The following is a 57,671-nucleotide window of genomic DNA, read 5'->3' on the forward strand; positions in this document are numbered from 1 at the left end:
AGCGTCTTTGCGCCGCTCGTGCGCAGTGCGTTGGCCCAGCCGCAGGTGTTCGTGCACCGCGATTTCATGCCACGCAACCTGATGGTGGCCACGCCCCAGCCCGGTGTGCTCGACTTCCAGGATGCGGTGTACGGCCCGATCGCCTATGACGTGGTGTCGCTGTTTCGCGACGCCTTCGTCAGTTGGGATGAGGCGCTCGAACTCGACTGCGTGGCGCGCTATTGGGAGCGCGCACGCAAAGCCGGCTTGCCGGTACGCGATGATTTCGCGGAGTTCTACCGCGAATACGAATGGATGGGCCTGCAGCGTCATCTGAAGGTACTCGGCATTTTTGCGCGCCTCTGGTATCGCGACCGCAAGCCGCGCTATCTGGCGGACACGCCGCGCTTTACCGCCTATGCGCGTAAAGTCGCGCTTCGGTATCGCGAACTGGCGCCGCTCGCGCGCTTGCTCGATCAAATCGAAGGTCGCGTCGCCGAAGTCGGCTACACCTTCTGAGGCACGCATGAATTTCGCCCCTGAAGCCCCGATCGCAATGATCTTTGCCGCTGGCCGCGGCGAGCGCATGCGCCCGCTCACCGATCACCGGCCCAAGCCGCTGCTCGAAGCGGGTGGCAAAGCCCTGATCGTCCGGCAGATCGAGGCACTGGCACGAGCCGGCTTTAGCCGCATCGTGATCAATCATGCGTGGCTGGGCGAGCAGTTCGCCGCTGTACTCGGCGATGGTTCGCGCTGGGGTGTGCGCCTGTCGTTCTCGCCTGAGACCGAGGCTCTCGAAACCGCGGGCGGCATCGCGCACGCACGGCCTTTGCTCGAAGCCGGCGGCATGCCGCGCGCGTTCGTCGGCGTGGCCGGCGATATCGTCACCGACTACGACTATCGCGGCTTGCTGCCCCGGCTCGATCAGTTCGAGCAGCAGATCGCTGCGGGCCAACCGCCGCGCATGCATCTGATTATGGTGCCCAATCCGCCTTATCACGCTGAAGGCGATTTCGTGCTCGACCACGGACAATTGTCGATGGCGGGAGCGACGGCGCGCCTCACCTTTGGAAGCATCGGCATCTACGACACGCGCATGTTTCACGGCTTGCCAGCAGGCACGAAAAAAGCGCTGACCCCGTACTTCCGGGAGACCATCGCCGCAGGTCTCGCCAGCGGCGAGCTGTACGAAGGTCGCTGGGAAAATATCGGCACGCCTGATCAACTGCAGGCACTGGACCTCGCGCTGCGACAGCCACAATACTGACGCCGCAATACTGAATCCGGCCACTGCCCGCGACCGCGGCCCGCATCCACTGACGGCAAATACGCCCCCCTCATCATGACGAATTCCCCTATCGCTGAACTGACAGTGGCTACGTTCGATGCCGCCATTTATCGTGGCCGGCGTGAGCACCTGATTGCGCAAATGCGTGCCGCCGGCGGTGGCGTCGCGATCATCGCGACAGCGCCCGAGCGTATGCGCAATGCCGATGCGGATTATCCGTATCGGCACGACAGCTCGTTCTACTACTTGAGCGGCTTCACCGAACCCGAAGCGCTGCTGGTGATCGATGCTCGCACGCCCACGGGCGCGAGCACGCTGTTTTGCCGCGTCAAGGACGCCGAGCGTGAAACCTGGGAGGGCCTGCGCTACGGGCCCGAGGCCGCGCGCGAGCAATTCGGCTTCGATGCCGCGCACCCCTTCGATAGCGTGAACGAACATCTGCCGCAGCTATTGGCCGGCGCGCCCACCGTGTTCTACGCGTTCGGCGCGGTACCCGCATTCGACGTGATGGTGCAAGGATGGATCGATCGGGTTCGCGCGCAACGGCGTGCCGGCGTCACCGCGCCGGCACAGCTCAGCGATGTGCGTGTGCTGCTCGATGAAATGCGCGTCGTCAAAGACGATTACGAACTCGCCGTGATGCGCCGCGCAGCGCAAATTTCCGCGCGAGCCCACGTGCGTGCCATGCACGCTTGCCGGCCCGGCATGCGCGAATACGAACTCGAAGCCGAGCTGCTTTACGAGTTCCGGCGCCAAGGCGCCCAAGCGCCCGCCTACGGCTCGATCGTCGCGGCCGGTGCCAACGCCTGCATCCTGCATTACCCGGCAGGCCGCACCATTGCGCGCGATGGCGACCTGATCCTGATCGACGCCGCATGCGAGTTGGACGGCTATGCATCGGACATCACCCGCACCTTCCCGGCCAATGGCACGTTTTCGGGACCGCAACGCGAGCTCTATGAAATCGTACTCGCCGCGCAGCATGCTGCGGTGGCGGCGACCAAGCCGGGCGCCCGTTTCGATGATCCGCACAATGCCGCGGTCAAGGTACTGGCCCAGGGAATACGCGACACCGGCTTGCTCGATGGCGACCAGCATGGCACCGTGGATGACATCATCGAAAGTCGCGCTTACAGCCGCTTCTATATGCACCGCACCGGTCACTGGCTCGGCATGGATGTGCACGATTGCGGCAGCTACCGCGACGCCGCCGCGCTCGCGACGGCACAGGATTCAGAGGCAAATTCGGCGTCGCGTTCGGCAGCAGGTTCAGTCTTGAACTCGCTGCCGCCAACTTCCACACCTGCCTCGCCTACCCCGGCGGCGCCCTCGCGCGTGCTGCAGGCGAATATGGTGCTGACCATCGAACCGGGCTTGTACGTGCGCGCCGCCGACGACATCCCCCAACGTTACTGGGGCATCGGCATACGCATCGAGGACGATGCCATCGTTACGGCGTCGGGCTGTGAATTGATCACGCGCGAGGTTCCGGTCGAAGTCGCGCAGATCGAAGCGCTGATGCGCCATGTTTGAGCGTGGCGCAGCCGTCATGACAGTCACTGCAACCCACGTTGAGTCGAACGTCCCCGCCGCCGCAGTCGATGCCCCGGCCGTGCATCCCGAAACAGGGGCCACGGCCGCATTCGACCCACCCTTGCGTGTCGATGTCGCTATTGTGGGCGCCGGGCCGGTCGGATTGGCGCTGGCCGGCTGGCTCATGCGCCGCGGCGCGACGCGCGCGTTGTCGGTGGCGCTGATCGATGCCCGCGACGCCTCGCAAACACCGCACGCCGCGAACGCCGATCCGCGCGCGATGGCGCTTTCGCATGGCAGCCGCATGCTGCTCGAAACCTTGGGCTGGCCAGTCGATGCGACGCCGATCCGCCACATTCATATTTCGCAGCGTGGCCATTTCGGCCGCACCCAGATCGATTACGACGAACACGACTTGCCTGCACTGGGCTATGTCGTGCGATACGGTCAATTGGTCGCGAGTCTGGCCGCAGCGCTGCGCGACACGCCGGTGCAATGGCTGACGAACACTACGGCACAACTCGTGCAACAGGATGCGAACAGCGCGACGCTCGCGCTCGAACGGGACGGTGTGCGCCGCGAACTCCATGCGAGTGTCGTGATCAATGCCGAAGGCGGCGTCTATCGCGGATCGAACGGATCGAACGGATCGAACGGATCGAGCACATCGGGCGCATCGACTACATCGAGCGCATTGGGCACATCGGCGGCAGCGGCGACAGACAGCCTGCGATCTCCCTCGCGGATAAGCGGCGCCGCGCCGCGCAATCGCGATTACCAGCAAAGCGCATTGGTCGCGACAGTCCGCGTAGCCCGGCCCCGCGCCAACTTCGCGTGGGAGCGTTTTACATCTGAAGGACCGCTGGCCTTATTGCCGCTAAGCCATGCAAGCGCGGCAGGCGTCGGCCTGCATCAGGACGAGTTCTCCCTGGTCTGGTGCGGTCGCCCCGAAGCCTCGCGCGAGCGTGCGGCACTGCCGGATGCCGAATTCTTGATCGCACTGCACCATGCGTTCGGCGATCGCATGGGCGCCTTCACGCAGGTCAGCGGTCGTTCCATGTTCCCACTGGGCCTGCACGCATTGACCCAACTCACTTCGGGTCGGATCGTCGCGATCGGCAACGCGGCTCAAACGCTGCATCCGGTCGCTGGACAGGGTCTGAACCTCGGCCTGCGCGACGCACATGCGCTGGTCGAAGCGCTGGGACAATATGGCGCCACCGTTGATGCTCTGCACCATTTCGCCCGCAGTCGGGCTGCGGACCGTCGCCTGACGATAGCGGCCACCGACACGCTGGCACGCTTGTTCACGGTCGATCTGGCGCCCGTTGTGACGCTGCGCGGATGCGCGCTCGCCGCACTCGATTTCGTACCCGCAGCCAAGCGCATCCTGGCGCGGCAGATGATGTTCGGGCAAAGACGCTAAGCGCCAGCCGTGTGCAACCGGCTCGGTAGAACTGAAAAGGCGGGTTATTTAACCAAATCGAACCTGATCCCGGCCCACATTGAAACTGAGATTGAAACCACGGTGAAAACTTAGGTTGAGATGCAGGTTAAAATGCGGGTTAAAATATCGGTTAAATTTTGCGGGTAATTCCTGCTTCGATTAAGTTCCGTCGCGGTTAAGTTCCAATTAATATCCCAATTTGGCCGATTTCGATTTGACCGATTTCGAGTTGACCGATTTACGGCCGGCTTATGTGCTGCATGATGCACGCGAAGCACCTGACGCAAACCGCACCCTTGCGTCACTGCGGGCCCTCTCTGCCTGGCGAACCCGAGCCGCCTTGTAAAACCCAAACTCAGGACCGCGATCCATTATTTATGCCCAGCATTGGTCGTCATATTTTGCGCAACAACTTGTTCGTCGCTCCGATGGCCGGAGTGACAGATAGGCCATTCCGTCAATTGTGCAAACGACTGGGCGCGGGCTATGCCGTATCCGAGATGGTGGCGTCCAATGCGCAGCTTTGGAATAGCGCGAAGACCATGCGGCGCGCCGATCACACCGGAGAAGTCGAGCCGATCGCCGTACAGATTGCCGGCGCCGACCCGCAGATGCTGGCAGAAGCTGCACGTTACAACGTCGATAACGGCGCCCAGATCATCGATATCAATATGGGTTGCCCGGCCAAGAAAGTGTGCAATCTCGCGGCTGGCTCGGCGCTATTGCAAAACGAGCCGCTCGTCACACGCATCCTCGAAGCCGTGGTGCGCGCCGTCGGCGTGGGACCCGACGCGGTTCCCGTCACGCTCAAGATTCGTACCGGTTGGGATCGCGATCACAAGAATGCGCTGCGCATCGCCGCTATCGCTCAAGCAAGCGGCATCGCGATGCTCACGGTGCACGGCCGCACGCGCGCCGATTTGTACAAGGGCGACGCCGAGTATGAAACGATCGCCGCAGTCAAGGCCGCCGTGGCTATCCCGGTGGTCGCCAACGGCGACATCGACACGCCCGAGAAAGCGCGCGCGGTGCTGGCCGCGACCGGCGCGGACGCACTGATGATAGGCCGCGCGGCGCAAGGCCGGCCCTGGTTATTTCGCGAAATCGAGCATTTCCTGCGTACCGGCACGCATCTAAGCGCGCCGCGTGTCGACGAAATCCAGCAGATCATGAACCATCATTTGCAAGACCACTACGCGTTTTATGGTGAATTCACCGGTGTGCGCACTGCGCGCAAGCACATCGGCTGGTACACTCGCGGACTCGCCGGCGCACAAGCGTTCCGGCACCGGATGAATACGCTGGACACGACCGACGCGCAACTCGCTGCGGTCAATGCATTTTTTGATGCGCAAAAAGCTTTCTCCGACCGGCTCACTTATGTTGATGACGATTCTCACGATTCGAACCTTTCATCTACACCCAACCGACTAGCAGCATGAGCAAGCACAACATCGAACAATGCGTCCGTGAAAGTCTGGAAAATTATTTCCGTGATCTCGACGGCTCACAGCCCCACGATATCTACGATATGGTGATCTCATGCGCCGAGAAACCGATGCTTGAGATCGTGCTCGCCAACGCCGGGGGCAACCAGTCGCTCGCGTCCGAGTACCTGGGCATCAATCGCAATACCTTGCGCAAAAAGCTGCAGCAGCACGGCTTGCTGTAAATCCGAACCCTGTCTGTGACGCTCAGGCGTTCGCAGGCGCTACTCCTTCACCGCCATGATCAAGCAAGCGCTCATTTCAGTTTCCGATAAAACCGGGATCGTCGAATTCGCTCAGGCACTCGCCGGACTCGGCGTCCAGCTGTTGTCGACCGGCGGCACCGCCAAACTACTCGCGGAAAAAGGCCTGGCCGTGACCGAAGTCGCGGATTACACCGGCTTTCCGGAAATGCTCGATGGCCGAGTCAAGACCTTGCATCCGAAAGTGCATGGCGGCATTCTCGCGCGTCGCGACTTGCCCGAGCACATGGCCGCACTCGCCAAACACGACATCCCGACGATCGACCTGCTGGTAGTCAATCTCTACCCGTTTCGCGAGACGATTGCGCGCCCGCAATGCTCGCTCGAAGAAGCGATCGAGAATATCGATATCGGCGGCCCAACCATGCTGCGCTCGGCGGCAAAAAATCATTGCGACGTGACCGTCGTGGTGGACCCGGCCGATTACGCCGTGGTGCTCGACGAGATGCGCGCCAACCAGAATCAGGTCGGCTATCCGACCAATTTCCGGCTCGCTACCAAGGTGTTCGCTCATACCGCGCAATACGACGGCGCGATCACCAATTATCTGACGAGCCTGGGCGAAGATTTGCAGCACACCTCGCGCAGCCCGTATCCGGCAACACTGAACCTTGCGTTCGAAAAAGTGCAGGACCTGCGCTACGGCGAGAATCCGCACCAGGGCGCGGCGTTCTACCGCGACCTCGCGGCGCCCGTGGGTGCGCTGGCCAATTACGTGCAGTTGCAAGGCAAAGAACTGTCGTACAACAACATCGCCGACGCGGACGCGGCCTGGGAATGCATCAAGACATTCGATGCGTCGGCCTGCGTCATCGTCAAACATGCAAACCCGTGCGGCGTAGCACTGGGCGCGACGGCGGCCGAAGCTTACGCCAAGGCGTTCCAGACCGATCCGACTTCGGCGTTCGGCGGCATCATCGCCTTCAACCGGGAAGTGGACGAAGCTGCGGCCCAGGCAGTCGCCAAGCAGTTCGTCGAGGTGTTGATCGCACCGTCATTCACGGCGGGCGCGAAACAGGTTCTGGCTGCCAAGCAGAACGTGCGCGTGCTGCAAATCGAGTTGGGCGACACGGCCACCGCCGTGAATGCGTTCGACATGAAGCGCGTCGGCGGCGGACTGTTGCTGCAGTCGCCTGATGCGAAAAACGTCCAACCGTCGGAGTTGCGTGTGGTGAGCAAGCGCGCACCGACCGCGAAGGAAATGGAAGACATGCTGTTCGCCTGGCGCGTCGCAAAATTCGTCAAATCGAATGCAATCGTGTTCTGCGGCAATGGCATGACGCTCGGGGTGGGAGCGGGTCAGATGAGCCGCGTGGACTCTGCGCGCATCGCCAGTATCAAGGCGCAGAATGCGGGCCTGAGTTTGAGCGGATCGGCCGTCGCGTCAGACGCGTTCTTCCCGTTTCGCGACGGCCTCGACGTGGTGGTGGCGGCAGGCGCGACCTGCGTGATCCAACCCGGTGGTTCGGTGCGCGACGATGAAGTGATCGCCGCGGCCGACGAACAGAACATTGCGATGATCGTGACGGGAACGCGCCATTTCCGCCACTAAACACGGACACTGACCCGGGGCACCAACCCCGGGCACTCAGCTCGCGCATCGGCCTCAAGTACTTAATTCAGCACCCAACCGCGCTCTCGGACGACCGCTTGCGAACATGTTCTCCACAACGCTGAATCCTCACGTGTCGAAAGCGCAGCAATACGACGAATTGCTGGCGCAAGCGCGTTCGCTCACGAGCGACGAGACCGATCGCATCGCCAATGCCGCAAACTTTGCGGCGCTTGTGTATCACTCCTTGGCCGATCTTAATTGGGCCGGGTTCTACTTTTTCGATGGCGCCGAGCTGGTCGTCGGCCCGTTTCAGGGCAAACCGGCTTGCGTGCGCATCGCGCTGGGCAAGGGCGTGTGCGGGACCGCGGCGCAAACTCGACAGACACACGTCGTGCCGGACGTTCATGCATTCGCCGGGCATATCGCCTGCGACTCCGCCTCGCAATCCGAAATCGTCGTGCCGCTGGTGGCCGACGACGGCAGTCTAGTGGGAGTTTGGGACGTCGACAGCCCCTCGCTCAACCGCTTCGACGCGGAAGATGCCAAGGGCATGGAAGCGCTCTGCACGCTGTTCATGGCGTTGGCGTGGAAGGGCTCGCGTTAGAGCGCATCGCTGCCATCCATTTTATTCATGTCAGAATAAAGGCTCATCTTCACGCATAGGGCCGCGATGAATTTAAATCACCTGGCGATCTTCCACGCTGTTGCGCTGACCGGCGGCGTCGGCACGGGCGCGGCACGGCTGCATATAAGCCAATCGGCCGTATCCAAGCAGCTCGCCGATTTCGAAAATCATCTCGGCGCGACCTTGTTCGACCGGCTACCGCGCGGTGTGCGCTTGACCGAAGCGGGCAAGCTGCTGCTCGGTTACGCGAACCGGATTTTCTCGCTGGAAACCGAGGCCGAGCAAGTGCTTGGCGATCTCCATGCACTACGGCGCGGCCGTGTTTCCATTGGCGCCAGTCGCACGATAGGGGGTTATTTGCTGCCGACGATACTGGCGCAATTCAACCGTCTGCACCCGGACATCGAATTAACGCTGGAGGTCGCCAATACCGCAGCGATTCAAACCATGCTGATCGATGGCGCGATCGACGTCGGTTTCACCGAAGGCCTGAGCCGTTCGGAAGCGCTCGAATTCAGCGTGATGGCGGAAGATGAATTGGTGCTGATCGCCGCGCCCGGGGCGGATATTGCGCTGGCGCCCGTGGACACAAAAATAACTGCGGGCACAGCGGCCAAGAAATCCGCGCGTGTACAGGCAAATGCGCGGGCGACCACACGGGCAAACGCGCCGCCAAGCGCCTCGGTGCGTGCAACCACCCTTAAGCCAGCCGGTGCGATAGCCGTGAGCGCATTGCATGGCTTGCCGCTGCTCATGCGCGAACCCGGGTCCGGCACCCGCGCGGTAATGGAACAGGCACTCGCCACGCATGGCGTCGTGCCGCGCTCGGCGATGACACTGGCCAGTACCGAGGCGATCAAGCGCATGGTCGCCGCCGGCATGGGCTACGCGTTTGTTTCGGCGCTCGCGGTCAGTACCGAAGTGCAAGCGGGCCTGCTGACCATCGTTCCGGTCAAGGGCCTGCGCATACGCCGTCCGCTACATCGGTTGGAACTCAAAGGCAGTTGGACCAGCCCTGCGGTTACCGCTTTTCTGCAGTTCATGTGTCAAAATGCGGATAGTCACCGCGTCTCGCGCGCCCCTACCCCTTAGTTTGCCCAACCTGAGCGTTTGCCCTGCGGCCTCATGAGAATTCTCGGTATAGACCCCGGCTTGCGTGTGATGGGATTCGGCATCATCGAGCAACATGGCTCGCAGCTCGGCTATATCGCCAGCGGCGTGATCAAGACGGCAGACGCCGATTTGCCGCACCGGCTAGGGACGCTGTTCGAAGGGATCTCGACGCTGGTGCGCGAATACGCGCCCGACCAATCGGCCATCGAAAAAGTCTTCGTCAACGTCAATCCGCAATCCACGCTACTGCTCGGACAAGCGCGCGGTGCGGCAATCTGTGCGCTGGTGGCAGGCGGCTTGCCGGTCGCTGAATATACGGCCTTGCAATTGAAGCAGGCGGTGGTGGGCTACGGTCGCGCCACCAAAGAACAAATGCAGGAAATGGTGATGCGCTTGCTCAAGCTTTCGGGCAGGCCCGGCACCGACGCGGCCGATGCGCTGGGCATGGCGATTTGTCACGCCCACGCGGGTGTCGCCGTGAAAGCCCTTGGCGGGCTGGCGCCTTCGCTGGCGAAAAAAGGTTTGCGCGTGCGGCGCGGGCGGCTGGTCGGTTAGGTTTGCGTGTGCGACGCCAGTGACTTCCCTTGTCTTCATTAACGGATGAACCGATATGATCGGACGAATTGCCGGCGTTTTGCTGGAAAAAAACCCACCGCGGCTGCTGGTCGATTGCGGCGGCGTCGGCTACGAAATCGATGTGCCGATGAGTACGTTTTATAACCTGCCGGCCATAGGCGAACGTGTCGCACTGCTTACGCAATTGATCGTGCGTGAGGATGCTCACCTGCTGTTCGGCTTTGGCAGCGTCGACGAACGCATGACGTTTCGCGAGTTGCTCAAGATTACCGGCGTCGGTGCGCGCATGGCGCTCGCGGTGCTCTCGGGCATGAGTGTCAACGAGCTGGGGCAGGCGGTCACGCTGCAAGACGCCGCGCGCCTGACCCGCGTGCCCGGCATCGGCAAGAAAACCGCCGAGCGCCTGCTGCTCGAACTCAAGGGCAAGATAGGCGCAGACCTCGGGGTGGCCGGCGGCATCGCGGCAGCGCCAGACCATGCGAGTGACATCCTGCATGCGCTGCTGGCGCTCGGCTACTCCGAAAAAGAAGCGCTGCTTGCGGTTAAGAGCGTGCCCGCCGGTTCCGGGGTATCGGACGGGATCCGGCTGGCGCTGAAGGCTTTGTCCAAGGGATAACAAGCCACGAGACCACCGGTGGGACGGCGATGGCACCGATAAGCGCGACGCGGCATTATTCACCTTTGCCTTGTCTGCTCGCACGGTCGACCTAAGCGGTACAATCGAACCATGATAGAAACCGAAAAACTTGGCGCCGAGCGTATTATCGCTGCCACGCCGACTTCGCCTAACGAAGAGGTCTTCGAGCGCGCGCTGCGTCCGAAGCAGCTCGACGAGTACGTCGGGCAGGAAAAGATACGCGGTCAGTTGGAGATTTTTATCGAAGCGGCCCGGCGCCGTTCCGAAGCGCTCGACCACGTGCTGCTGTTCGGCCCCCCTGGGTTGGGAAAGACGACGCTCGCGCACATCATCGCGCGTGAAATGGGCGTCAACCTGCGCCAGACGTCCGGCCCCGTGCTCGAACGGGCCGGCGATCTGGCCGCGCTGCTGACCAATCTCGAAGCCAACGACGTCTTGTTCATCGACGAGATCCATAGGCTTTCTCCCGTCGTCGAGGAAATTCTGTATCCGGCGCTCGAGGACTATCAAATCGACATCATGATCGGCGAAGGTCCGGCGGCGCGTAGCGTCAAGCTCGATTTGCAGCCGTTCACCCTAGTGGGTGCAACCACCCGCGCCGGGATGCTGACCAACCCGTTGCGCGACCGCTTCGGCATTGTGGCGCGGCTTGAGTTCTACTCTGCGACCGAGCTGGCCCGTATCGTGCACCGATCGGCCGATCTGCTGGGCGCACAAATTGGCGACGATGGCGCAATGGAAATCGCCAAGCGCTCGCGCGGCACGCCGCGTATCGCCAATCGCTTGCTGCGACGCGTACGTGACTTTGCCGAGGTCAAGGCCGATGGCCGCATTACCGCCGCTGTTGCCGACGCCGCGCTGGCTATGCTCGATGTCGATGCGGTCGGCTTTGACGTCATGGATCGCAAGTTGCTCGAGGCGATCCTGCATAAATTCGATGGCGGACCGGTCGGAGTCGACAACCTCGCGGCGGCGATCGGCGAAGAACGCGACACGATCGAAGATGTGTTGGAGCCGTTCCTGATTCAGCAGGGTTTCTTGCAACGCACACCACGCGGGCGCGTCGCGACTTTGCTCGCTTATCGGCATTTCGGGTTGGCTGCCCCCGACACCGGACCCATACGCGACATGTGGGACGCGGCCAGCTAAGCCGATACGCGCTCACACATCTCCATCCGATATGGCCTCCCCCTCCGACCCGCTCCCCACTGGCTCAAGATCGACCACCTCCGCGAAGTCGAACGAAGGGGGTGACAGGATGCGTGCTGGGGTGCAAGCGGGAGTGCAAACGGGCGTACGTGCGCGCATCGCCGCGGGCGTCACTCAGTTGACCAGCAGTCAAAGCCTGCCGATCGATTATTCATCGCCGCCCGGAGATCCCGGTCTGTTCGGCCCCGACTCGGTTTGTTGGAAGGTGCATGCCGATTTCACCTCGATGATCGTGGGCGGCATTAGCGCGCTGATGTTGCAGGCGTTGCATCCGCTTGCGCTCGCAGGCGTCTGGGACCATTCGAGCTTTCGCACCGATATCCATGGCAGGCTCAGGCGCACCGCGACGTTCATCGCAGGGACCACCTATGGCAGCCGCGCCGACGCTTTGACGTTGATCCAGCGTGTCAAGACGATCCACGAGAAGGTCAAAGGGACGGCACCCGACGGGCGTCCGTACGCGGCCGATGATCCGATCTTGCTAACGTGGGTGCACGTGGCGGAAATGTCGAGTTTTTTGGCTAGCTACCTGCGTTATGTCGACCCCGATCTGGCGCCCGCCGATCAGGACCGTTATTACCGCGAGACGGCGCTGATCGCCGAACTACTCGGCGCCACCGGCGTGCCCAAGTCGCGCGAAGAGATTGCGTTTTATTTGCAAAGCAAGCGCGCCGAACTGGAAGTCGGACCACGCACGCGTGAGGTGGTGCGTGTCCTGATGGCTGCGCGTGCGCCGACCTTGGCGACGCGTCCGGTCGGCAAACTGCTGCTGGGCGCGGGTGTCGATTTACTGCCCGACTGGGCTCAGCGTAGCCTGGGCTTTGGGTTGTGGGCCCCGCTGCGGCGCGTCGTGGTCCGGCCCGGTGTGCGTGCAATCGCGCCGGTGATGCGCTGGGCATTGCGCAATGGGGTGTCAAAGCGTGCGCGAGCCAGAGTGGCTGCGTGCGCTGAGACTTGATACGCCGGGTACTTGATACTACGCCGGGTACTTGATACGCCGGGACGCTGGATACGCCGAATTCGAGGCTCTCAGCGCGCAACCTGCGCCGCCGCAGCAGGAATTCACGACTGGCGAGCTTCTACGACTAGCGAGAATTGACGACCAGCCCGCTCAAACCACTCGCGGGTCGACCCGATCGCCAAATCCATCGTCCGCACTCGTTTCGAGGTGCTCGATATCGGCCCAACGAATCACGCGCGCGCCATACGCATCAAAATCGAGCACGTTGACGCTGGCATTGAGCAACGCATGAGTACGCGGTGCTGCCAAGGTCATCCGGTTCGCATAGCGATAAGCACAATCGAGAACACCACCGTGTGCCACGGCCACGATGCGCTGCCCGCTATGCCGTTGCGCGAGTCCGACTAACGCCGTCGTCACGCGGTCGTAGAACGCCTGCTGCGACTCGCCACCCGTGGGTGCAAATTGCGGATCGCGGGTTTGCCAAGCGGCATACTCGATCGGAAACCGAACCCGGATCTGCTCCGGATCATGGCCTTCAAACGCACCGTACATGCGCTCGCGCAACGCCGGAGCCGGCACGATGGTTAGTCCTAGTGCATCCGCCAGCGGCTGCGCGGTTTCGCGCGCACGCGCCAGGTCGCTGCTGTAGATCGCGTCGATGCGCATCCCCGGCCCTTGATACACGCGTTCGGACAAATGCACCGCAAGACGTTGGGCCTGCTCCCTGCCCGTCGCCGACAAGCCGATATCGAGATGACCTTGAATACGCTTGACGCGATTCCAGTCGGTTTCGCCGTGACGTACGAGGAGGATTTGTGTGGACATGATAACGATAGCTAGCCGTTCAGACGAGGGGAAGCCGACGGCGCGCGCGCATCGAGCCAAAAGGTGACCGGGCCGTCGTTGACCAGCGCCACCTGCATGTCGGCGCCGAATTCGCCAGTCTGAACATCGGAATGAGCAGCACGGGCGCGCTCGACAAAGTAGTCGAAGAGTCGCTGGCCGTCAGCGGGCGCAGCCGCTGGCGTGAAGCTGGGGCGCATGCCGTTGTGCGTGTCGGCCGCGAGCGTGAACTGCGAAACCAGCAGCAAGCCGCCCGAGCGCCCAGCGCCGTCGATATTCTGCACGCTCAGATTCATTTTCCCCTGCGCATCGCTGAACACGCGGTAGCCGATGACTTTCGCCAGCAGCTTGTCGGCAAGCGCCTCGGTATCGCCACGCTCGGCACACACGAAGGTCAGCAAACCGGGGCCGATGGCACCGGTGCTGCGCCCGGCCACCGTCACCTCGGCCCGCAACACGCGTTGGATCAGCGCAATCATGACGGGATCACGATGCAACCCGGCCGGTTGCTTGCAAGCCTATGGCTTTGTGCATAGTTCAGACGAACATTCAGACGATCAGCGTGACACGCGCGAACCGCCGCTTGCCCACTTGCACTACATACGTACCGGGCTCGACCTTGAGCGCCTTGTCGGAGATGAGGGTGCCGTCGATGCGCACGCCGTTTTGTTCGATATTGCGCAACGCGTCGCTGGTTGACGGCACGAGACCGGCCTGCTTGAGCAACTGCCCGATCGCAAGCGGCGCGCCGCCCAGGCTCACGGCCGGGATATCGTCAGGCACGCCGCCTTTGGCGCGGTGGTTGAAATCTTCGAGTACGCGCTCGGCGTCGGCAGCCGTATGAAAGCGGCTGACGATTTCCTGGGCCAGCAGCACCTTGAAATCGCGCGGGTTGCGACCGCTTTCGGTCTCACTACGAAAGCCAGCGATTTCCTCGAGACTACGAAACGATAGCAGTTCGAAATAACGCCACATCAACACATCGGAAATACTCATCAACTTGCCGAACATATCGGCCGGTTTTTCGCTGATGCCGACGTAGTTCGCTTTCGACTTGGACATTTTTTCGACGCCGTCCAAGCCTTCCAGCAAAGGCATCGTCAAAATGCACTGCGGCTCCTGACCATACTGCTTTTGCAGTTCGCGGCCCACCAGCAGATTGAATTTCTGATCGGTGCCCCCGAGCTCGAGGTCCGAGTGCAGCGCGACCGAATCATAGCCCTGCATCAGCGGGTAAAGGAACTCGTGAATCGAGATAGGCACATTGCCCTGGAAGCGTTTTTTGAAGTCATCGCGCTCGAGCATGCGAGCCACAGTATGGTGCGAAGCCAGTTTGATCATCCCGTCCGCGCCGAGGGGCAACGACCATTCGCTGTTGTAGCGAATTTCGGTCTTTTCGCGGTTCAGCACCATCACGGCCTGTTCGAAATACGTTTCAGCGTTGAACTTGATTTGCTCTGGCGTCAGCGGCGGCCGGGTCGCATTGCGGCCAGACGGATCACCGATCAGGGATGTGAAATCGCCTAGCAGGAAGATCACCGTGTGCCCGAGGTCCTGCAACTGGCGCATCTTGTTGAGCACTACCGTATGACCGATATGGATATCGGGCGCGGTCGGATCCAGGCCAAGCTTGATGCGCAGCGGTTTGCCGGTAACGGCACTACGCGCGAGCTTCTGGATAAATTCTTCCTCGATCAATAGCTCGTCCACACCGCGCTTGGCGATCGCGAGGGCATGCCGCACTTCGTCGGTGATCGGATAGACGGCCGCGGGGCCTGCGCTCGGGGCTGGGTTGGTGGCGTTCTGCTCAGTGCTCATTCTGTGGTGGTATGTCGGTGATGGTGTATCGGTGAAATCGCAAAAACGATGCTCGGCCAGCAATAGCCGGATGCGGCTAAGCCCATGATTTTACGTGATGTGGCCGAGCTAGGTCATATTTAGCGCGCACGACAGGTTTGAGCACGGTGTCAGGCCACGCGCAAGCCTCTGTTTCGCGGGATAATCGCGTCATCGAAGGGAGACGGCATGGCTCAATCTAAGGCGGACGGCATTTATTTCGGCATGATGTCGGGCACCAGTCTCGACGGGGTCGATGCGGTCGCAGTCGAATGGCGGGAAGGCGCCGTGCCGCGCGTGCTGGCACAGAGCGCCATCAGTTTTCCAGGCCCCCTGCACGACGAACTGCATGGCTTGCAGCAAGCGGGCTACGATGAAATCGACCGCGAAGCGCGTGCGGCCAATCAGTTGGCGCATTGTTACGCGCAATGCAGCGCCGCGCTGCTTGAACTCGGATCGCTACAAGCGAGTGAGGTCCGTGCGATCGGTGTGCATGGCCAGACCATCCGGCATCGGCCCGAGCGAGGATACACGCGCCAGACCAACAACCCGGCGTTGCTCGCGGAACTCAGCGGCATCGATGTCATCGCCGATTTTCGCAGTCGCGATATCGCGGCAGGCGGGCAAGGCGCGCCGCTGGTGCCGGCATTTCACGCCACGGTGTTCGGTGCGCCTGGAACGACCCGGGTAGTGTGCAACATAGGCGGCATCAGCAATCTGAGCGTATTGCATGCCGATGGCAGCATTAGCGGTTTTGATTGCGGGCCAGGAAACGCGCTGCTCGATTATTGGGCGCATCGACATCTGCAGCAACGCTACGATGACGGCGGCGCTTACGCGGCCCAGGGGCAGGTGCTACAGCTCCTACTGGCCGATTTACTCGGCGAGCCTTTTTTTGCGCTAGCGCCACCCAAGAGTACTGGCCGCGACTTGTTCAATAGCGACTGGTTGACGGCCAAGCTGGCATCGCATGCCGCGCTTGCGCCTGCCGACGTGCAAGCCACACTGACGTTTTTGACTGCGGTATCGATCGCCCGCGAAATCGAGCGGCATGCCGTCGATTGCGACGCGGTGTTTGTATGCGGGGGCGGTGCGTTGAATCGAACGCTGATGCGCGACTTGAAAAGCGCCTTGTCCACGCTGGGCCTACACGTTAGCGTGCAGGCGACCGACGTGCTGGGTGTGCCCGCGCTGCAGGTCGAGGCATTTGCCTTCGCCTGGCTGGCACGGCAATTCGTGGCTAGACAAGCCGGTAATTTGACTGCCGTAACCGGTGCTGCCGGTCCGCGCGTACTGGGCGCACTTTATCCGCGCTGATCAGTGAGCACCGGACCGCAGCAAAACAGCCGCGATTTAAGCGGAAAACGACGATCCGCAGCCGCAGGTGCTGGTCGCGTTCGGATTCTTGATCACAAACTGAGCGCCGTTGATGTCGTCTTTGTAGTCGATCTCCGCACCCACGAGATACTGATAGCTCATCGAGTCGATCAACAACTGCACGCCGGCCTTATCCATGACGGTGTCGTCTTCGTTGATCTCTTCGTCAAACGTGAACCCGTACTGGAAGCCTGAACAACCGCCACCCTGCACGAACACGCGCAGCTTGAGCGCGGGGTTGCCTTCTTCTTCAATCAGTTGCTTGACCTTATCCGCGGCGCTGTCCGTGAAGACCAGCAAGCTGGGCATGGCGGGAGCGGGTGTGGACGTGACAGGAGCTTCAGATACTGCATTCATGTAATTTCTCCGAAAGACAAGACGCTTTGACCACATTGTAGAGCCGATTCGAAACTCGTGCTGAAACGCACTCCGCCGAATAAGGTCTTGTTTGGATTAAGAAAATTGCAAAACCGGCAAAATGCTGAAAAAAACTGCCTGCAATAAAAAAAAACCGCCGGGCGACGGTCGCCGGGCGGTTTTTCTGAGCATCGATTCCGGCATACGGCCGGAACGCGTGCCGATTAACGCTTCGAGAATTGCTTCCTGCGGCGTGCCTTGTGGAAACCGACTTTCTTACGTTCGACTTCACGTGCATCGCGGGTAACAAAACCAGCGTGCGACAGTTGCGGCTTCAGCGTTGCGTCGTAGTCCATCAGCGCACGCGTGATGCCGTGGCGTACTGCACCGGCTTGACCCGTTTCACCACCGCCGTTCACGTTGACTTTGATGTCAAACGTACCCGAGTGGTTCGTCAGTTCCAGCGGTTGACGCACGATCATCAGCGAGGTTTCACGCGAGAAATACTCAGCGATCGGCTTGCCGTTGACCACGATCTCGCCCTTGCCTGCCTTGATGAAAACACGGGCTACGGCGCTCTTGCGACGGCCGGTACCATAATTCCAATTACCAATCATGTGGCCTCCTTAGATCTCGAGCGCTTTGGGCTGTTGAGCCGTATGCGGATGCGTAGCGTCAGCGTAGACCTTGAGTTTCTTGATCATTGCATAGCCGAGCGGGCCCTTGGGCAACATGCCTTTCACTGCCTTCTCGAGCGCGCGGCCCGGGAAGCGTTCCTGCATCTTGCCGAAGGTCGTTTCATAGATACCGCCCGGGTAACCCGAGTGACGGTAGTATTTCTTGTCGGTGCTCTTGTTGCCGGTGACGCGCAACTTACCTGCATTGACGATGATGATGAAATCGCCGGTATCGACGTGCGGGGTGAATTCCGGTTTGTGCTTGCCGCGCAGACGGCGTGCCACTTCGCTGGCGACACGTCCCAGAACTTTATCCGTAGCGTCAATCACGTACCATTCACGCGTCACCTCATGGGCTTTTGCGGAAAATGTCTTCATGATTGATCCAAAAAAATAAACCTGCCCTTCTTTGAGGCCCTGCTTATCGATGTGCTGTAACGACGCACTGCTGCAGGCTCTCGTACCGCCTTTTCCGCGGGCAAATTCGGAAAAGCCCTGAATTATATGGGAATTTTGCCGGCGCCGTCAAAAAAACCGAGGCAACTGGCGTGCAAGCCCACGTGGCGTGCGTCACCTGCGTGCCGCGCAGCCCGGTAGAAGACCAAAAAGAGTAAAAAAAACCCGAACTCTAGGTTCGGGTTTAATCCACCAAAGGAGGAAGGTGGAGGAGACATGCAGAGGTTGCGCAACGCAGCAACCATTGACGCCAGTATAGCTAAGGGTTTGCCATAGGGCAAGAATATTTACATTATGAGATTGCATTTCATTATATGAAAAATATGAATGTGCCGAATCGAGGAATCGATTCATAAGGCCCCCTATGCAATGCGATACGAAGGTCTACAATACTTCGCTCAATGTCGCACGGAGTCGATGATGGAATGCAAGGTAAGCTGGATGGGTAGCGACGGCATGGCATTTGTCGCTGAAACGAGTAGTGGCCACTTGGTTGCGATGGACGGCGCCCCGGAAGGCGGTGGCCGCAATCTCGCACCGCGCCCTATGGAGATGGTGTTGCTGGGCACCGGCGGATGTACCGCCTATGACGTGGTGATGATCCTGAAAAAGAGCCGCCAGGAAGTGCACGGCTGCTCGGTAAAGCTCAAGGCCGACCGCGCCAGCCAGGATCCCAAGATTTTTACGCAGATCAATTTTCATTTCACCGTGACCGGGCGCAACCTGAACCCGGCGACCGTCGAGCGCGCGATCACGCTGTCGCACGAGAAATATTGCTCGGCCTCGATCATGCTGGCCAAATCCGCCGAACTCACGCATACGTTCGAGATCGTCGAATCCTGAAGAGAAACACAAAGCGGGCCGATAAGCCGGATTCTGTGCACGCGATCCGGCAAGCCGGTTCGCGCGTGACAGTCATTCCTCTAGACGCGCCATTACTGACGCGCTCAAGCTTCCTACCCGCAGACGAACGGAGGCGCCGTCCTGCACCGCAAGCGGTGCCTGTCTGCCTATTTGGAATTGCTCCGGGTGGAGGTTACCTTGCCGGTCTGCGTCGCCGCAGCCGCGGTGCGCTCTTACCGCACCGTTTCACCCTTACCTGATCCCCTGGCTTGCGCCCGGGGCCATCGGCGGTTTGCTTTCTGTTGCCCTGTTCCGCGTGTTGCCACGGATGGCCGTTAGCCATCACCCTGCCCGTTGGAGTCCGGACTTTCCTCCCCCTTCTTGCGAAGGCGGCGACTGTCTAGCCCACTTTGCGGCGCCAGTGTAGCACGCGCTAGCAGCCCCTAGCGGGCCGCACGAGCGATGTCTCGGTGCGGGCGAAATACCGTTCGATCGGCATAGAAGCCCGGTTCGGCGTTGGGCGCCCACCAGCCTGGCACGCCGAGTACCGGCAACGGCGTCAGGTCGCGAGGACTGCGCAATAACACGTTCAACTCCGCTGCGACGTGCTCGTCCAAATAAGCCAGACGTTGCGCGCGAGGCCACTCGAAATAAGCCGGCGGCACGCGCACTATCCAGGCGTGCGCGGTAATCGCCTTGTAGGGGTGCACCAGTTTTTCGAGCAAAGCATGGCCGAATGCTACCGATTCGACCTGGCGGCCCCAGTCGGCGCGCCGCGTTTCGAACAACGTGCGCCAGTCGAAAGCGCGTAGCGCCTCGCCCAGTGACGGATCGGCACAGGCGAATAACATCGCGTTTTCGTCGAATAGTGTCAGCGCGTCGCGTATCCCGCCCCGTGCGGCGCCTATGCCGTGCCGCTCGATTTCACTGGCCTGCGCGGCATTGAGTTGCGCCTTGAGGCGCGCAAAGGTGCACCATGCCAGCGCGTTGAAGATATCGTGCAGATTGGCGCGCGTGGGCACTGCGCCGGTAGCGGCGATATGCGCTTCGTACGCCACCTGCGCAGGCAGCGCGGATTGCGCGACAAAGCGCAGCGGCTTGCAAGCGGAAGTGGTCAACTGCAGCATGCGGGCGTCACTGTTTAGTGCCCCGCGCCAATCGTCGTCGCATGCTTCAGCCGATTCGGGTGTATCGAGCACGCCGGCTATATCGGACGCCGTGGATATCTCGCTCGCCCTGGATATCCCGTGTGACTTCGATACCTCGCGTACGGGTGCCTGCAACGTCGCTTGCCAGTGCCTCCCGCGCTCGGCGAACGGCGCACACCACCGCGCCGCCCAGTCCACCGCGCTCAGCTTTTCCGCAAGCTCGACAGATTCCGCGGAGTCTGCCGAGCTCGCAGAAAAGCAAGGTGCACTCATACCCGATCGCGGCGCCTGATCCGCAGAGTCCATGTCGGTTCAGACGTTTAACGCAACCGCCAGCCTATCGTTTCACCACCCCGCAGCGGCACGATCGGTACGTCACCGGCATCGAATTGCTCCGGCAACGTCCACGTTTCGCGGTGCAATGTGACCTGCTCCGCATTGCGTGGCAAGCCGTAGAAATCGGCGCCGAAGAAACTCGCAAAGCCCTCCAGGCGGTCAAGCGCATCGACTGCGTCGAAGGCTTCGGCATACAGTTCCAGCGCATGCAAGGCGGTATAGCAACCGGCACAGCCGCAGGCGTGCTCCTTCAAGCCCTTGGGATGCGGCGCACTGTCCGTGCCCAGGAAAAACCGCGGGTTGCCCGAAGTGGCCGCTTCCACGAGTGCCACCCGATGCGTTTCGCGCTTGAGCACCGGCAGACAGTAATAGTGCGGCCGGATGCCGCCCTGGAAAATAGCGTTACGGTTGTAAAGCAGGTGATGCGCCGTAATGGTCGCCGCCAGCGTGCCGGGCGCCCCTTGCGCATCGCGCACGTAGTGCGCGGCGTCCCGCGTGGTGATGTGTTCGAACACGACCTTGAGCGCAGGAAAATCGCGGCGCAACGGAATCAGCACCTGATCGATAAAGACCTTCTCCCGGTCGAACAAATCGATGGCAGCATCCGTGACTTCGCCATGGACCAGCAGCGGCATGCCGGTTTCCTGCATCGCCTCAAGCGTCTTGCCGCATTTGGCAAGACTGGTCACGCCCGCGTCCGAGTTCGTCGTGGCGCCGGCCGGATACAGCTTCACCCCATGGACAAAACCGGACGCGCGGGCACGATGAATCTCGTCGGCGGGCGTATTGTCGGTGAGATAGAGCGTCATGAGCGGCTCGAACGGCGGCAACCCCGGTTGCGCGGCAAGCGCGTCGAGGATGCGCTGACGGTAAGCCTGGGCTTGAGCCGTGGTGGTAACCGGCGGCCGCAGATTCGGCATGATGATCGCCCGGCCGAACTGGCGCGCCGTATGCGGCAGGACGGCCGCCAGCATGGCGCCATCGCGCACGTGCAAATGCCAGTCGTCGGGACGGGTCAGGGTGAGCGTGGCAGCTCGAGGGGCTGCGGCACGAAGCGATGCGGGAGCGTCAGTCATGTGAGGTCGTCGGGAATGATCTTAAAAATGGGAAAAGCCGGATCGCGTGGTCATCTGTTGCGGTAAAGCCGCGCTTAGCAACATTCGAGAATTCAAAAGCACGATTTCGTTTTTTGACACGAGGGACCCGGTGCTATCCTAGGCTTAACCCCAATTGTACCGGCTCGCCGCCGCTTACAGTACCGCCCAGACGGACCCCATGTGCCAACTTCTCGGAATGAACTGCGCAGCGCCGACGGACGTGACGTTCTCGTTCACCGGCTTCGCAGCCCGCGGCGGAGTGACGGATCATCATGCAGACGGCTTCGGCATCGCGTTTTTCGAAGATAAAGCGTGCCGCCTGTTCATCGACCAGCATGCCTCGTCGAGTTCACCGATCGCCGACCTGATCAAGCGCTATCCGATCAAGTCGAAAAATACCATCGCGCATATTCGCAAGGCGACCCAAGGTCGCATCGAACTGGAAAATTGCCATCCGTTCATGCGTGAGCTGTGGGGACGTCACTGGATTTTTGCTCACAACGGCGACCTGAAGGGTTACGCACCCGAGCTAAGCGGGATGTATCAGCCGGTGGGCACGACCGATAGCGAACTGGCGTTTTGCAGCATTCTGCAAGGCTTGCGCGAGCGGTTTCCGGTTGCGCAACCACCGCTGCCGGAATTATTCGCGGCACTCGCCGAGCTGACCGCCACGGTCACGTCGCATGGCGTCTTCAACTTCCTGATGTCCAACGGACAGGCGCAGTTCGCGCACTGCTCCACACACCTGCAATACATCGTGCGACGCTGGCCGTTTTCGACCGCGCACCTGATCGATGCCGACATGTCGATCGATTTCGCCCGCTATACGACGCCCGAAGATCAGGTGGCCGTCATCGCAACCCAGCCCTTGACCGACGATGAAGTCTGGACGGCTTTTGCACCGGGCGACTTGTATATGTTCCAGGACGGCGAGTTGATGGCGCGGGCCAATATACCCGTGCCGCGCGAGGTGCTCGAAAAGGCACGCCAGCCGCTGTGCCGCAACGAACCGGCAAAACCGGCGTTGGCGACGTTGGCGGCGTCGGTCGACTTGCCGATGGAAATCGGTTTCGCCGACGAGGACATGATCGAATCCTGACGCGACTAAGCGGCCGGGACCCGCGACCGCCCAGGTGAACGCCCGCGCAGATAGCAACAACCACTGGCTATCATCAACGAACGCCAACGAGTCCCAACAAAAAAGCGCCTTGCGGCGCTTTTTTTACAACGGCTGTCGACCAAAAACTCAGTGCAGAATTTTCGCGAGGAAGTCCTTCGCGCGATCCGATTCCGGATTGGCAAAAAACTTATCCTTAGCCACATCCTCGACGATCAGGCCGCGATCCATAAATACCACACGGTGCGCGACTTTCTTGGCAAACCCCATTTCATGGGTCACGCAAATCATCGTCATGCCTTCCTGAGCCAGCTCGACCATCACATCGAGCACCTCGTTGATCATTTCCGGATCGAGCGCGGAAGTCGGTTCGTCAAACAGCATCGCGATCGGATCCATCGACAGCGCCCGCGCGATTGCAACACGCTGCTGCTGCCCGCCCGAGAGCTGGCCCGGGAACTTGTGCGCATGCGCCTTGAGGCCAACGCGATCGAGTAGCGCCATGCCCTTCGTGTTGGCTTCCTCACGCGAGCGCCCCAGCACCTTCATTTGCGCGAGCGTCAGGTTCTGCGTAATCGACAAATGCGGAAACAGTTCGAAATGCTGGAACACCATACCCACACGCGCGCGCAGCTTGGGCAGATTGGTCTTGGGGTCCGCCACCGAAATGCCGTCGACGATGATCTCGCCCTGCTGTATCGGCTCAAGCCCGTTGACGGTTTTGATCAAGGTCGATTTGCCGGAGCCCGAAGGTCCGCACACCACTACCACTTCGCCTTTCTTGACTTCGGTGGTGCAGTCGGTCAGCACCTGGAAAGCGCCATACCATTTGGAAACGTTTTTCAGAGAAATCATCGTGCATACCTTTGTTGAAGGCGTTTGACCAACACCGAAGCCAGTGTGCAAACGACAAAATAACAAGCTCCGGCAAACAGTATCATTTCCACTGTCGTGCCGTCACGGTCGCCAATATTGGCCGACGTACTAAAGAAATCGGCCAGGCCGATCACGTAGACCAGCGAGGTATCCTGAAACAAGACGATACCTTGCGTGAGCAGCAGCGGCACCATCGCGCGGAACGCCTGCGGCAGGATCACCAGCCACATGCTTTGCCCGTAGCTCATGCCGAGCGCGAGCGCCGCGCTGACCTGGCCGCGCGACACGCTCTGGATCCCCGCTCGGATGATTTCTGAGTAGTAGGCCGCCTCGAATAACGAGAAGGCCACCAAGGCGGAAGCGAGCCGGATATCGATGTCAGGCGACAGACCCAATACCGATTGCAGGAACTGCGGCACGATCAGGAAAAACCACAGCAACACCATCACGAGCGGGATCGAACGGAAGATCGTGACGTACAGGTTGGCGAACACCGATAAGGGCTTGAAGTTCGACAACCGGAACAGCGCGAGGACGGTACCCCATAGGATGCCGACGATCACCGCCAGCACCGTGATTTCTATCGTGATGCGCAGGCCGCTGAGCAGCGTGGGCAGGGCCGCGGGTATGCCGGACCAGTCGAAGTGATGCATCATTTACCTCCGATATAGCCGGGCAGCCGGGCTTTATGCTCAACCCAGCGCATGAGAGACATGATCACGATATTGATCAGGAAGTACGCCGCCGTCACTGCAATAAACGACTCGTACGCTTGTGCGGTGTAGTCCACCAATTGTCGCGCCTGGGCCGACAACTCAAACAAGCCGATGGTCGAAGCCACTGCCGAATTCTTGAAGATATTCAGGAATTCAGAGGTGAGCGGGGGCACGATGATGCGCATCGCGGTGGGCAGCAACACGTGGCGATACGCCTGCGGCAGCGTTAAACCGAGCGCCAGCGCCGCGGCGCGTTGCCCGCGCGGCAGCGCTTGCAAACCTGAGCGTACCTGCTCGCAAACTCGCGCTGCGGTAAAAAGCCCCAGGCAGACGACCGACGCGATAAACGCAAATATTACCGGCGGCATGTGCTTGACTGCCATGCCGAGCCCGGGCGGCAAGAGCTCGGGAACGACCCAAACCCAGATGAAAAATTGGACGATCAGCGGAATGTTTCGAAATAACGCGACATAGCCTGTCGCGAACCCGGACAAGAACTTGTTCGGGACTGTGCGCAGCACGCCCATCAGCGTTCCAACCAACAGTGCGATAACCGCGGCACACATCGACAGCGCGATCGTCACCTCGAAGCCGGAAATAATCCAGCCCAGGTAATTCGTCGGCTCGCCGGTGGATACGGGGTTGAGGAAAACGCCCCAATTCCAGTGATAAGCCATGCATACACTCCAAAAAGAAACGGAAGGACTACGCGCCCTTCCGTTTCACTGTCGGTTCAAAAAGAACTTCAGCTCAGCGGCTTGTCATTGGGCGCCTTGAACAGCGCCTTCATGTCATCGCTTTCCGGGAAATTCAGATTCAATCCTTTCGGCGGAATCGGTGTCATAAACCACTTCTTGTAGATCGCGTCCGCTTCGCCCGAGGTTTGCACCTTGGCGATCGCATCGTCGGCCACCTTCTTGAATTCCGGATCGTCCTTGCGCATCATGCAACCGTAGGATTCTTTCGATTGCGGCGTACCGACGATCAAGAAATCGGCCGGGTCGTTCGCCTTGGCGCGCTCGCCGGCCAGCAAGGCGTCATCCATCATAAACGCCACCGCGCGGCCGGTCGACAAGGTCAGGAACGACTCGCCGTGGTCCTTCGCGCTAATGATGCTCATGCCCAGGTTCTGATCCTGATTCAGCTTGCGCAGAATCCGCTCGGACGTGGTACCGGCGGTGGTCACCACCGTCTTGCCCTTCAAGTCCGCGAAATCCTTGATGCCCGATTCTTTCTTCGCCATCAAGCGCGTACCGATCACGAAGATCGTATCCGTGAAACCGACTTGCTTGGCGCGTTCCGCGTCATGCGTGGTCGACCCGCATTCCAGATCGATGGTGCCGTTCTGCACCAGCGGAATCCGGTTTTGCGAAGTCACCGGCGTGAGCTTGACCTTCAGGTCCGGCATCGCCAATTTAACCTTGACTGCCTCGACGATTTTCATCGCCATGTCTTGCGAATAACCGACGACGTTCTGCTTGTCGTCGTAATACGAAAAGGGAATCGACGACTCCCGGTGGCCCAGAGAAATCACGCCGGTTTCCTTGATTTTCTTCAAGGTATCGGAACTCTGAGCGGATGCCGTTCCCGCCATCAGACCGAGCGCGATCAAGCTCACCGCGAGTTTATTCAAAATCATGCTATGTGTCTCCGTGTTCAAAAAAAAACGCTGCCACTTTATCGAAATGATTGTAAATAAACAATGCGTTCCGATTGTTTCGAGTCGGCGTGTCGCTCGCCCCGGGGCAGACCGTGAGCGGCGACTTTACACCAACCGGAGAAAAATTACATTCAGATTACGGATACAGGCCGCGCAGATCGCGCGCCGTCAGAATTCGCGTACACGCGACGATATAGGCCGCGGTCCGAATCGACACCTTATGCTCGCTGGCAACCTGCCAGACGGCGGTGAACGCTTCGCGCATCACGCGCTCCAGCCGCTGGTTGATTTCCTCTTCCGACCAGAAGAAGCTCGAGAAATCCTGCACCCATTCGAAGTACGACACCGTCACGCCACCGGCATTGGCGATCACGTCGGGAATCACCATGATGCCGTTGTCGTTCAGTATGTCGTCGGCGTCCGGCGTGGTCGGGCCATTGGCGCCCTCCACCACGATCTTGGTGCGGATACGCCCGGCGTTATGGACGGTGATCTGGCCTTCAAGCGCGGCGGGAATCAGGATTTCGGTTTCGATCCCCCAAAAATCGTCGGCCGCGATCGCTTCGGCGCCGGCGAAACCACCGACCCCACCATGCTGGGCGACGTGCGCCAGCAAAGCCGGCACATCGAGGCCCGACGGCTTGCTGATGGTGCCGGTGTGATCCTGCACGGCGACGATCTTTGCGCCTTCGTCGGCAAACAAGCGCGCGGCGATGCCGCCCACATTGCCGAAGCCCTGCACAGCGACGCGCGCACTCGATATGTCCAGCCCAAGGTGACGCGCGGTTTCGCAGCCCACCACGAACACGCCACGCCCGGTGGCCTCACGGCGCCCCAGCGAGCCGCCCAGTGCGATCGGCTTGCCGGTGACTACGCCGGTGGCCGTTTGCCCCTGGTTCATCGAGTAGGTGTCCATCATCCACGCCATCACTTGCTCGTTGGTGTTGACGTCGGGAGCCGGAATGTCGGTGTTCGGTCCGATGATGATGCCGATCTCGCTGGTATAGCGACGCGTCATGCGCTCGAGTTCAGAGCGCGAGAGGTTGCGCGGGTCGACGCGGATACCGCCCTTGGCGCCGCCGTAGGGGACGTTGACGGCAGCGTTCTTGATCGACATCCAGGCAGACAAAGCCATCACTTCGGAAAGCGTCACGTCCTGGTGATAACGCACGCCGCCCTTGCCGGGTCCGCGCGATGTGTTGTGCTGGACCCGATAGCCTTCGAAATGGGCGATCGTGCCGTTGTCGAGGTGGATCGGCACATCGACGATCAGCGCGCGCTTGGGACGCTTCAGGGTTTCGATCCAGCGCGACAGCGAGCCGAGGTAAGGCGCGACGCGATCGATTTGCTGAAGGTAAGTGCCCCAGGGACCGAGGTGGTCGGGGTCGAGATAGGACGGGATAGCGTGAGTTTGCGGCATGAACCTTTTCTCCAACGGAACGGGAACTCGATTCGAGTGGCGCCATTGTTAAAAATCCGCGCCCTTAAATCCAATGCCGTTTGTTCATCCCATTATGCATTGCATGCATAACGTCCTTTGCACCTAATTACGCACAAAACAATCGCCGATACTTTAGGCGCCTTCAGCGGCTAACATACTCGTTTCAGCACGCTTGTGATAATCATTTTCTCCCGCTATGCGACCATAGGGCTCACGCGGCCCGCGTAATCGGCCGCCACCGCATCCCATAGCCGCGCAACCAACGCCTGGTTAGCGCTCCCGCCTTGCGCCGCGAGCCGGTCACGGTACAAACGAATTTCCAGCAAGATCGTCAGCGATCCCGGCGGACCCGCGCCACGCTGGTCGCCCGCCTGCGCCATTTCCGCATCCACCGCGATCGGCGAGTCGAGCGGCAACAACCGGCCGCTGGCAATTTCATCCTCGACGGCACTGTGCGGCAAGAACGCGATGCCATGCCCGGCCGTCGCCATGGCTTTGAGCCCTTCGGCCATGTCGGTTTCGTAGACTTTGTCGAAACCCAGTTGCGAACGCGAGTTGGCGATGATGACCGCGGTCATCCGACCCAGGTAAGCATTAGGGGTATACGCGAGGAACGGCGCGACGGCGCTGCCGCCAACCGGCAGCGGGTGGCGCGGCAGACTCGGATTATCGGGGTGCGGTGCGGAAAACGGACTAATCGCTTCGTGCCCAAGTATCAGCATGTCGTAACGCGCCGGGTCGAGCGTCACCGGATGGCTGGGGTGGTGATACCCCATGACCAGGTCGCAACCGCCCTCCACCAGCGACAACAATGCGTCGTGCACATTCAAGGCACGCAGGCGGGTGCGTACCAGCGGCCTGCGATCGTGCGCGTGTTCGCGCTCGTGGCCCCGGCCACTGGCGAGCAATGTTTCGACGTGCTGCAGCCAGCGCGGAAAAAAGGTCAGTGAAAGCGTATGAGGAACCGCGAATTCGATCGTGGTCGTCGGCGCACCGCTTTGGCCGCGCAGCAGAGTCCGGGTCTCTCGCATCTGTGACAGCAAGGTCAGCGCTTGCTCGTAAAACACTTGACCGGCATGGGTCAGGCGGGTCGGATAAACCGATCGATCGATCAGCTCGGTACCGAGCCACGCTTCGAGCGCCTGGATGCGCCGTGAAAACGCCGGCTGCGTGACATGCCGCAGCTCCGCCGAACGGCTGAAACTACGCGTCTCGGCAAGCGATACAAAATCTTCCAGCCATTTCAAATCCATTGCGCCCCCAGATCAGTTTGCTGCCACGGCACTCGCCGGCAACTTGGCGCCTAAGTGATCGATGCCGGCACCGCGGGAACCGACACCGCGAGCGCCGCAGCCTCGTCACCACCATCCACGCCATCGTCCTCGACCGCCTCGACCACGGCAGCCCGCTGTTGCTGCAAGGCCCACATTTGAGCGTACAGCGCGCCGCGCGCGAGCAATTCGATGTGGGTGCCGCGCTCGACGATGCGTCCCGCGTCCATCACCAGAATTTGCTGGGCGTGGATCACGGTCGACAGCCGATGCGCAATGATCAAGGTGGTCCGGTCTCGCGCGATCTGATCCAGCTCGTTCTGGATCGCCCGCTCGGAGCGCGAGTCGAGCGCCGAGGTGGCCTCGTCGAAAATCAGGATCTCGGGGTTCTTCAGCAACGTGCGGGCAATCGCCACGCGCTGCTTCTCGCCGCCGGAGAGCTTCAAGCCGCGCTCGCCCACCGGCGTTTCATAACCCTGCGGCAAGCTCTCGATGAAATCGTGGATGTGTGCCGCCCGCGCCGCGGCGATCACCTGTTCGCGCGACGCAAGCGGATTGCCGTAGGCGATGTTGTAGTAAATCGAATCGTTGAACAGCACCGTATCTTGCGGCACGATGCCGATCGCTGCGCGCAGCGAATGCTGCGTCACGTCGCGAATATCCTGGCCATCGACCGTGATGCGCCCCGCCCCATCGCGCGGCAGGTCGTAAAATCGGAACAGCAGGCGCGCCAACGTCGATTTGCCCGAACCGCTATGTCCGACCACGGCCGTGGTGGTGCCCGCCGCAATCGTAAAACTCACGCCGAATAAAATCTGCCGGGCCGGCTCATACGAAAAATCGACTTGATCGAAGCTGACCTGCGCCCCGTTCACCGCGAGCGCGGGCGCTTCGGGCCGGTCGGCCACCTCGCGGCCCACGTTCATCAGCGTGAACATGCGGTCCATATCGGTCAGGCTCTGTTTGAGCTCGCGATACACCACGCCCAGGAAGTTCAGCGGGATGTAGAGTTGCAGCATGAAGGTGTTCACCAACACCAGATCGCCCAGCGTGAGCTTGCCAGCCATGACGCCATGCACCGCGCGCCACAGGATGAACACCAGCCCGGTGGCGATGATGGCCTGCTGGCCGCCGTTGAGTAGCGACAAGGAATTCTGCGATTGGATCGCGGCGCTGCGATAGCGCCGCAGATTTTCGTCGTAGCGCTGCGCCTCGTATTCCTCGTTGCCGAAGTATTTGACGGTTTCGTAATTGAGCAGCGAGTCGATTGCGCGGCTGTTGGCCCGCGAATCCAGATCGTTCATGGTGCGCCGGAAATGAGTGCGCCACTCGGTGACCTTGACGGTAAACGCTATGTAAGTCACCAGCGCGACCAAGGTGACGATGGCGTAGTACGCCTCATATTTGACGACGAAAAACCCCAGCACCAGCCCCACTTCCACCAGCGTAGGCAGGATGCTGTAAAGCGAATAGGAAATGACCGTCTGGATTCCGCGCGTGCCGCGCTCGATGTCGCGCGTCATGCCCCCGGTCTGGCGATCCAGGTGAAAGCGCAGCGAGAGCGAATGCAAATGCCGAAACACCTGCAGCGCCAGTTGCCTGACAGCGCTCTCGGTCACCTTGATGAACAGGATTTCGCGCAGCTCCGTGAAAATCGCCGTCGACAAACGGACCATCGCGTAGGCCACCACCAGCAGCCCCACGCCGCCGATCACCAGCAGCGCGGGCGGCTGCGTGCCGAGCGAGGTCAGGTGAGCCACAGGCGTGAGCCGGTCGACGATCGCCTTCATGACGACCGGCACGCCGAGGTTGGCGACCTTGGCAGCCAACAGGCAGGTCAGCGCCAAACCCACGCGCGACTTGTATGCCATCAGGTAAGGCAAGAGCGAGCGGATCGTCTGCCAGTCGTTACGGTGGCCTGTGCTGGCTGGCAGGGGCGGTTCGGTTGCTGCGTATCGGCGCATAGGGTCGTTTTTCTTGAGCGGCGCGCGGAGCACGCCTGGGTGCACGGGGTTGCTCGGGGTTCGGCGGCCTTGCGCCGCTCCGGCCGGCGCTGGGCACGGATGGCCCGGCATCCGCCGCGACCGACTCGCAGGGGTTTTCCCGTACAATTACATTCTCATATTGTCGCAGAAGACGGGCGCTCGCACGGTGCAACGCGCAATGCGTCCAACCATACCCATAAGGGATCCAAACCATGACCGAAACAAACGTGCAACTGCCCGAAACTAAATCGCCGGCCTTAAGGGTGATGGCACAGCCCGCGGATGCCAACGTGCATGGGGACGTGTTTGGCGGCTGGATCATGGCGCAGGTCGATATCGCCGGCTCGATTCCGGCGGTGCAGCGCGCCGGCGGCCGCGTGGCCACCATCGCGGTGAATTCGTTTATTTTCAAGCAGCCGGTATTCGTCGGCGACTTGCTCAGTTTCTATGCTGACGTCGTCAAGACCGGCAACACGTCGGTGACCGTATCGGTGGAAGTTTATGCGCAGCGGATGCGCGTCGCCGAGTGCGTCAAGGTGACCGAAGCCACGCTGACGTATGTCGCCACGGATAGCGATCGGCGGCCACGCGCGTTACCGCAACTGCAATAACGCTCAGGCGGCGGCCGACAAGGGGTCCGGACCTCGGGAAGCCGCCAGCAGCTTGGGGATCCCTTCATGCGAGATCGGCTTGGAAAAATAGTAGCCCTGCATTTCGTCGCATAGGCGATCTTTGAGGAAATCGAGTTGTGCCAAGGTTTCCACGCCCTCTGCAATCACCTGCAATTGCAGCGAGTGTGCGAGGGTAATGATGGCTGAGGTGATGGTTTCGTCCTCGTCGCTGCGGCCAATGTCGTTGACGAACGAGCGGTCGATCTTCAAACGATCGACCGGGAAGCGCTTGAGATAGCCCAGGCTTGAGTAGCCCGTACCGAAATCGTCGATGGCCAGACCAATGCCAATCGCGCGCAACTCACCGAGCATCGTGGCGGCTTCTTCACCGTTGCGCATGATCGCGCTTTCGGTCAGTTCGAGCTCCAGATATTTCGGCTCCAGTCCGGTCTCTTCCAGCACCGACTTGACCAGCGTCGCGATGTTCTTGCGGTGGAACTGACGCGCCGACAAATTGACCGACACGCGCGCCGGCGGCAAACCGGCGTCCTGCCACGCCTTGTTTTGACGGCAGGCCTCGCGCAACACCCATTCGCCCAAGGGCGCAATCAACCCGCTCTCCTCGGCCACCGGTATAAACGCGCCCGGCGAAATCAGACCGAATTCCGGGTCCTGCCACCGCACCAGCGCTTCGAGGCCGACCACCCGGCCAGTGAGCAGATCCACCTGCGGCTGGTAATGCAGCAGGAATTCCTGGTCGCGCAGCGCCCGGCGCAGCCGCCGCTCGAGGTCCAGGCGCGTGCCCACCGTGGCGTTCATCTCAGGCTGATAGAACTGGTAAGTATTGCGCCCCAGATCCTTGGCGCGATACATCGCCTGATCGGCCTTCTTCAGCAAAGTCTCGCCGTCGGTGCCGTCCTGCGGAAAGAGGCTGGCGCCCATGCTGCAGCCCACATACAGCTCGGTTTCGTCGATCCACATCGGCTCGGCGATGGCAGCGCGAGCGCGCTCCATCCAGGTCATCACGGCGTTTTCGTCGGCGGGGTCGTCCAGCACCACGACGAATTCGTCGCCGCCGTGGCGCGCCACGGTATCGCTAGAGCGGGCACATTGCGTAAGCCGCTCGGCAATCACCGTCAGCAGCTTGTCGCCCACACTGTGCCCGAGTCCGTCATTCACGTTCTTGAAGCCGTCAAGATCGATAAATATCACCGCCAGATAGCCGGCACCGCGCGTGGCGCGCGCCAATGCCTGTTCGAGCCGGTCGCGCAGCAAATTGCGGTTGGGCATGCGCGTCAGCGCATCGTAATTAGCCTGGTATTCGAGCTGTTCCTGATATTGGATCAGCTCGGTCACGTCGTTGATCACGCTGATGTGATGCGTGGTGCGGCCATCGGCATCGGGAACCGGCGCAATGTACAGTTGGTTCCAGAACAGTGCGCCATCCTTGCGGTAATTGCGCAGCACGGCGCTGACTTCGCGGTCGGCCTTCAGCGCCTCGCGTATCAGCTCCAACCCTTCCTGATCGCGGTCGTCGCGCTGCAGGAATCGGCAGTCGTACCCGAGCGCCTCGCTGGCCTCATAACCGGTAATGCGCTTGAAAGCGGGGTTCACGTACTCGATCATGTTGCCCTCGCTGGTCGGGGCAGTAATCATGATGGCGTTCACGCTGGCGTCGAGCGCGCGGCTTTGCAGGCGCAACGCCAGTTCGGAGCGCTTTTGTTCGGTGATATCCGTGAACGTGCCGAGCAAGCCGATGATGCGCCCTTCACCGCTCATGAGCGGCAGCTTGCTGCTCAGCACGTTGTGCTCGGCGCCCTGATGATCGATAAGCACCTCCTCGATCTGCATCTTCGGGATGCCGGTTGCCATCACTTCCTGATCTTGCTCGCGCATCGCTTGCGCGGAACTGCCCCATGGCAAATCGTCATCGAGCTTGCCGATCACCTGCTCGGTGTAGGCCAGGCCGGCATCGCGCGCAAAGGCGATGTTGCAACCGAGGAAACGCGATTCGTGATCCTTCCAGAAAATCCGCTGCGGGATGTTGTCGATAATGCTCTCGAGCATCTGGTTCGAGCGGTGGACTTCGGCCTCGACCTTCATGTAATCGGTGACGTCGTTGGCCAGCACGAAACAGGCACGGCGGTTGCGAAACGCGATCATGTGATACGACAAGTCGGCATTGATCGCCGTGCCGTCGCGGCGCACATGCTTCCAGACACCCGCCGCGCCATGGGCGCCGGCGGCGTGGCTGGCGCGCTCGAAGCGGGCCAGATAGGATTCCAGACGCCCGACATCCTCTGGCGCATAGATGTCGCGGATCGACATCGAGTAGAACTCGGCTTCGCTGAAACCATATTGGGCGCGCGCCGCGTCGTTGACCGCGAGAAATTTCAGCGATTCGGCATCGTGCACCCACATTGGCACTGGATGGCCGTCGAATAAGTCGCGAAAGCGCGCGTCGCGGTCGCGCAAGGTGTGGGAACGGTTGGGCAGCAGGCGCTGCACGCCACCGTGGGCGAGGCTGCTGTAAAGCCAGATCAGGACGCCGGCGATGAAGAAACCCACCAACGCCGCCACGCCATCTCGCGCCAGACGGTGCGTGGGACCGGGACGGTCGGCGCCGAGCATCGCGTCGAATCCGGCCAGTGCCGTGTTCAGTATGCTGTCGATGCGGCGTGCCACAGCGCCTGGGATCGTCGTATTGCTCGCTTCGGTCGCCGCGGCGCCGGTTGGCGTTGCGCTGGTTAATGCTGCTGCGCTCACCCCGGCACCGGTTGTTGTCGTGCCGGTTGTTGTCGTGCCGGTTGTTGTCTCGGTTGCTGCTGTGTCGGTTGCTGTCTTGCCCGCTGTCGCTGCGTCTGTTGCTGCTGCGCCGCTTGTCCCCGCTCCGGTGGACCGTGCCGGTGGCGCCTGGAGGTCAGCTCGCATCAAATCCGCGGCGCGCCGGGCCGCCGCCGTGGGCGATCGGAAATCTGACGCATCGTCGGACGGGGCGCGCGACGATGAGGCCGGCGCTTCGTACCGGGAAGACGAGGCCTCTCCCCAGGCGGTGCATGCCCAAAGCCCGGTCGCGCTGATTACCGCTGCCACGATCGCCGATCTGATCACGTGCTGTTTCGGCATGTGTAGCGTCATATTCCCCTGTTTTGGTCGTTAAATCAGCCGGCTGGTCAGCGCGGGTGGTATTCCCGTTATCCATCCGATCCGCCGGACGGCGATCGGGTTTTGCCCCATCAATTTAATGGTTAACGGCAACAGTTTTATTTCTTTGAGAGTAGCGGCACTATAACAGGCAAAATTCACGCAATGCTGGCAGAAAGTCGTGATTAGGCGTGGCGCGTCGCGACAATTTGACCAAAATATAGCGCTGAAACGGGTCGATCCTGCTCCAGGCGGCGTCGCTGAGCGGCGGCGTCCCATGCAGGTCGCATTGTTTGAGCACCGCCGTAGGGACTGCGCCGGGCCGAGCCCATGCCGCCGCACCGGATGAGGTCGAGGAAGGCGACAAATCGGACGCTTCGGTTTGAGCTTCCAGCGGGACCGTACTGGTCGCGCTTACCCGTTCGCGCAAATACACGGCAAAGCGCGCCGCACGGGCTTGCACGACCGCTTCGGGCGCGCTCCCGTCACGTGCCGCTTCAGACGCCCCCTCATGGGTTACCTCATGTGCCCCCTCCAACGCCAACGCCAGCGGCATCTGCACCAGCGCCACGCGGTCGGCGTGCGGCAAAGCCTGCCATTGGTCCAGCGTCAGATGCAGGCCGCACCGATCGAGGTTGAAACGCACGCACATCGGAATAAAAGTCAGGTTTTCCGAAGAAACGATTTCGAAGTCGAACAACAGCGGCAGATCGGGAAGTGGCATACGATTGTGGTTTCCAGTCATTAGGCGGTCTACGCCCTATCAACGGAACTGTAATGCTAAATGAGACCGACACCGAAAAATCCGGCTGGTGCGAACGCAGCGTAGTGCGCCATCGAGGCGGCGCCAGCGAGCCAGCTATAGACAGCGTCGCCGAAGAGTGGCCGGTTGCATTGGTGTTCAATGGTATCTCACATGCGGTGATGATGACCACGCCGCGCGATCTGGAAGCGTTTGCGGTCGGTTTTGCGCTCACCGAGGGGATCGTCGAGCGCGGTCACGATATCCAGGACATCGAGGTTCAGATCGGCGATGACAGTGCCGCCGTTCACCTCACCATCGTGCAACAAGCGTTCGTGAGCCTGAAAGACAAGCGCCGCGCGCTGGCCGGGCGTACCGGCTGCGGCGTGTGCGGTATCGAAAGTATCGAGTTGCTCGATCTGGCTCCCGAAGTCGTGGGCGACCACGGCTTGTTGCGCGCCCTCGCGCCCGATGCAGTGCAGCAGGCCGCGCACCAGTTGCCGGCGCATCAGACGCTGATGCGCTCGACCGGCGGCGTCCATGCCGCGGCCTGGTGCGATGCGCAGGGCACGGTGCGTTTCGTGTTCGAGGACGTCGGTCGCCACAACGCCCTGGACAAGCTGATCGGGCATCTGGTGCTGCAGCGCGAGGACCTGTCGCAAGGCTTCGTTTTCATGTCGAGCCGGGCAAGCTACGAATTGGTACGCAAAGCAGCGCGTATGGATATCGCGATGCTCGCCACCATATCCGCGCCATCCTCGCTGGCGATCCGAATCGCGGAGAAAGCCGCGATCCGTCTAGTCAGCTTTTGTCGCGAGCAAGGCTACGTCGAATATGCAGCCGGCCACGCCGAGCGCAGCGCTTAGCTAACGAGCGCAGCGCTTAACTATCCACCGCAACGATTAACCGACCAGCGCAGCGCCTAACTAAACCAGCGCCGCGATTAACTAAACCGCGAGAAATCCGGCTTGCGTTTCTCGAAGAACGCGCTCATGGCCTCGCGCGCTTCGGGTGCGCGCAACATCTGCGAGAAATGCGTCAACTCCTCGCCTATACGCGCGGCGATTTTCGCTTCGCCCCCCGCGCCGCCCTTAAGCAGCGACTTGGTCACACGCAACGAAGCCGGCGGCAAGGCCACCAGCTTGCGAGCCTGCGCGTGGGCATAGGCCAGCACTTCGCCAGCGGGCAACACTTTGTTGACGAAACCCATCGCGAACGCCTCCTGAGCATCGAACGCGTCGCCAGTCAGCAGCTTTTCGGCCGCGCGCTGATACCCGGCAATCTGCGGCAACAACAAACTCGAAGCGGCCTCCGGACACAAGCCGAGCGCTGCGAACGGTAGCGAAAAACGCGCCGTGTCGGCCGCGTACACCAGATCGCAATGCAGCAGCAGCGTCGTTCCGATGCCCACCGCCGGACCCGAGACGGCGGCGAGCACAGGCTTGGAGGCGGTGCTGATGCGCGTGAGGAATTGCACCACCGGCGAATCCAAGCCCGCGGGTGGCCGCTTCATGAAATCTTCGAGATCGTTGCCGGCGCTGAATATCTCCGGGCTCCCTCGAAAGAGGACTGCGCGCACGGCCGGGTCCTGCTCCGCGCCGGCGAGCGCATCCACCATCGTCTGATACATGGCCGAGGTGATCGAGTTCTTCTTCTCAGGCCGGTTAAACGCGATAGTCAGCAGGCCGGCCTCGATACCAACCACGATGGGCGATGAGGGGGCCGGCTCGATCGAAGGGTTCATAGTGGTGTGCTCGCTGGACATTTACATACGCTCGAAAATGCCTGCCGCGCCCATACCGGTCCCGACACACATCGTCACCATGCCGTATTTCATCTGATGACGGCGCAGCGCATGAACCACGGTCGAGGCACGAATCGCACCCGTTGCGCCAAGCGGATGGCCCAGTGCAATCGCACCGCCCATGCGGTTGACCTTGCTCGCGTCCAGCCCCAGGTCATTGATCACGGCCAGCGACTGGGCAGCAAACGCCTCGTTCAACTCGATCCAGTCAAGATCGTCCTGCTTGAGCCCCGCGGTTTTGAGCGCAGCAGGAATCGCTTCCTTGGGCCCTATGCCCATGATTTCCGGGGGCACACCGCGCACCGAGAAACTGACAAAGCGCGCGAGCGGCGTCAGGTTGAATTCCTTGAGGATTTTTTCGGAAACGACGATCAGCGCGCCGGCGCCGTCGGACGTCTGCGAACTGTTGCCGGCCGTCACCGAGCCCTTGTTCGCGAACACCGGGCGCAACTTGCCCAAACCTTCGAGACTGGTATCGGGACGCGGACCTTCGTCGAGACTGATCTCGCGGCTGTTAGCCTGCACTTCGCCGCTAACCAGGTTCGGCCGTTTCTCGATGACCGTGAACGGCGCGATTTCATCGGCGAATTCGCCCGCCTGTTGTGCACGGATCGCTTTCAGGTGCGATTGCAGCGCGAATTCGTCCTGCGCATCGCGGCTGATTTTCCAGCGCTCGGCCACGCGCTCTGCGGTCAGGCCCATGCCGTAGGCAATCCCGACATCTTCATTGCGGTCGAACACATGCGGCGAAATCGACGGCTTGTTGCCCATCATCGGCACCATGCTCATGGACTCGCAACCGCCGGCAATCATCACCTCGGCTTCGCCGACGCGAATCCGGTCGGCCGCCATCGCCAGCGCGGTCAGGCCAGACGCACAAAAACGGTTGACCGTCACGCCACCGACCGATTGCGGCAAGCCGGCCAGCAACGCGCCCATGCGCGCAACGTTCAGGCCTTGCTCGGCCTCGGGAATCGCGCAGCCTATGATGGCGTCTTGAATCAACGCGGTGTCCAGCCCCGGCACCTGGGCCACCGCCGCGCGCAGGGCGGCGACCAGCAACTCGTCCGGACGGGTATTGCGAAACACGCCGCGGCCCGACCGACCGATCGGTGTGCGGCTCGCGGCAACGATATAGGCTTCCTGCAGCATCTTGCTCATCGGGTAACTCCTTAGCCTCGCGTACGAGATTAGTTACGTACGGGTTTGCCGGTCTGCAGCATTCCCATGACGCGTTCCTGTGTTTTGGACATACCGAGCAATTCGATAAATGCGCGGCGCTCCAGCGTCAACAGCCAGTTCTCATCCACTACGCTGCCCGCTTCGACGTCACCGCCGCAGATCACCTCGGCGATACGGCTGCCGATCAGGTAATCGTGCTCAGAAATAAAACGTCCGTCGCGCATATTCACGAGGTTCGCCTTGATGGTCGCGATCACCGAACGGCCGGCCACCGGAATGGCGTTATCGCGCAGCGGCGGGCGATACCCGCTGGCGGCCAGCGCACGCGCTTCGCCACGCGCCGTATCCAGTAGCTCGAATACGTTGAACACGATAGGATCGGTCGCCTTCAGATAACCCATTTCGCGCGCTTCGATGGCCGAGCCCGAAACCTTGGCCATCGCGGCGTTTTCGAATGAGCGGCTCAGAAACGGCAGCAGGTTGCCCGGTGCGTTGGTCGCTTGCGCGGCTTGAGCGGCGCGTATTGCCGCTTCCTTCAAACCGCCGCCGGCCGGCACCAGGCCGACACCCACTTCAACCAGTCCCAGGTAAGTTTCAAAATGCACGACACGCCGGGCGCAATGCAGGCTCAGCTCACAGCCTCCACCCAGCGCAATACCGGAAATCGCCGCCACGACCGGCACGTTCGCGTACTTGATGCGCAGCATGGTCTGCTGGAAACTCGCGACGAACGGCTCGATGCCTTTTGCGCCCTTGGTCATGAAAAGCGGCAACGCGGCTTCAAGGTTGGCGCCCGCGGAAAAAGGGCCGCCCGGCGCGCCCAGCTTCAGCGATGTCGGCTGCCAAACCACCAGCGCACGATAGTCCGCCTCGGCCAGTTCGATCGACTTCGCCAATCCCTCAAGCACTTCAGGCCCTATCGTATTCATCTTGCTCTTGAACGACACGACCACCACATCGTCGTGACCGGCACGCGTGTCGACCCAGGCGCGCAGACCGTCGTTTTCGAACAGCGTCTTGCCGTAGGTCAGTGGATTCAAGCCGCTTTCGCCGGCGATCTGGGCACGAAATACCTGACGCTGATAAACCGGCAGCGCGCTGCGCGGCACGAACGACTGAGCGCTCGCCGACCAGGAGCCGGCGTCGCCATGCACGCCACCGGCGTCCGCAACCGGACCGCTGAACACCCATGCGGGCAGCGGCGCCGAACTTAGCGCGTGGCCATTGTCGATATCGTCCTTGACCCATTCGGCGATCTGCTTCCAGCCCGCCTGCTGCCAACTCTCGAACGGGCCTTCGTTCCAGCCGAAACCCCAGCGGATCGCTAAGTCGATGTCGCGTGCGTTATCGGCCACGCTATCGAGATGAATCGCGATGTAATGAAACACATCGCGGAAGATCGCCCACAGGAATTGCGCCTGCGGGTGCGTGCTTTCGCGCAGCAGCTTGAAACGCTCGGCCGCGGGCCGCTTGAGGATGCGTCCGATCAGCTCGTCAGCCTTACCGCTGGCTTCGACGTATTCACCTTTGAGCGGATCCAGCACCTTGATAGTCTTGCCTTCCTTCTTGTAGAAACCGGCGCCGCTCTTTTGCCCCAACGCGCCCTGCTCCACCAGCTTGGCCAGTACTGCCGGCGTCTGATACACCGGGAAGAACGGATCATCGGCCAGGTTGTCCTGCATCGTGCGGATCACATGCCCCATCGTGTCCAGTCCGACGACGTCGGCGGTGCGAAAGGTCGCCGATTTGGCGCGCCCCAGACGGCTGCCCGTCAGGTCGTCGACCACGTCGAAACCAATGCTATATTTCTGCGCTTCAGCAACCACGGCGAGTATCGAAAACACGCCTACGCGGTTGGCGATAAAGTTCGGCGTATCTTTTGCACGCACGACACCTTTGCCGACCGTGCTGGTCAGGAATATCTCCAGGTTGTCGAGAATGTCGGCGCGCGTGTGCGCGGTCGGGATCAGCTCGACCAGATGCATGTAGCGCGGCGGATTGAAAAAATGCACCCCGCAAAAACGTTCTTTCAGCTCGGGCGAAAACCCTTCGGATAGCGCATTAATAGCCAGCCCCGAGGTGTTGCTCGCGAAAATCGCATGCGGCGCGAGATGCGGCGACACCTTGCGATACAAATCGTGTTTCCAGTCCATGCGCTCGGCGATCGCCTCGATCACCAGATCGCAGTCGGCCAAACTGGCCAGATCGTCTTCGTAATTGGCGGCCTGCAGATACTTCGCATCCTCTTTCTGGCCGAACGGCGCCGGGCTGAGTTTCTTCAGATTCTCGATCGCTTTGAGTGCGATGGCATTTTTTGACGAGCCGCTGGAAGGCAGGTCAAACAGCACGACAGGCACGCGTGCATTGACGAGGTGGGCTGCAATTTGCGCGCCCATCACGCCTGCGCCGAGTACGGCGACCTTGCGTATGATCAGATTGCTCACGAAATTCCTCCGGGGGTAAATGAGGGCGATGCAAATCGCGGTGATGCGGTCGAGCTACTGCAGTGGGCTCAGGCTAATGGATTCACACTAGCCCCGCTTGCGGCAACTCGATCCGGGGTTGCATTTAGAACAGCGCCACGTCCACATCCATCATCGACTTCGCACCCGCGCGCGCCGCGCGTATGGTCGAGGCCGTTTCGGGCAGCAGCTTGGCAAAGTAGAACCGCGCGGTGGCCAGCTTCGATTGGTAGAAAATATCGCCGCTGTCCTGCTTGTCCAGCGCGATGCGCGCCATCCGGGCCCAGAAGTAGGAATACACCAGGTGCCCGACGGTACGCAGATACGGCACCGCCGCCGCGCCCACTTCATCGGGATTGGCCATCGCCTTCATGCCGATTTCCATGGTCAGCTTCTGTACCTTGTCGCCGATATCGGCCAGCGGGTTGATGAACTCCTGCATCTCCGGCTTCACGCCTTCCGCTTCGACAAATTCGGTCACCAGCGCACCGAACTTCTTGAGTTTGGCGCCCATGTCGCCGAGCACTTTGCGACCGAGCAAGTCGAGCGATTGGATCGCGTTGGTGCCTTCGTAGATCATGTTGATACGGGCATCGCGTACGTATTGCTCCATGCCCCATTCGCGAATGAAGCCGTGGCCGCCAAAAATCTGCAGGCCGTGGTTCGTCGCTTCGAATGCGTTATCCGTGATGAAGGCCTTGATCACCGGCGTGAGCAGCGCGACCAGGTCGGCCGATTCGCGGCGAACGGCCTCGTCTTCACTCGAGAGTTCCTTGTCGATCTGCAAGGCGGTCCAGTACGCAAACGCACGCGCGCCTTCCGCATAGGCTTTTTGCGTCAACAGCAGGCGCCGTACATCGGGATGAACAATGATCGGGTCGGCGGCTTTTTCGGGCGCTTTGACGCCGGACAACGAACGCATCTGCAGGCGCTCTTTCGCATAGACCAGCGAGTTCTGATACGCCACTTCGGTCAAACCCAGACCCTGCATGCCCACGCCCATACGCGCCGCGTTCATCATCACGAACATCGCGTTCAAGCCGCGATGCGGCTCGCCCACGAGCCAGCCACGCGCGGCGTCGAGATTCATCACGCAGGTGGCGTTGCCGTGGATGCCCATCTTGTGCTCGATCGAGCCGCACGCAATGCCGTTGCGCTCGCCAGGCTTGCCGTCGGCGTCGGGCAGGAACTTCGGCACGACGAACAGCGAGATCCCCTTGGTTCCCGGCGGCGCATCGGGCAAGCGCGCCAGCACCAGGTGAATGATGTTGGCGGCCAGGTCATGTTCGCCGCTGGAGATAAAAATCTTGGTGCCGGTAACTCGATACGAGCCGTCGGTGTCCGGTACGGCCTTGGTGCGCAAGATGCCCAGGTCGGTGCCGCAATGCGGCTCGGTCAGGCACATGGTGCCGGTCCACTCGCCCGAGACCAGCTTGGGCAAGTACAAGCTCTGCTGCTCCGGCGTGCCGTGTTCGTGCAGACACTCGTAGGCACCATGCGAAAGGCCCGGGTACATCGTCCACGCCTGATTGGCCGAATTCAGCATTTCAAACAGCGCGTTATTGACGAACACCGGCAGGCCCTGGCCGCCGAACTTCGGATCGCAGCCCAACGCGGGCCAGCCTGCTTCGACGTATTGTTCGTACGCCTGCCTGAAACCTGCGGGCGTGGCGACTACACCGTTGTTCCAGGTGCAGCCTTCGATATCGCCGCTCTGATTGATCGGGAAGACCACTTCGGAACAGAATTTGCCGGCTTCCTCGAGAACCTGGTTGATGGTCTCGGCGTCAAGATCCGCATGGGCCGGCATGGCCTTGAGTTCGCTTTCGACGTTGAGCAGTTCGTGCATGACGAATTGCATGTCTCGCAGCGGCGCGGTGTACTGTCCCATGGCCTTCCTCCTGAAATGATTGATTCTAAAACCCGCCTAAAACCCGCGTGATCGTCGCGTGATCGCCGCGTAATATCCACGCGATACCGGCCGGATTCAGCGCTCGCTCTGGTAAGAAACGAACAGCTTCTCGAGTGCGTCGCGCGTCAATTGCACCGCGTCGGGTAGACGCAGGAATCGAGCATCGTGATGCAAACCCAGCGTGTAGCTATATAACTCGAACAACATCATTTGCGGATTGACGTCCGCGCGCAGGTGGCCTTCGTCGCGGGCCTGCGCAATCGCGCGCAACAACGCGCTACGCCACATCTGCACGCTCTGCACCAACTGCTCGCGCACTGCACTGGCCGCGCGGTCGTCATATTCGACCGCGCCACTGATGTAGATGCAGCCGGTCTTGACCTCTTGAATGCGCTTTTCCATCCAACGTCCGACCATCGAGCGCAGACGCGGCAAACCGCGTGTCTCACGCAAACTCGGATAAAACACTTCCTGTTCGAACCGCCGGTGATACTCGCGGACCACCTCGACCTGCAAATCCTCGCGCGAGCCGAAGTGAGCGAAGACACCGCTTTTGCTCATCTGCATGCGCTCGGCCAGTAGGCCTATGGTCAAGCCTTCCAGGCCATCGCGTCCCGCCAGTTCGATCGCGGCATCAAGAATCGCAACCCGTGTCTGCTCGCCCTTACGCATGATCTTCACGCCCATAACCTGCGTCATGCCTTTAACCGCCTTTTCTAGTGATCGAAATAAAATCGAACGGCCGTACTATTATTAGCGGCAGCCGTGACAGGAACAAGTACTTTATTAGAAACGCTTTTCTAACTGCGATGGTAGACCAGCAAGCGCGGGCAGAAGCCCGGATCGCGAGCGCGGCGCGCTGCATGGCGATCCGGCCCAGCGTTAGCGGTAACCGTGGGAATTGAGTCCGGCATAGCACGGCACGAGGCTGCGCGGAGTGGCATCTGTCCGCAGCTAGTCTAGCGCGCTTGGGCGAGACGCTGCGGCAATTGCAGAATGGCGGTGCGGTTTGATAAGGAGAAGCAACGCGCGGCGGCTTGCTCGTAAGGCAACCACAGCGAGGCGGTATGCTCGCGTGGCGAAAGTGTCACTTCGATATCGCGCGGCACCTCGACACTGAACCAGTGCTCGGTATTGCGCGTGACACCCGGCGCGTAGCGATGCCGCCAGACCGGATAGATCTCATAGTCGATGGCGTGCTGCCAGTCGCGCAGCGCAGTGCGCGGCACTCGCGGGCCGCCGATGACGATGCCGGTCTCCTCAAAGACTTCCCGGATCGCGGTTTCATCCAACGGCTCGTCGAGGCTGTCCTTGGATCCAGTCACCGATTGCCAAAAGCCGGCGCGGTCAGCGCGTTCGATGATCAGCACTTCCAGGTCTATGGTGTGTATCACCACCAGGACCGACACGGGGATTTTTGCAGTTGTCATCCCTTACCCTCGCGCAGCCCGGCGATTGCGCACCCGGCCGAGTTGATTTCAAACAATGCGCTCGAACAATGAGTTCGAACAAAAAAGGCGCCGCAGCGCCTTTTCCTTGCAAAACCTAATGATCCAAACTACCGGACCGTCAGGCCTTGGTCGCTTCCGATTGACGCAAGCGTATATGCAACTCGCGCAACTGACGCTCGTCGACTTCGCTCGGCGCCTGGGTCAATAGATCTTGCGCGCGTTGCGTCTTCGGGAACGCGATCACGTCGCGGATCGAATCGGCGCCGGCCATCATCGTGACAACACGATCCAGACCGAACGCGATCCCGCCGTGCGGCGGCGCACCGTATTGCAGCGCGTCGAGCAGGAAGCCGAATTTCAGGCGTGCCTCTTCGGCATTGATCTTCAGCGCGCGGAACACCTTGCTTTGCATCTCTTCGCGGTGTATGCGCACCGAACCGCCGCCGAGCTCCCAGCCATTGAGCACCAGGTCGTACGCCTTGGCAAGACAACGGCCCGGATCGGTTTCCAGGTAGTCGACATGATCGTCCTTCGGGCTCGTGAACGGATGATGGCAGGCGGTCCAACGCGCTTCCGCCTCATCGTACTCGAACATCGGGAAATCAATCACCCACAGCGGCTTCCAACCCGTGAGCACGAGACCTGACGCGACGCCGAAATCGGAATGGCCCACTTTCAGGCGCAACGCGCCGATACTGTCGTTGACTACCTTGGTGCTGTCCGCGCCGAAGAAAATCAGGTCGCCATCTTGCGCGCCAGTGCGCGCCAGGATCGCGGCGATCGCTTCGTCGTGCAGATTCTTGACGATCGGGCTTTGCAAGCCGTCGCGGCCCTTGGCCACTTCGTTGACTTTGATCCAGGCCAGGCCCTTGGCGCCGTAGATCTTGACGAAATCGGTGTAGCTGTCGATCTCGCCACGCGACATCTCACTGCCCTTGGGCACGCGCAATGCGACAACTCGACCGCCCTTGGTGTTGGCCGGAGTGCTGAACACCTTGAAATCGACTTCCTTCATGACGTCGGTCAACTCGGTGAATTCGAGCTGCACGCGCAGGTCGGGCTTGTCCGACCCGAAGCGGCGCATGGCTTCCTCGTAGGTCATCACCGGGAACTGCGCATCGAGATCGACATCGATCGTGTTCTTGAAAACACCGCGGATCATCGTCTCGAACAGATCGCGGATTTCCTGTTCGCCAAGGAACGAGGTTTCGCAATCGATCTGCGTGAATTCCGGCTGGCGGTCGGCACGCAAGTCTTCGTCGCGGAAGCACTTGGTGATTTGATAATAGCGATCGAAGCCCGACACCATCAGCAATTGCTTGAAGAGCTGCGGCGATTGCGGCAACGCGAAGAAATGACCGGCATTGACACGCGACGGCACCAGATAATCGCGCGCGCCTTCAGGCGTGCTCTTGGTCAGCATCGGCGTTTCGATGTCGATGAAGCCCTGGGCATCCAGGTACTTACGCACTTCCATCGTTACGCGATAACGCAGCATCAGATTCTGCTGCATCTGCGGACGACGCAGGTCGAGCACGCGATGCGTGAGGCGCGTCGTTTCCGAGAGGTTGTCGTCGTCGAGCTGGAACGGCGGCGTGACGGACGCATTGAGCACCGTCAGCTCATGGCACAACAATTCGATCTTGCCGCTCGTGAGGGTCGCGTTTTCGGTGCCGGCCGGGCGCGCACGCACGAGGCCCTTGATCTGCACGCAAAATTCGTTGCGCACACCTTCGGCAACCGCGAACATTTCGGCGCGGTCCGGATCGCAAACCACCTGCACCAGACCTTCGCGATCGCGCAGGTCGATGAAGATCACACCACCGTGATCGCGGCGGCGATGCACCCAACCGCACAGCGAGACCGTCTGGCCCAACAGTTTTTCGGTCACCAGACCGCAGTACTCAGTTCTCATCATCGACATGGTTTTGGTTCTTCGTCTAAAAAGGCCGTGGCGCGAGCAGCGCAGCGGCGGGTTACAGCGGACGGGTTACAGCGGTGGTTCTACCGGGTGCGCAGGACGGCGCACCGAACTGGCCGGCGCCACGACACCCATGGAAACAATATATTTAAGCGCAACATCGACGGTCATATCGAGTTCGATCACGTCGACACGCGGCAGCATCAGGAAAAATCCGGAAGTGGGGTTCGGCGTGGTCGGGATATAGACGCTGACGTAATCGCCCTGCAAATGGGTCACGACGTCGCCACCCGGCGCACCGGTCAAGAACGCGATGGTATAGGAGTCGCGGCGCGGATATTCGATCAGGACCGCACGGCGAAACGCATTACCGCTGGACGACAGCAACGTGTCCGAAACCTGCTTGACGCTAGTGTACAGCGGCCCCACCACGGGTATGTGGGCAAGCAGCGCTTCCCACCACTGTACGAGCTTCTGGCCGATGAAGTTATGCGCGAACAGGCCCACCACGAAGATGAAGGCCAGCGTGAGCAACGCGCCGATGCCCGGCAGGTTGAAGCCCAGCAACGCCTGTGGACGCCACGCCTGCGGCAACAGCGTGAGCGTCTCGTCCATCGTGCCGATAATCAACCCCAGCACCCAGAGCGTGATGGCCAGCGGCACCAGCACGAGCAGTCCGGTGAGGAAGTAGGTTTTCAGCGTGATCTTCTTGGTCATGGTCTCGGTTTCGCCGTCAAAGCCGGTCAAGTTCAGGCCTTGCTGCCACCTGTCGCACTTTTGCTGCTGTCGCTGGCGGAACTCGCGGTGGGCGCGCTGACGGCCGGCGTGGAAGCTGCGGGGGTTGCCGCCGAACTGGCGGTCGATGTATTGCCGGCCGCGCTACCGTTCGTGCCCTCCTTCGCCGCGCTGGCGGGGGCCGCATCCGCAGTCGCTGCGCTCGCGCCGTCCGCGGGTTTGGCGGCGGGCTTGCCGCCTTTATTGCCATCGCGAAAATCGGTCACGTACCAGCCGGAACCTTTGAGCTGAAAACCGGCGGCGGTCACCTGTTTGCTGAAGGTTTCCTGGCCACATTCGGGACATAGTGTCAACGGTGCGTCGGAAAGCTTTTGCAAGGCATCTTTCTCGTAACCGCACGACGAACAACGGTAAGCGTAAATCGGCATGGCTTTTCCTACTCAGGGTCACGCAAAGCCTTGAATTATAGCGGAAACCGATGGCGAATAATGCGATCGACGCGGCGAAGCCGCCCAAGCGCGCCTTGGGGCGCGCGGCCCTTGGCTGCCGCAGGTTGCCTCAGACGGCGCGGCGGCGCCACGTCAGCCAACGTTCGCGGCCAGCGAAAACGGGGATCGAATCTTCCACAGGATGATCGTCGATACACTCGAAAAACGGCGTGAGCAAGCTATGTAGCGCCGACTCTTCGATCGCGAACGGCGGCCCTTTGCGCGTCTCGCCAAAAAAGAACAAACCGGCCAACAGCACGCCCGGCGCGGCCAGCTGCGCCATATGGCGCGCGTAATCGGCGCGACGCGCAGGGGGGAGCGCGCACAGGAATGCCCGCTCGTAGATCCATTGCGGCTTCAGGCGCGTCTCTTCCGACGGCATATAGGTGAAGAAATCGGCCTCCACCAGGCTGACCTTCTCGCCACCGGGCTGGCTCGCCAGGTATGACCGCGCCGCCGCCACTGCCGCAGCCGAGAAGTCGAGGGCCGTGACGGACCAACTGCGAGCGGCCAGCCAAGCGGCTTCGTAGGCACTGCCGCAACCGGGGATCAGAACCGCGCCCGGCGCCTGACGCTCGGCAAAAGCGCAGAAGGCCGGCGGCACGCCTCGCTGATCCCACGGCATGAACCCCTGTTCAAAGCGCTCGTCCCAGAAAGCCGGCGCATCGGGGTCGCGCGTGGTGAAGCTCGGCATAAGGCCGGGCGTATCGCTAGCTGCGCGTTTCGCTTTTTCCGCCGCAGGTGCCGCTTTTTCCATCGCGGGGTCCGCTTTATCCGCCACGCGTTCGGCTTTACCCACCGCGGGCTTCGCTTTACCCACCGCGGGCTTCGCTTTATCGGCCACGAGTTTATCCCCCACGGGTTTATCCACCATATCCGCCGTAAATAAAGAAATGGGCAATGATCACCCCCGCCCCCACCGCCAGCCCGAACACCAGCATGCCTTGCAGCAGCCGATTGGTGCGCTGCTGCTCGATCAGCATTTTTTGTATCAGCGGTTCGTTACCCATCGGTCGGCCGTCGTAATGCGGCGCCAGCACCTGATGGATCAGTCGCGGAAGTTGCGGCAGCGTCTTGCTCCATTGCGGCGCTTCGTATTTCAACCGGTCCAGCCAGCCCCGCCAGCCGATCTGCTGGTTCATCCAGCGCTCAAGATACGGTTTGGCGGTCTGCCACAGGTCGAGTTCCGGATCCAGCTCGCGCCCCAGGCCTTCGACGTTGAGCAGGGTTTTTTGCAGCAGCACCAGTTGCGGCTGAATTTCGACCTGGAAACGGCGCGAGGTCTGGAACAGGCGCATCAGCACCTGACCGAGCGAAATATCCTTGAGCGCCTTGTCGAAATACGGCTCGCAACATGCCCGGATCGCGCCCTCGAGCTCTTCGACGCGGGTCGCGGGCGGCACCCATCCTGACTCCAGATGCAGCACCGCCACGCGATGGTAATCGCGCTGGAAAAACGCGAGCAGGTTCTGCGCCAGATAATTTTTGTCGAAGTCGGACAGCGCACCCACGATGCCGAAGTCGAGCGCGATATAGCGGCCGAACGTCTTCGGGTCGATGCTGACCTGGATATTGCCCGGATGCATGTCGGCGTGAAAGAAGCCGTCGCGAAACACTTGGGTAAAGAAAATCTCGACCCCTTCGCGGGCCAGTTTCGGCACATCGACACCGGCGGTGCGCAGCGTTTCAACCTGGCTGATCGGCAAGCCGACCATGCGCTCCATCACGAGTACCGTCGAGGTGCAAAAGTCCCAATACATTTCGGGCACGAGCAACAAATCGAGACCGGCGAAATTACGGCGCAACTGACTCGCGTTGGCAGCCTCGCGCATCAGGTCGAGTTCGTCATGCAGGTATTTGTCGAACTCGCCGACCACCTCGCGTGGCTTCAGGCGCTTGCCGTCAGCCCAGAAACGCTCGACCCAGCGTGCAACGTCGCGCAACAGCGCCAGATCGCCTTCGATCACCGGCAGCATGTTGGGCCGCAGCACCTTGATTGCGACCGGCTTGCCGGCATGCGTCCCAGCCTTGATACGCGCAAAGTGCACTTGCGCGATCGACGCGCTGGCCACCGGCACCCGCTCGAATTCGTCGAACAGGGTGTCGACTTTCGCACCCAGCGACTTCTCGATGAGCTCCACCGAATGTTCGAAATCGAATGGCGGCACCTGATCCTGCAGCTTGGCCAGCTCGTCGGCGATATCGAGCGGCAGCAAATCGCGCCGCGTCGACAACACCTGGCCAAACTTCACGAAGATCGGCCCCAGGCTCTCCAGTGCCATGCGCAAGCGTACGCCGCGCGGCAATTCATGGCGGCTGAACGGCACCACGCGCAGTATGAACTGGACGCCCCTATGCTTGAAATGCGATAACGCGACCTCGTGCAGGCCGAACTTGAACATGGTCCGGGTGATCTTGAAAAATCGGAAAATACGCATGGTGCAAACTTATCCGGTATCTAACTTGTGCGACCCGGCGACGTCGCGTCGGGTCCGCTGTGCTTAGGGCTGGTCGTGTCGTCGGCTGCAGCCGGCCGGGCGGGTGGTGCCTTCTGGTCGAGCCGCTCGATGCGTTTCTCGAGCCGCGCGAGCGCGTCGCGCACGCTCACCAATTCACTGCGCATCTGATCGAGCGAACCCTGCCTGACCAGTTGCGGATTTTCGTCCAGGAAATACTCGGCCACCGACTCCAGCAGGCTCAGGCCCGAGCGGCGCGCCTGGGCCAGCGTCGCGCGCGCGTGCTCGGCCAACTGGTGCGCCGGGGCGTCACCGATCAGTTGAGCAAGATCCTCCTCGGGCTCCCAGCGCAAGTGCTCGGCCAACCGTGCGATCGTGCTGGCAAATTCGGCGTCGCCATCGATCTTGACGTGCTTCATCGCCGCCGCCTGACCGCCCTGCAAAAACGCTGAAGCGGCGCTGGCCGACGCGCGTATGGTCACATCGTAGGTTGCTTCTGTGACAGGAGCGCTTGCGTGCGAGGACGGCAGCTGACCTGTGGACTGAGAATCGGACTGAAAAGCGGGCGACTGAGGTGCGGGCTGAAAAGCGGACGCAGGTGCCGGCTGCCCGCGCTGGTCGGGCTGCCCCTGCGGATCACGCGACTCGTCTGAGTGCGCGGCCGGATCGGACGACATCGGCCATGCGCGCAGCAAACCCTGATCGTCGACCTGCAGGCCGATCGAAAAGGGCGGGCTCTCCAGACGCACGGTCTTGCCGGCGTAGGCTCGCAACTGCTCGCGCGCCCATTCTTCGCGTGCGAGCAAATGATTCACTGCGACACAGAACGATTTGGCGACTAGCTGGCCAGGAGTCGATTCGAGCATAAGGTGCTTTGTGCGGAGGGCCGCAGTGTCAGGGGCAGAAAACAAAACAGGAAGCGAAACAGGAAACCAACGCGCGGAAATGACCCGTCACGGCACCCACAAGCACACACCGACAACAGGCACCACGACGCCACGGCACCGATCATAAGGCATCACGGCGCCATCGCAAGCCCAACTAGTATTTGGTGCCGATATGCAGTGCGCAAACACCGGCGGACAGGTTGAAGTATCGCACTCCTTCCAGGCCCGCCGCTTCCATCATCGTCTTGAGCGTGTCCTGGTCGGGGTGCATCCGGATCGATTCCGCCAGGTACCGATAACTTTCGGCATCTTTGGCAATTTTATCGCCCAGCCACGGCAACACCTTGAAGGAATAGACGTCGTACGCCTGCGCCAGGGGTGCCCAAACCTTCGAAAACTCCAGCACCAGCAATTTGCCGCCGTGCTTGAGCACACGCCGCATTTCGGCAAGCGCCGCTTCTTTGTGGGTCATATTACGCAAACCGAATGCCACTGTGACCACATCGAAATAGTGATCGGGAAACGGAATCTTTTCAGCATCGCATAACAGCGTGGGCGTAATCACACCGGCATCGTGCAAGCGGCCGCGGCCTACACGCACCATCGACTCGTTGATATCGGTCAACCAGACCTCGCCGGTCGCGCCCGCTTTTCTCGCGAAGGCTTTCGCCAGGTCGCCCGTGCCGCCAGCGATGTCCAGCACTTTGTAGCCTGGGCGGACATTGGCTTGAGCAATCGTGAACGCTTTCCAGACACGGTGCATGCCCGCCGACATCAAATCATTCATGACGTCATAGTTCGATGCCACCGAATGAAATACGCCCGCCACTTTTTGGGCTTTCTCTTCTTCGTTGACTTGCTGGAAGCCAAAATGGGTCTTGCTCACTGGCACCCTCCTTATCAGTTATGCCGATGACCGTGACCGTGCCCACCGTGCGGGGCGGCGCTCATCGGTGCATCGCGGTCTACGCCTGCCTGCGCGAGCGTTTGCAGGTATTCCTGCCAAAGTGTCTCCTGCCGCGTTGCCAGATCGTAAAGATGATCCCACGAATAGATACCGCTCGAATGTCCATCCGAGAAGGTCGGCTGGATCGCGTAATGGCCCACTGCGTCGATACTCGTGACAGTGACGTCGCGCTTGCCGGTTTGCAGCGTTTCCTGCCCAGGCCCATGACCGCGCACTTCGGCCGACGGCGAATAAACCCGCAGAAACTCGAACGGCAGACGATAGGTGCTGCCATCGGCATATTGCAATTCGAGCACCCGCGACTGGGTATGCAAGGTGATGCCGCTAGGCACCGGCGTATCCCGCTCAAGTCCTGCCATGGCGCAGCTCTCTTACTAAAAATTATTTAAATATCAATGACTTGACGCTGTATCCAACGTATCCAGCGCTTCGACCAATGCCAGACGCAAACCCTCGGCCTGCGCTACCCGTTTGGCTAGTACGACAGGTTCCACGGCGCGACGTTCCGTAGCCCAGATCGGCGCAGGGAAGTGTGCGTCGTCGGCATAACGCGGTATTACATGCCAGTGCACGTGCGGCACCTGGTTGCCCAGGCTCGCGAGGTTGATTTTTTGCGGTGTCATGACGCGGCGCATCACGCGCTCGACCGTGGCGACAACCTGCATCAGATGCCGTTGCTGCGCTGCATCCAGATCCGAGAACTCAGCGACGTGCGCACCCCAGACCACCCGGCAAAAACCTGGGTAATCGGCTTCTTGCGCAGCGATCACGCGCAGCCATCGATCGCTCCACAGCAGCTCACCGCCGGTTTCTTCGCATAGCGAACAACCAGCGACAGCGTTGCTACCCGCGCCGCCGTCTGTGCTGCTTTCCGCGCGGCCGCCGGTGCTACCTGAGCCCGACGATGCCTGCTGGCCGATCGCGCCACTCGTCATACGAGCACCCGCTCGATGCCGCCCTTGTTGGCACGCTCGACGTACTCGGGCAACCAATTCTCGCCGAGCAGATTGCGTGCGATCTCGACCACGATGTAATCGGCCTTCACGTCCGCATCCTCTTCATAGCGCGACAGCCCCTGCAAGCATGAGGGGCAGCTGGTGAGCACCTTCACCTCGCCTTCGAAGCCGCCGGTGCGCGCCCGATCGGCACCCTTGCGCATTTCCTCTTCCTTGCGGAACCGCACCTGTGTTGCAATATCCGGCCGCGATACCGCGAAGGTACCCGACTCGCCGCAGCAACGCTCGGCCTTCTCGATCGTATAACCGTCCTGCGCCGCGCCCATCAACTGGTTGACCAGCTTGGTCGGATCCATCGTCTTGATCGGCGTGTGGCACGGGTCGTGATACATGTAGCGCATGCCGTTCACGCCTTCGAGCTTGACCCCCTTCTCCAGCAGGAATTCGTGAATATCGATAATCCGGCAGCCCGGGAAAATCTTCTCGAATTCGTAACCGGCAAGCTGGTCGTAGCATGTGCCGCACGACACCACCACCGTCTTGATGTCGAGATAATTGAGCGTGTTGGCAACCCGATGGAACAGCACCCGGTTGTCCGTCACCATCTTCTCGGCCTTGTCGTATTGACCCGCGCCTCGCTGCGGATAACCGCAACACAAGTAACCCGGCGGCAGCACGGTCTGCACGCCGACGTGCCACAGCATCGCCTGCGTCGCCAGCCCCACTTGCGAGAACAAACGTTCCGAGCCGCAACCCGGGAAATAAAACACCGCTTCGGTATCCGCCGTGGTCGTTTTCGGATCGCGGATGATCGGGACTATCTTGTTGTCCTCGATATCGAGCAGTGCGCGCGCCGTCTTCTTCGGCAAATTGCCGGGCATTTTCTTGTTGATGAAATGCACCACCTGCTCCACAATCGGACGCGCACCACCCGTCGTGCTCCCCGGCTTGGCAGTCTGCTTGCGTGCGAATTTCTTCAGCACCTCGTTACCCAGGCGCTGCGCCTTGAAACCCACCTCGATCATGGTCGCGCGCGTGGCCTTGATGGTCTGCGGGTTGGTCGCATTCAGGAAGAACATGCCGGCAGCCGAACCCGGGTTGAATTTCTTCTTGCCCATCTTGCGCAACAAGTTGCGCATGTCCATCGTCACGTTACCGAAATCGATATTGACCGGGCATGGCGCTTCGCACTTGTGGCAGACCGTGCAATGGTCGGCCACATCGTTGAACTCGTCCCAGTGCTTGATCGACACGCCACGCCGCGTCTGCTCCTCGTACAGGAACGCCTCGATCAGTAGCGAGGTGGCCAGGATCTTGTTGCGCGGGCTGTACAGCAGGTTGGCGCGCGGCACATGGGTGGCGCACACCGGCTTGCATTTGCCGCAGCGCAGGCAATCCTTGATGCTGTCGGCGATCGCGCCGATATCGGACTGCTGCATGATCAGCGATTCGTAGCCCATCAAACCGAAGCTCGGCGTATAGGCGTTGCGCAGATCGGCGCCCTCCATCAGCTTGCCCTTGTTGAAGCGGCCGTGCGGGTCTACCTGGAGCTTGTACGCGCGGAAATCGGCGATCTCTTCCTCGGTCAGGAATTCCAGCTTGGTAATGCCGATCCCGTGTTCGCCCGAAATCACGCCATCGAGATCGCGCGCGAGCTTCATGATGCGCACCACAGCGGCGTGCGCGTCCTGCAGCATTTCGTAATTGTCGGAATTGACCGGCAAGTTGGTGTGCACATTGCCATCGCCCGCGTGCATGTGCAGCGCGACGAACACCCGGCCGCGCAGCACCTTCTTGTGTATTGCCTGGGCTTCTTCGAGAATCTGCAGGAATTCGCCGCCGCTGAAAATATGACGCAGTTCTGCGCGAACTTCCGCTTTCCATGAGATACGGATCGTGCGGTCCTGCACGATATCGAGCAAGACCGCGTCGGGTTGCCGGTCGCTGCGCTGCGCCATCTCCTCGGTCAGCGATTCGTAGCCATGCATCACCAGCTGATGACGCGCTTCACGCAACGGCATGTCCAGATGGTCGCGCACGTACTCCCAACGTGCACGGGTCTTGCGCAGCAGATCGAGCGCCACGTTGACGCGGTCTTCCAGCAGCTCCGCGCTCGGAATTTCGTTGGCGTCGTCGCTCCTGCCCAGCGGCAGCTTGCCGGCGGCGAAGAATGCTTCGAGCGCGGCTATCAGTTGCAGCTTGTTTTTCACCGACAGTTCGATGTTGATGCGCTCAATGCCGTCGGTGTACTCGCCCATCCGATTCAGCGGGATCACCACGTCTTCGTTGATCTTGAAGGCGTTGGTGTGTTTGGATATCGCCGCCGTGCGCGAACGGTCCAGCCAGAAACGCTTGCGCGCTTCGGCGCTCACGGCGACAAAGCCCTCGCCGCTGTTGCCGTTGGCCATGCGCACCACTTCCGAGGTGGCGGCTGCCACCTGGTCGGCGTCGTCCCCGACGATATCGCCCACCAGCACCATCTTTGGAAACGCGCTGCGCTTGGACTTGGTCGCATAGCCGACTGCGCGCAAATAGCGCTCGTCCAGATGCTCGAGGCCCGCCAGAATCGCGCCGCCCTGCTTCGACGTTTCGAACAGGTAATCCTTGATCTGCACGATCGATGGAATCGCATCGCGCGCCTGGCCGAAAAATTCCAGGCAAACGGTACGCGTGTGCTTGGGCATCTTGTGCAAGACCCAGCGCGCGCTCGTGATCAGCCCGTCGCACCCTTCTTTCTGGACACCGGGCAAACCGGCCAGGAACTTGTCGGTAACGTCCTTGCCCAGGCCTTCCTTGCGAAAGCGCTTGCCTTCGATTTCAAGCAGCTTGGTGCGCAGCAGTTGCTCGCCCGGCGCATAGTTGCCGTCATACCATTTCAGCTCGAACGTAGCCGACGGTGCATCATGGATCTTGCCCATGTTGTGATCCAGGCGCGTTATTTCGAGCCAATTGCCGTCCGGATCCACCATCCGCCACCAAGCCAGATTGTCCAGGGCGGTGCCCCACAGCACGGCCTTCTTGCCGCCAGCGTTCATCGCCACGTTGCCGCCTATGCACGATGCATCGAGCGAAGTCGGGTCGACCGCGAACACGAAACCGGCTTTCTCGGCCGCCTCCGTCACACGCCGGGTCACGACGCCGGCGCCGGAGAAGATGGTGGCGACCTGCGTCGACACGCCGGGCAGATCGGTCATCGTGACCTCGCCGAGCTGCTCCAGTTTTTCCGTATTGATCACGGCCGAGAACGGCGTGAGCGGTACCGCACCGCCGGTATAGCCGGTGCCGCCTCCGCGCGGAATCACGGTCAGTCCCAGCTCGAAGCAATCCTTGATCAGGCTGGCGATTTCCAGCTCGGTGTCGGGCGTGAGCACCACGAACGGATATTCGACGCGCCAGTCGGTGGCGTCGGTCACGTGCGATACGCGTGACAGCCCGTCGAAACGGATGTTGTCCTTTTGCGTATGACGCCCCAGCACCTTCATCGCGCGGCGGCGCAAGTCGCCGAACTCCTTGAATTCGCCGGCAAACGCCGTTACCGCGGTGCGCGCGGCCGCCACCAGCGCCCGCACCCGCGCAGCGCGATCCTGGGCGTTGCTATCCACGGAGGTCGACAAATCTGCACGGCTCCGCTTCTCGATTTCGCTCAGGCGGTGTTCGAGCGCGTCGATCAGCAGCGTGCGGCGTTTCGGGTTGTCGAGCAAATCGTCCTGCAGATACGGATTGCGGCGCACCACCCAAATATCGCCCAGCACTTCGTACAGCATGCGAGCCGAGCGGCCGGTGCGGCGTTCGGCCCGCAATTCGTCGAGCGCTTGCCACGCCGCTTCGCCCAATAAGCGAATCACGATCTCGCGGTCGGAAAACGAGGTGTAGTTATACGGAATTTCGCGCAGTCGCGGTGCCGCGTCGAGTGTTGCGACCGGCTGGCCGCTCGGATCGAATACTTGGGGTGCGTTCATTTTTTCGTCAGTTCGGTAAGCCGGCGTGGTGCCTGCCGGCGGGTGCACCGCGCGTACCGCGAAATACCGGTACGGGCTAGGCGCAAATCAGACTGAGAGGGTCTCTCGTTGTGAAGCTGGACGGTGCTGTGGCAATCAACGCCGGATCAAGCGGATCGGCCACTAGCCACGCGACGGCCCGCGCGTAACGGGCTAGGCTGCGAATGGGGTAAACGCATCGGTCGTGTCGGTCGGAACATCGTTTGAGTTCGGATTCTTGGGTTCTTAAAGCCCGATTGTACTGCATCGCAGCGTGGCGCGTGCCAGCCATCGGCCGCCCCTGCCGTGGCGCAAAGGCGCGCCTACGGCCGTAGCGCGGTCTTCGTTGCGGCACAGCATCGAATCGTAGCGCGGGCGCGGTTCCGGTGCCGCGCGCCGGCTGCTAGCCATCGTTTAGTGAGGCGCTAGTCGCCAAGGCGCTATCATTAGCGTTTGCGCCGCACGCCACTATCACCTTTTTTAAGAATCGATCCGCATGTCCGCTCCCGACTATCTGAAGAAAATCCTGACCGCCCGGGTCTACGATGTGGCCCGTGAAAGCGAGCTGACTTTCGCCCGCCGCCTATCCGCACGCTTGGCCAATCAAATTCATTTGAAGCGCGAGGATAACCAGGCGGTGTTTTCGTTCAAGCTGCGCGGCGCATATAACCGCATGGCCAACCTGAGCGCCGAAGAGCGCCAGCGCGGGGTCATTACGGCGTCGGCCGGCAACCACGCCCAGGGCGTCGCATTGGCCGCGTCTCGGTTGGGGCTTCATGCGGTGATTGCGATGCCGGTCACGACCCCGCAGGTCAAGGTCGACGCGGTGCGCACCCATGGCGGCGCCAACGTCGAAATTGCCCTGTTCGGCGATTCCTATTCCGATGCCTATGAACACGCTTTGACCATACAGGCGCGGCGCGGGCTCACGTTCGTCCATCCGTTCAACGATCCCGATGTGATTGCAGGCCAGGGCACGGTAGCCATGGAGATCCTGCGTCAGTTGCAGGGCCCGATCGACGCGATTTTTGTGCCGATCGGCGGTGGCGGCCTGATGGCCGGCATGTCCGTCTACATCAAGGCACTGCGCCCGGAGATCAAGGTCATCGGCGTGCAGACCGAGGATTCCTGCGCAATGGCGCAATCGTTGAAGGCCGGTGAGCGCGTCACGCTCACCGATGTCGGGCTGTTTTCGGACGGTACGGCCGTCAAGCTGGTCGGCGACGAGACCTTCCGCATCTGCCGTGAGCATGTGGACGAAGTG

Annotated in this window: 53 protein-coding genes and 1 other RNA gene (2 of these 54 only partly in view); 20 read left to right on the forward strand and 34 right to left on the reverse strand. The window is 61.1% G+C overall.

The genetic code is table 11. The annotated features are described in order from the left end of the window. The 13 genes from GSQ77_RS22300 to GSQ77_RS22360 form a co-directional block, all read left to right on the forward strand. Positions 1-498 carry the end of an aminoglycoside phosphotransferase family protein gene (locus tag GSQ77_RS22300; RefSeq protein ID WP_158904918.1) on the forward strand. 543 nt of this gene lie to the left of the window's left edge, so only the last 498 of its 1,041 coding nucleotides appear in the window; its start codon lies beyond the left edge, outside the window; it ends in the stop codon at positions 496-498. 7 nt (positions 499-505) lie between these two features. Next, complete coding sequence (murU, locus tag GSQ77_RS22305; RefSeq protein WP_254067740.1) at positions 506-1,246, forward strand: N-acetylmuramate alpha-1-phosphate uridylyltransferase MurU; 741 nt, start codon at positions 506-508, stop codon at positions 1,244-1,246. A 75-nt stretch (positions 1,247-1,321) separates the two neighbouring features. Continuing rightward, the gene (locus tag GSQ77_RS22310; RefSeq protein WP_158904920.1) at positions 1,322-2,800 is read left to right on the forward strand and encodes an aminopeptidase P N-terminal domain-containing protein; all 1,479 of its coding nucleotides are present in this window, start codon (positions 1,322-1,324) and stop codon (positions 2,798-2,800) included. A 16-nt stretch (positions 2,801-2,816) separates the two neighbouring features. Further along, positions 2,817-4,226: a UbiH/UbiF/VisC/COQ6 family ubiquinone biosynthesis hydroxylase gene (locus GSQ77_RS22315; protein WP_158904922.1), complete on the forward strand. Its 1,410-nt coding sequence runs from the start codon at positions 2,817-2,819 to the stop codon at positions 4,224-4,226. 398 nt (positions 4,227-4,624) lie between these two features. Continuing rightward, the gene (gene dusB, locus GSQ77_RS22320; protein WP_158904924.1) at positions 4,625-5,689 is read left to right on the forward strand and encodes a tRNA dihydrouridine synthase DusB; all 1,065 of its coding nucleotides are present in this window, start codon (positions 4,625-4,627) and stop codon (positions 5,687-5,689) included. Further along, entirely contained in the window at positions 5,686-5,919 is a 234-nt protein-coding gene (locus GSQ77_RS22325) for a Fis family transcriptional regulator (RefSeq protein WP_158904926.1), read from the forward strand. The genes dusB and GSQ77_RS22325 overlap by 4 nt, the downstream gene beginning before the upstream one ends. A gap of 55 nt (positions 5,920-5,974) precedes the next feature. Beyond that, a complete protein-coding gene (purH, locus tag GSQ77_RS22330; protein WP_158904928.1) occupies positions 5,975-7,549 on the forward strand; it encodes a bifunctional phosphoribosylaminoimidazolecarboxamide formyltransferase/IMP cyclohydrolase in 1,575 nt (524 codons plus the stop codon). A 106-nt stretch (positions 7,550-7,655) separates the two neighbouring features. Then, positions 7,656-8,156 (forward strand): GAF domain-containing protein, encoded by a 501-nt coding sequence (locus GSQ77_RS22335; RefSeq protein ID WP_158904930.1) that lies wholly within the window; start codon positions 7,656-7,658, stop codon positions 8,154-8,156. 66 nt (positions 8,157-8,222) lie between these two features. Next, positions 8,223-9,269 carry a LysR family transcriptional regulator gene (locus tag GSQ77_RS22340; protein ID WP_158904932.1) on the forward strand — a complete coding sequence of 349 codons (1,047 nt, stop codon included), beginning with the start codon at positions 8,223-8,225 and terminating at the stop codon, positions 9,267-9,269. Positions 9,270-9,302: 33 nt separating this feature from the next. Further along, the gene (gene ruvC / locus GSQ77_RS22345) at positions 9,303-9,845 is read left to right on the forward strand and encodes a crossover junction endodeoxyribonuclease RuvC (protein WP_158904934.1); all 543 of its coding nucleotides are present in this window, start codon (positions 9,303-9,305) and stop codon (positions 9,843-9,845) included. Positions 9,846-9,900: 55 nt separating this feature from the next. Continuing rightward, the gene (ruvA, locus tag GSQ77_RS22350) at positions 9,901-10,482 is read left to right on the forward strand and encodes a Holliday junction branch migration protein RuvA (protein WP_158904936.1); all 582 of its coding nucleotides are present in this window, start codon (positions 9,901-9,903) and stop codon (positions 10,480-10,482) included. 111 nt (positions 10,483-10,593) lie between these two features. Continuing rightward, a complete protein-coding gene (ruvB, locus tag GSQ77_RS22355) occupies positions 10,594-11,652 on the forward strand; it encodes a Holliday junction branch migration DNA helicase RuvB (protein ID WP_158904938.1) in 1,059 nt (352 codons plus the stop codon). Positions 11,653-11,761: 109 nt separating this feature from the next. Further along, entirely contained in the window at positions 11,762-12,670 is a 909-nt protein-coding gene (locus GSQ77_RS22360; protein WP_158904940.1) for an oxygenase MpaB family protein, read from the forward strand. A gap of 153 nt (positions 12,671-12,823) precedes the next feature. Here GSQ77_RS22360 and GSQ77_RS22365 read toward each other — a convergent pair whose 3' ends face one another. The 3 genes from GSQ77_RS22365 to tyrS form a co-directional block, all read right to left on the reverse strand. Beyond that, positions 12,824-13,504, reverse strand: coding sequence for a histidine phosphatase family protein (locus tag GSQ77_RS22365; RefSeq protein WP_158906479.1), 681 nt, complete (start codon positions 13,502-13,504; stop codon positions 12,824-12,826). Between the two features lie 8 nt (positions 13,505-13,512). Further along, positions 13,513-13,998 (reverse strand): D-aminoacyl-tRNA deacylase, encoded by a 486-nt coding sequence (gene dtd, locus GSQ77_RS22370; RefSeq protein WP_158904942.1) that lies wholly within the window; start codon positions 13,996-13,998, stop codon positions 13,513-13,515. A 70-nt stretch (positions 13,999-14,068) separates the two neighbouring features. Further along, a complete protein-coding gene (tyrS, locus tag GSQ77_RS22375) occupies positions 14,069-15,337 on the reverse strand; it encodes a tyrosine--tRNA ligase (protein WP_158904944.1) in 1,269 nt (422 codons plus the stop codon). A 207-nt stretch (positions 15,338-15,544) separates the two neighbouring features. Here tyrS and GSQ77_RS22380 point away from each other — a divergent pair, with 207 nt between their 5' ends. Next, complete coding sequence (locus GSQ77_RS22380) at positions 15,545-16,672, forward strand: anhydro-N-acetylmuramic acid kinase (protein ID WP_158904946.1); 1,128 nt, start codon at positions 15,545-15,547, stop codon at positions 16,670-16,672. A 36-nt stretch (positions 16,673-16,708) separates the two neighbouring features. Here GSQ77_RS22380 and erpA read toward each other — a convergent pair whose 3' ends face one another. The 3 genes from erpA to rplM all read right to left on the reverse strand — a co-directional run bounded on the left by erpA (position 16,709) and on the right by rplM (position 18,144). After that, on the reverse strand, positions 16,709-17,089 hold the full coding sequence (erpA, locus tag GSQ77_RS22385) for an iron-sulfur cluster insertion protein ErpA (RefSeq protein ID WP_158904948.1): 381 nt from the start codon (positions 17,087-17,089) through the stop codon (positions 16,709-16,711). Positions 17,090-17,313: 224 nt separating this feature from the next. After that, a complete protein-coding gene (gene rpsI / locus GSQ77_RS22390; RefSeq protein ID WP_158904950.1) occupies positions 17,314-17,706 on the reverse strand; it encodes a 30S ribosomal protein S9 in 393 nt (130 codons plus the stop codon). Positions 17,707-17,715: 9 nt separating this feature from the next. Continuing rightward, on the reverse strand, positions 17,716-18,144 hold the full coding sequence (gene rplM / locus GSQ77_RS22395; protein ID WP_158904952.1) for a 50S ribosomal protein L13: 429 nt from the start codon (positions 18,142-18,144) through the stop codon (positions 17,716-17,718). Between the two features lie 498 nt (positions 18,145-18,642). Between rplM and GSQ77_RS22400 the strand changes: the two genes are divergently transcribed. Next, positions 18,643-19,065, forward strand: a complete 423-nt coding sequence (locus GSQ77_RS22400; protein ID WP_158904954.1) for an OsmC family protein — start codon at positions 18,643-18,645, stop codon at positions 19,063-19,065. A 6-nt stretch (positions 19,066-19,071) separates the two neighbouring features. Here GSQ77_RS22400 and rnpB read toward each other — a convergent pair. From rnpB to pyrC, 3 genes are all read right to left on the reverse strand, one after another. After that, positions 19,072-19,477: RNase P RNA component class A (gene rnpB, locus GSQ77_RS22405), an RNA gene on the reverse strand. A gap of 31 nt (positions 19,478-19,508) precedes the next feature. After that, positions 19,509-20,486, reverse strand: coding sequence for a DUF3025 domain-containing protein (locus GSQ77_RS22410; protein ID WP_158904956.1), 978 nt, complete (start codon positions 20,484-20,486; stop codon positions 19,509-19,511). A gap of 47 nt (positions 20,487-20,533) precedes the next feature. After that, on the reverse strand, positions 20,534-21,625 hold the full coding sequence (gene pyrC, locus GSQ77_RS22415; protein WP_158904958.1) for a dihydroorotase: 1,092 nt from the start codon (positions 21,623-21,625) through the stop codon (positions 20,534-20,536). A 199-nt stretch (positions 21,626-21,824) separates the two neighbouring features. Here pyrC and GSQ77_RS22420 point away from each other — a divergent pair, with 199 nt between their 5' ends. Beyond that, on the forward strand, positions 21,825-22,745 hold the full coding sequence (locus GSQ77_RS22420) for a class II glutamine amidotransferase (RefSeq protein ID WP_158904960.1): 921 nt from the start codon (positions 21,825-21,827) through the stop codon (positions 22,743-22,745). Positions 22,746-22,892: 147 nt separating this feature from the next. On the opposite strand, the gene GSQ77_RS22425 is transcribed toward GSQ77_RS22420, so the two are convergent. From GSQ77_RS22425 to GSQ77_RS22455, 7 genes are all read right to left on the reverse strand, one after another. After that, positions 22,893-23,618 carry an amino acid ABC transporter ATP-binding protein gene (locus tag GSQ77_RS22425; RefSeq protein WP_158904962.1) on the reverse strand — a complete coding sequence of 242 codons (726 nt, stop codon included), beginning with the start codon at positions 23,616-23,618 and terminating at the stop codon, positions 22,893-22,895. Beyond that, on the reverse strand, positions 23,615-24,292 hold the full coding sequence (gene gltK, locus GSQ77_RS22430) for a glutamate/aspartate ABC transporter permease GltK (protein ID WP_158906481.1): 678 nt from the start codon (positions 24,290-24,292) through the stop codon (positions 23,615-23,617). Before gltK ends, GSQ77_RS22425 begins: the two co-directional genes overlap by 4 nt. Beyond that, positions 24,292-25,032, reverse strand: coding sequence for an amino acid ABC transporter permease (locus tag GSQ77_RS22435; protein ID WP_158904964.1), 741 nt, complete (start codon positions 25,030-25,032; stop codon positions 24,292-24,294). Before GSQ77_RS22435 ends, gltK begins: the two co-directional genes overlap by 1 nt. 68 nt (positions 25,033-25,100) lie before the next feature. Beyond that, the gene (locus GSQ77_RS22440) at positions 25,101-25,994 is read right to left on the reverse strand and encodes a glutamate/aspartate ABC transporter substrate-binding protein (protein ID WP_158904966.1); all 894 of its coding nucleotides are present in this window, start codon (positions 25,992-25,994) and stop codon (positions 25,101-25,103) included. Between the two features lie 157 nt (positions 25,995-26,151). Continuing rightward, on the reverse strand, positions 26,152-27,435 hold the full coding sequence (locus tag GSQ77_RS22445; protein WP_158904968.1) for a Glu/Leu/Phe/Val dehydrogenase: 1,284 nt from the start codon (positions 27,433-27,435) through the stop codon (positions 26,152-26,154). 215 nt (positions 27,436-27,650) lie between these two features. Then, positions 27,651-28,709, reverse strand: coding sequence for a LysR family transcriptional regulator (locus tag GSQ77_RS22450; RefSeq protein WP_158904970.1), 1,059 nt, complete (start codon positions 28,707-28,709; stop codon positions 27,651-27,653). 50 nt (positions 28,710-28,759) lie between these two features. Next, the gene (locus GSQ77_RS22455; protein WP_158904972.1) at positions 28,760-30,691 is read right to left on the reverse strand and encodes an ABC transporter ATP-binding protein/permease; all 1,932 of its coding nucleotides are present in this window, start codon (positions 30,689-30,691) and stop codon (positions 28,760-28,762) included. Between the two features lie 233 nt (positions 30,692-30,924). On the opposite strand from GSQ77_RS22455, the gene GSQ77_RS22460 reads away from it, so the two are divergent. After that, entirely contained in the window at positions 30,925-31,323 is a 399-nt protein-coding gene (locus tag GSQ77_RS22460) for an acyl-CoA thioesterase (protein WP_158904974.1), read from the forward strand. A gap of 3 nt (positions 31,324-31,326) precedes the next feature. On the opposite strand, the gene GSQ77_RS22465 is transcribed toward GSQ77_RS22460, so the two are convergent. Next, positions 31,327-34,008 carry an EAL domain-containing protein gene (locus GSQ77_RS22465; RefSeq protein ID WP_367889689.1) on the reverse strand — a complete coding sequence of 894 codons (2,682 nt, stop codon included), beginning with the start codon at positions 34,006-34,008 and terminating at the stop codon, positions 31,327-31,329. On the opposite strand from GSQ77_RS22465, the gene GSQ77_RS29640 reads away from it, so the two are divergent. Further along, positions 33,977-34,483, forward strand: coding sequence for a hypothetical protein (locus tag GSQ77_RS29640; RefSeq protein WP_254067741.1), 507 nt, complete (start codon positions 33,977-33,979; stop codon positions 34,481-34,483). The genes GSQ77_RS22465 and GSQ77_RS29640 overlap by 32 nt on opposite strands. Positions 34,484-34,609: 126 nt before the next feature. On the opposite strand, the gene GSQ77_RS22470 is transcribed toward GSQ77_RS29640, so the two are convergent. Further along, positions 34,610-35,191 carry a nitrate reductase associated protein gene (locus GSQ77_RS22470; RefSeq protein WP_158904978.1) on the reverse strand — a complete coding sequence of 194 codons (582 nt, stop codon included), beginning with the start codon at positions 35,189-35,191 and terminating at the stop codon, positions 34,610-34,612. Between the two features lie 53 nt (positions 35,192-35,244). Between GSQ77_RS22470 and fdhD the strand changes: the two genes are divergently transcribed. Continuing rightward, positions 35,245-36,075 carry a formate dehydrogenase accessory sulfurtransferase FdhD gene (fdhD, locus tag GSQ77_RS22475; RefSeq protein WP_158904980.1) on the forward strand — a complete coding sequence of 277 codons (831 nt, stop codon included), beginning with the start codon at positions 35,245-35,247 and terminating at the stop codon, positions 36,073-36,075. 77 nt (positions 36,076-36,152) lie between these two features. Here fdhD and GSQ77_RS22480 read toward each other — a convergent pair whose 3' ends face one another. From GSQ77_RS22480 to GSQ77_RS22555, 16 genes are all read right to left on the reverse strand, one after another. Next, positions 36,153-36,953 carry an enoyl-CoA hydratase gene (locus tag GSQ77_RS22480; RefSeq protein ID WP_158904982.1) on the reverse strand — a complete coding sequence of 267 codons (801 nt, stop codon included), beginning with the start codon at positions 36,951-36,953 and terminating at the stop codon, positions 36,153-36,155. A gap of 21 nt (positions 36,954-36,974) precedes the next feature. Further along, positions 36,975-38,174, reverse strand: coding sequence for an acetyl-CoA C-acyltransferase (locus tag GSQ77_RS22485; RefSeq protein ID WP_158904984.1), 1,200 nt, complete (start codon positions 38,172-38,174; stop codon positions 36,975-36,977). Positions 38,175-38,203: 29 nt separating this feature from the next. Then, positions 38,204-40,639 carry a 3-hydroxyacyl-CoA dehydrogenase/enoyl-CoA hydratase family protein gene (locus GSQ77_RS22490; protein ID WP_158904986.1) on the reverse strand — a complete coding sequence of 812 codons (2,436 nt, stop codon included), beginning with the start codon at positions 40,637-40,639 and terminating at the stop codon, positions 38,204-38,206. Between the two features lie 124 nt (positions 40,640-40,763). Next, complete coding sequence (locus GSQ77_RS22495) at positions 40,764-42,548, reverse strand: acyl-CoA dehydrogenase C-terminal domain-containing protein (RefSeq protein ID WP_158904988.1); 1,785 nt, start codon at positions 42,546-42,548, stop codon at positions 40,764-40,766. A gap of 96 nt (positions 42,549-42,644) precedes the next feature. After that, positions 42,645-43,241 carry a TetR/AcrR family transcriptional regulator gene (locus tag GSQ77_RS22500; RefSeq protein ID WP_158906483.1) on the reverse strand — a complete coding sequence of 199 codons (597 nt, stop codon included), beginning with the start codon at positions 43,239-43,241 and terminating at the stop codon, positions 42,645-42,647. A 287-nt stretch (positions 43,242-43,528) separates the two neighbouring features. Next, positions 43,529-43,999 carry a dihydroneopterin triphosphate diphosphatase gene (gene nudB, locus GSQ77_RS22505; protein WP_158904990.1) on the reverse strand — a complete coding sequence of 157 codons (471 nt, stop codon included), beginning with the start codon at positions 43,997-43,999 and terminating at the stop codon, positions 43,529-43,531. Positions 44,000-44,138: 139 nt separating this feature from the next. Beyond that, the gene (gene aspS / locus GSQ77_RS22510; RefSeq protein ID WP_158906485.1) at positions 44,139-45,935 is read right to left on the reverse strand and encodes an aspartate--tRNA ligase; all 1,797 of its coding nucleotides are present in this window, start codon (positions 45,933-45,935) and stop codon (positions 44,139-44,141) included. Positions 45,936-46,010: 75 nt separating this feature from the next. Continuing rightward, on the reverse strand, positions 46,011-46,658 hold the full coding sequence (locus tag GSQ77_RS22515) for a DUF502 domain-containing protein (protein WP_158904992.1): 648 nt from the start codon (positions 46,656-46,658) through the stop codon (positions 46,011-46,013). Positions 46,659-46,690: 32 nt separating this feature from the next. Next, positions 46,691-47,104: an FmdB family zinc ribbon protein gene (locus GSQ77_RS22520; RefSeq protein WP_158904994.1), complete on the reverse strand. Its 414-nt coding sequence runs from the start codon at positions 47,102-47,104 to the stop codon at positions 46,691-46,693. 130 nt (positions 47,105-47,234) lie between these two features. After that, positions 47,235-48,038 carry a methyltransferase domain-containing protein gene (locus tag GSQ77_RS22525; protein ID WP_158904996.1) on the reverse strand — a complete coding sequence of 268 codons (804 nt, stop codon included), beginning with the start codon at positions 48,036-48,038 and terminating at the stop codon, positions 47,235-47,237. Further along, a complete protein-coding gene (gene ubiB, locus GSQ77_RS22530) occupies positions 48,028-49,602 on the reverse strand; it encodes a ubiquinone biosynthesis regulatory protein kinase UbiB (RefSeq protein WP_158904998.1) in 1,575 nt (524 codons plus the stop codon). Before ubiB ends, GSQ77_RS22525 begins: the two co-directional genes overlap by 11 nt. A gap of 20 nt (positions 49,603-49,622) precedes the next feature. Then, complete coding sequence (locus GSQ77_RS22535; protein WP_254067742.1) at positions 49,623-50,486, reverse strand: SCP2 domain-containing protein; 864 nt, start codon at positions 50,484-50,486, stop codon at positions 49,623-49,625. A 175-nt stretch (positions 50,487-50,661) separates the two neighbouring features. Further along, positions 50,662-51,393, reverse strand: coding sequence for a bifunctional demethylmenaquinone methyltransferase/2-methoxy-6-polyprenyl-1,4-benzoquinol methylase UbiE (gene ubiE, locus GSQ77_RS22540; RefSeq protein ID WP_158905000.1), 732 nt, complete (start codon positions 51,391-51,393; stop codon positions 50,662-50,664). A gap of 14 nt (positions 51,394-51,407) precedes the next feature. Next, positions 51,408-51,833, reverse strand: a complete 426-nt coding sequence (locus tag GSQ77_RS22545; RefSeq protein WP_158905002.1) for a gamma-butyrobetaine hydroxylase-like domain-containing protein — start codon at positions 51,831-51,833, stop codon at positions 51,408-51,410. A gap of 33 nt (positions 51,834-51,866) precedes the next feature. After that, positions 51,867-52,409: an HIT family protein gene (locus tag GSQ77_RS22550; RefSeq protein WP_158905004.1), complete on the reverse strand. Its 543-nt coding sequence runs from the start codon at positions 52,407-52,409 to the stop codon at positions 51,867-51,869. Continuing rightward, positions 52,406-56,389, reverse strand: a complete 3,984-nt coding sequence (locus tag GSQ77_RS22555) for an FAD/FMN-binding oxidoreductase (protein WP_158905006.1) — start codon at positions 56,387-56,389, stop codon at positions 52,406-52,408. The genes GSQ77_RS22550 and GSQ77_RS22555 overlap by 4 nt, the downstream gene beginning before the upstream one ends. Positions 56,390-56,903: 514 nt before the next feature. Between GSQ77_RS22555 and ilvA the strand changes: the two genes are divergently transcribed. Next, a protein-coding gene (ilvA, locus tag GSQ77_RS22560) for a threonine ammonia-lyase, biosynthetic (protein ID WP_158905008.1) crosses the window boundary here: on the forward strand, positions 56,904-57,671 show its 5' portion. Its footprint extends 753 nt past the window's final position; 768 of the gene's 1,521 nt are visible here — the first part of the coding sequence; the start codon lies at positions 56,904-56,906; its stop codon lies beyond the right edge, outside the window.

Source organism: Burkholderia sp. L27(2015) (genome assembly GCF_009765705.1).
Classification (GTDB): domain Bacteria; phylum Pseudomonadota; class Gammaproteobacteria; order Burkholderiales; family Burkholderiaceae; genus LMUX01.

Coding starts and splice junctions, on each gene's coding strand:
- GSQ77_RS22535 (WP_254067742.1), bottom strand. CDS start 50,486: ATGCTCGAATCGACTCCTGGCCAGCTAGTCGCCAAATCGTTCTGTGTC.
- dtd (WP_158904942.1), bottom strand. CDS start 13,998: ATGATTGCGCTGATCCAACGCGTGTTGCGGGCCGAGGTGACGGTGGCC.
- GSQ77_RS22335 (WP_158904930.1), top strand. CDS start 7,656: ATGTTCTCCACAACGCTGAATCCTCACGTGTCGAAAGCGCAGCAATAC.
- GSQ77_RS22495 (WP_158904988.1), bottom strand. CDS start 42,548: ATGGGACAGTACACCGCGCCGCTGCGAGACATGCAATTCGTCATGCAC.
- GSQ77_RS22325 (WP_158904926.1), top strand. CDS start 5,686: ATGAGCAAGCACAACATCGAACAATGCGTCCGTGAAAGTCTGGAAAAT.
- GSQ77_RS22340 (WP_158904932.1), top strand. CDS start 8,223: ATGAATTTAAATCACCTGGCGATCTTCCACGCTGTTGCGCTGACCGGC.
- GSQ77_RS22435 (WP_158904964.1), bottom strand. CDS start 25,032: ATGGCTTATCACTGGAATTGGGGCGTTTTCCTCAACCCCGTATCCACC.
- GSQ77_RS22450 (WP_158904970.1), bottom strand. CDS start 28,709: ATGGATTTGAAATGGCTGGAAGATTTTGTATCGCTTGCCGAGACGCGT.
- GSQ77_RS22485 (WP_158904984.1), bottom strand. CDS start 38,174: ATGAGCAAGATGCTGCAGGAAGCCTATATCGTTGCCGCGAGCCGCACA.
- GSQ77_RS22425 (WP_158904962.1), bottom strand. CDS start 23,618: ATGATTTCTCTGAAAAACGTTTCCAAATGGTATGGCGCTTTCCAGGTG.
- ruvC (WP_158904934.1), top strand. CDS start 9,303: ATGAGAATTCTCGGTATAGACCCCGGCTTGCGTGTGATGGGATTCGGC.
- GSQ77_RS22520 (WP_158904994.1), bottom strand. CDS start 47,104: ATGCCGATTTACGCTTACCGTTGTTCGTCGTGCGGTTACGAGAAAGAT.
- GSQ77_RS22480 (WP_158904982.1), bottom strand. CDS start 36,953: ATGAACCCTTCGATCGAGCCGGCCCCCTCATCGCCCATCGTGGTTGGT.
- GSQ77_RS22550 (WP_158905004.1), bottom strand. CDS start 52,409: ATGACGAGTGGCGCGATCGGCCAGCAGGCATCGTCGGGCTCAGGTAGC.
- GSQ77_RS22470 (WP_158904978.1), bottom strand. CDS start 35,191: ATGCCACTTCCCGATCTGCCGCTGTTGTTCGACTTCGAAATCGTTTCT.
- tyrS (WP_158904944.1), bottom strand. CDS start 15,337: ATGAGCACTGAGCAGAACGCCACCAACCCAGCCCCGAGCGCAGGCCCC.
- GSQ77_RS22310 (WP_158904920.1), top strand. CDS start 1,322: ATGACGAATTCCCCTATCGCTGAACTGACAGTGGCTACGTTCGATGCC.
- GSQ77_RS22315 (WP_158904922.1), top strand. CDS start 2,817: ATGACAGTCACTGCAACCCACGTTGAGTCGAACGTCCCCGCCGCCGCA.
- GSQ77_RS22440 (WP_158904966.1), bottom strand. CDS start 25,994: ATGATTTTGAATAAACTCGCGGTGAGCTTGATCGCGCTCGGTCTGATG.
- ruvA (WP_158904936.1), top strand. CDS start 9,901: ATGATCGGACGAATTGCCGGCGTTTTGCTGGAAAAAAACCCACCGCGG.
- GSQ77_RS22515 (WP_158904992.1), bottom strand. CDS start 46,658: ATGACCAAGAAGATCACGCTGAAAACCTACTTCCTCACCGGACTGCTC.
- ubiB (WP_158904998.1), bottom strand. CDS start 49,602: ATGCGTATTTTCCGATTTTTCAAGATCACCCGGACCATGTTCAAGTTC.
- gltK (WP_158906481.1), bottom strand. CDS start 24,292: ATGCATCACTTCGACTGGTCCGGCATACCCGCGGCCCTGCCCACGCTG.
- rpsI (WP_158904950.1), bottom strand. CDS start 17,706: ATGATTGGTAATTGGAATTATGGTACCGGCCGTCGCAAGAGCGCCGTA.
- ruvB (WP_158904938.1), top strand. CDS start 10,594: ATGATAGAAACCGAAAAACTTGGCGCCGAGCGTATTATCGCTGCCACG.
- GSQ77_RS22380 (WP_158904946.1), top strand. CDS start 15,545: ATGGCTCAATCTAAGGCGGACGGCATTTATTTCGGCATGATGTCGGGC.
- GSQ77_RS22410 (WP_158904956.1), bottom strand. CDS start 20,486: ATGAGTGCACCTTGCTTTTCTGCGAGCTCGGCAGACTCCGCGGAATCT.
- pyrC (WP_158904958.1), bottom strand. CDS start 21,625: ATGACTGACGCTCCCGCATCGCTTCGTGCCGCAGCCCCTCGAGCTGCC.
- nudB (WP_158904990.1), bottom strand. CDS start 43,999: ATGACAACTGCAAAAATCCCCGTGTCGGTCCTGGTGGTGATACACACC.
- murU (WP_254067740.1), top strand. CDS start 506: ATGAATTTCGCCCCTGAAGCCCCGATCGCAATGATCTTTGCCGCTGGC.
- GSQ77_RS22455 (WP_158904972.1), bottom strand. CDS start 30,691: ATGCGCCGATACGCAGCAACCGAACCGCCCCTGCCAGCCAGCACAGGC.
- GSQ77_RS22525 (WP_158904996.1), bottom strand. CDS start 48,038: ATGGTGGATAAACCCGTGGGGGATAAACTCGTGGCCGATAAAGCGAAG.
- GSQ77_RS22420 (WP_158904960.1), top strand. CDS start 21,825: ATGTGCCAACTTCTCGGAATGAACTGCGCAGCGCCGACGGACGTGACG.
- rplM (WP_158904952.1), bottom strand. CDS start 18,144: ATGAAGACATTTTCCGCAAAAGCCCATGAGGTGACGCGTGAATGGTAC.
- aspS (WP_158906485.1), bottom strand. CDS start 45,935: ATGAGAACTGAGTACTGCGGTCTGGTGACCGAAAAACTGTTGGGCCAG.
- GSQ77_RS22400 (WP_158904954.1), top strand. CDS start 18,643: ATGGAATGCAAGGTAAGCTGGATGGGTAGCGACGGCATGGCATTTGTC.
- erpA (WP_158904948.1), bottom strand. CDS start 17,089: ATGAATGCAGTATCTGAAGCTCCTGTCACGTCCACACCCGCTCCCGCC.
- GSQ77_RS22555 (WP_158905006.1), bottom strand. CDS start 56,389: ATGAACGCACCCCAAGTATTCGATCCGAGCGGCCAGCCGGTCGCAACA.
- GSQ77_RS22500 (WP_158906483.1), bottom strand. CDS start 43,241: ATGCGTAAGGGCGAGCAGACACGGGTTGCGATTCTTGATGCCGCGATC.
- fdhD (WP_158904980.1), top strand. CDS start 35,245: ATGCTAAATGAGACCGACACCGAAAAATCCGGCTGGTGCGAACGCAGC.
- GSQ77_RS22445 (WP_158904968.1), bottom strand. CDS start 27,435: ATGCCGCAAACTCACGCTATCCCGTCCTATCTCGACCCCGACCACCTC.
- GSQ77_RS22360 (WP_158904940.1), top strand. CDS start 11,762: ATGCGTGCTGGGGTGCAAGCGGGAGTGCAAACGGGCGTACGTGCGCGC.
- purH (WP_158904928.1), top strand. CDS start 5,975: ATGATCAAGCAAGCGCTCATTTCAGTTTCCGATAAAACCGGGATCGTC.
- GSQ77_RS22460 (WP_158904974.1), top strand. CDS start 30,925: ATGACCGAAACAAACGTGCAACTGCCCGAAACTAAATCGCCGGCCTTA.
- GSQ77_RS22545 (WP_158905002.1), bottom strand. CDS start 51,833: ATGGCAGGACTTGAGCGGGATACGCCGGTGCCTAGCGGCATCACCTTG.
- dusB (WP_158904924.1), top strand. CDS start 4,625: ATGCCCAGCATTGGTCGTCATATTTTGCGCAACAACTTGTTCGTCGCT.